This window comes from Pseudomonas sp. R1-7, from assembly GCF_051132105.1.
Taxonomy (GTDB): Bacteria; Pseudomonadota; Gammaproteobacteria; order Pseudomonadales; family Pseudomonadaceae; genus Aquipseudomonas.
In genome coordinates, this window is the sequence record NZ_CP071661.1 from 5465344 (window position 1) to 5523014 (window position 57671).

At 61.3% G+C, this 57671-nt stretch carries 46 protein-coding genes and 1 pseudogene (2 of these 47 only partly in view); 23 read left to right on the forward strand and 24 right to left on the reverse strand.

The window, feature by feature from the left end; genetic code table 11:
* Positions 1–490, reverse strand: partial view of a DUF2780 domain-containing protein gene (locus J3P79_RS24680; protein WP_434606343.1) — the 5' portion only. The gene continues 80 nt to the left of window position 1, outside the view; the window shows 490 of its 570 coding nt (coding positions 1–490); the start codon lies at positions 488–490; its stop codon lies beyond the left edge, outside the window.
* Between the two features lie 171 nt (positions 491–661).
* Between J3P79_RS24680 and J3P79_RS24685 the strand changes: the two genes are divergently transcribed.
* From J3P79_RS24685 to J3P79_RS24695, 3 genes are all read left to right on the forward strand, one after another.
* Positions 662–1240: a hypothetical protein gene (locus J3P79_RS24685; RefSeq protein WP_434606345.1), complete on the forward strand. Its 579-nt coding sequence runs from the start codon at positions 662–664 to the stop codon at positions 1238–1240.
* A gap of 118 nt (positions 1241–1358) precedes the next feature.
* Positions 1359–1724, forward strand: coding sequence for a hypothetical protein (locus J3P79_RS24690; RefSeq protein WP_434606347.1), 366 nt, complete (start codon positions 1359–1361; stop codon positions 1722–1724).
* A 160-nt stretch (positions 1725–1884) separates the two neighbouring features.
* Positions 1885–3060, forward strand: a complete 1176-nt coding sequence (locus J3P79_RS24695; RefSeq protein ID WP_434606349.1) for a delta-60 repeat domain-containing protein — start codon at positions 1885–1887, stop codon at positions 3058–3060.
* Positions 3061–3208: 148 nt separating this feature from the next.
* On the opposite strand, the gene fdhA is transcribed toward J3P79_RS24695, so the two are convergent.
* From fdhA to J3P79_RS24735, 8 genes are all read right to left on the reverse strand, one after another.
* Positions 3209–4408, reverse strand: coding sequence for a formaldehyde dehydrogenase, glutathione-independent (gene fdhA / locus J3P79_RS24700; RefSeq protein ID WP_039590652.1), 1200 nt, complete (start codon positions 4406–4408; stop codon positions 3209–3211).
* Between the two features lie 222 nt (positions 4409–4630).
* Complete coding sequence (purU, locus tag J3P79_RS24705) at positions 4631–5488, reverse strand: formyltetrahydrofolate deformylase (RefSeq protein ID WP_039590651.1); 858 nt, start codon at positions 5486–5488, stop codon at positions 4631–4633.
* A gap of 60 nt (positions 5489–5548) precedes the next feature.
* The gene (locus tag J3P79_RS24710) at positions 5549–6181 is read right to left on the reverse strand and encodes a sarcosine oxidase subunit gamma (RefSeq protein ID WP_434606352.1); all 633 of its coding nucleotides are present in this window, start codon (positions 6179–6181) and stop codon (positions 5549–5551) included.
* A 59-nt stretch (positions 6182–6240) separates the two neighbouring features.
* Positions 6241–9258, reverse strand: a complete 3018-nt coding sequence (locus J3P79_RS24715; RefSeq protein ID WP_434606355.1) for a sarcosine oxidase subunit alpha — start codon at positions 9256–9258, stop codon at positions 6241–6243.
* Positions 9255–9584: a sarcosine oxidase subunit delta gene (locus J3P79_RS24720; protein ID WP_030139292.1), complete on the reverse strand. Its 330-nt coding sequence runs from the start codon at positions 9582–9584 to the stop codon at positions 9255–9257. The genes J3P79_RS24715 and J3P79_RS24720 overlap by 4 nt, the downstream gene beginning before the upstream one ends.
* 14 nt (positions 9585–9598) lie before the next feature.
* Complete coding sequence (locus tag J3P79_RS24725; RefSeq protein WP_030139293.1) at positions 9599–10849, reverse strand: sarcosine oxidase subunit beta; 1251 nt, start codon at positions 10847–10849, stop codon at positions 9599–9601.
* A 22-nt stretch (positions 10850–10871) separates the two neighbouring features.
* The gene (glyA, locus tag J3P79_RS24730) at positions 10872–12125 is read right to left on the reverse strand and encodes a serine hydroxymethyltransferase (protein WP_030139294.1); all 1254 of its coding nucleotides are present in this window, start codon (positions 12123–12125) and stop codon (positions 10872–10874) included.
* A 308-nt stretch (positions 12126–12433) separates the two neighbouring features.
* On the reverse strand, positions 12434–13138 hold the full coding sequence (locus J3P79_RS24735; protein WP_434606358.1) for a TraX family protein: 705 nt from the start codon (positions 13136–13138) through the stop codon (positions 12434–12436).
* A gap of 194 nt (positions 13139–13332) precedes the next feature.
* Between J3P79_RS24735 and J3P79_RS24740 the strand changes: the two genes are divergently transcribed.
* The gene (locus tag J3P79_RS24740) at positions 13333–14373 is read left to right on the forward strand and encodes a low specificity L-threonine aldolase (RefSeq protein ID WP_434606361.1); all 1041 of its coding nucleotides are present in this window, start codon (positions 13333–13335) and stop codon (positions 14371–14373) included.
* A 741-nt stretch (positions 14374–15114) separates the two neighbouring features.
* Here J3P79_RS24740 and gbcB read toward each other — a convergent pair.
* Positions 15115–16215, reverse strand: coding sequence for a glycine-betaine demethylase subunit GbcB (gene gbcB, locus J3P79_RS24745; protein WP_434606363.1), 1101 nt, complete (start codon positions 16213–16215; stop codon positions 15115–15117).
* A 283-nt stretch (positions 16216–16498) separates the two neighbouring features.
* Between gbcB and gbcA the strand changes: the two genes are divergently transcribed.
* Positions 16499–17794: a glycine-betaine demethylase subunit GbcA gene (gene gbcA, locus J3P79_RS24750; RefSeq protein ID WP_434606366.1), complete on the forward strand. Its 1296-nt coding sequence runs from the start codon at positions 16499–16501 to the stop codon at positions 17792–17794.
* A gap of 119 nt (positions 17795–17913) precedes the next feature.
* Here the strand turns inward: gbcA and J3P79_RS24755 are convergent, their stop codons facing one another.
* From J3P79_RS24755 to J3P79_RS24795, 9 genes are all read right to left on the reverse strand, one after another.
* Positions 17914–19158 (reverse strand): metallophosphoesterase, encoded by a 1245-nt coding sequence (locus J3P79_RS24755; protein ID WP_434606369.1) that lies wholly within the window; start codon positions 19156–19158, stop codon positions 17914–17916.
* Positions 19159–19185: 27 nt separating this feature from the next.
* Positions 19186–21054: a hypothetical protein gene (locus tag J3P79_RS24760; protein ID WP_434606372.1), complete on the reverse strand. Its 1869-nt coding sequence runs from the start codon at positions 21052–21054 to the stop codon at positions 19186–19188.
* 151 nt (positions 21055–21205) lie between these two features.
* Positions 21206–24658, reverse strand: a complete 3453-nt coding sequence (locus tag J3P79_RS24765; protein WP_434606375.1) for a GMC oxidoreductase — start codon at positions 24656–24658, stop codon at positions 21206–21208.
* A 1128-nt stretch (positions 24659–25786) separates the two neighbouring features.
* The gene (locus J3P79_RS24770) at positions 25787–26557 is read right to left on the reverse strand and encodes an electron transfer flavoprotein subunit beta (RefSeq protein ID WP_434606377.1); all 771 of its coding nucleotides are present in this window, start codon (positions 26555–26557) and stop codon (positions 25787–25789) included.
* 15 nt (positions 26558–26572) lie between these two features.
* Positions 26573–27793: an electron transfer flavoprotein subunit alpha/FixB family protein gene (locus tag J3P79_RS24775; protein ID WP_434606380.1), complete on the reverse strand. Its 1221-nt coding sequence runs from the start codon at positions 27791–27793 to the stop codon at positions 26573–26575.
* Positions 27793–29757 carry a dimethylglycine demethylation protein DgcB gene (dgcB, locus tag J3P79_RS24780; protein ID WP_434606384.1) on the reverse strand — a complete coding sequence of 655 codons (1965 nt, stop codon included), beginning with the start codon at positions 29755–29757 and terminating at the stop codon, positions 27793–27795. The genes J3P79_RS24775 and dgcB overlap by 1 nt, the downstream gene beginning before the upstream one ends.
* A 163-nt stretch (positions 29758–29920) precedes the next feature.
* Positions 29921–31981 carry a dimethylglycine demethylation protein DgcA gene (gene dgcA, locus J3P79_RS24785; protein ID WP_045157161.1) on the reverse strand — a complete coding sequence of 687 codons (2061 nt, stop codon included), beginning with the start codon at positions 31979–31981 and terminating at the stop codon, positions 29921–29923.
* Between the two features lie 15 nt (positions 31982–31996).
* Entirely contained in the window at positions 31997–32527 is a 531-nt protein-coding gene (locus J3P79_RS24790) for a DUF5943 domain-containing protein (protein ID WP_030139308.1), read from the reverse strand.
* A 79-nt stretch (positions 32528–32606) separates the two neighbouring features.
* On the reverse strand, positions 32607–33584 hold the full coding sequence (locus J3P79_RS24795) for a dipeptidase (protein WP_434606389.1): 978 nt from the start codon (positions 33582–33584) through the stop codon (positions 32607–32609).
* A gap of 233 nt (positions 33585–33817) precedes the next feature.
* Between J3P79_RS24795 and J3P79_RS24800 the strand changes: the two genes are divergently transcribed.
* The 4 genes from J3P79_RS24800 (at position 33818) to J3P79_RS24815 (ending at position 35320) form a co-directional block, all read left to right on the forward strand.
* Positions 33818–34219 (forward strand): lysozyme inhibitor LprI family protein, encoded by a 402-nt coding sequence (locus J3P79_RS24800; RefSeq protein ID WP_434606392.1) that lies wholly within the window; start codon positions 33818–33820, stop codon positions 34217–34219.
* An 88-nt stretch (positions 34220–34307) separates the two neighbouring features.
* Positions 34308–34562, forward strand: coding sequence for a type II toxin-antitoxin system RelE family toxin (locus J3P79_RS24805; protein ID WP_030139305.1), 255 nt, complete (start codon positions 34308–34310; stop codon positions 34560–34562).
* Positions 34546–34869, forward strand: coding sequence for a helix-turn-helix domain-containing protein (locus J3P79_RS24810; protein ID WP_434606394.1), 324 nt, complete (start codon positions 34546–34548; stop codon positions 34867–34869). The genes J3P79_RS24805 and J3P79_RS24810 overlap by 17 nt, the downstream gene beginning before the upstream one ends.
* Positions 34870–34903: 34 nt before the next feature.
* Positions 34904–35320: a DUF3010 family protein gene (locus J3P79_RS24815; RefSeq protein WP_434606396.1), complete on the forward strand. Its 417-nt coding sequence runs from the start codon at positions 34904–34906 to the stop codon at positions 35318–35320.
* 183 nt (positions 35321–35503) lie between these two features.
* Here J3P79_RS24815 and J3P79_RS24820 read toward each other — a convergent pair.
* Together J3P79_RS24820 and J3P79_RS24825 are read right to left on the reverse strand one after the other, a co-directional pair.
* Positions 35504–36319: pseudogene (locus J3P79_RS24820) on the reverse strand (hypothetical protein).
* 53 nt (positions 36320–36372) lie between these two features.
* The gene (locus tag J3P79_RS24825) at positions 36373–37332 is read right to left on the reverse strand and encodes a GlxA family transcriptional regulator (RefSeq protein WP_434606398.1); all 960 of its coding nucleotides are present in this window, start codon (positions 37330–37332) and stop codon (positions 36373–36375) included.
* Between the two features lie 192 nt (positions 37333–37524).
* Between J3P79_RS24825 and J3P79_RS24830 the strand changes: the two genes are divergently transcribed.
* From J3P79_RS24830 to J3P79_RS24855, 6 genes are all read left to right on the forward strand, one after another.
* The gene (locus tag J3P79_RS24830) at positions 37525–38469 is read left to right on the forward strand and encodes a choline ABC transporter substrate-binding protein (protein WP_434606400.1); all 945 of its coding nucleotides are present in this window, start codon (positions 37525–37527) and stop codon (positions 38467–38469) included.
* A 227-nt stretch (positions 38470–38696) separates the two neighbouring features.
* A complete protein-coding gene (locus tag J3P79_RS24835) occupies positions 38697–39584 on the forward strand; it encodes a 3-keto-5-aminohexanoate cleavage protein (protein WP_045157164.1) in 888 nt (295 codons plus the stop codon).
* Between the two features lie 45 nt (positions 39585–39629).
* On the forward strand, positions 39630–40595 hold the full coding sequence (locus J3P79_RS24840) for an L-carnitine dehydrogenase (protein ID WP_434606402.1): 966 nt from the start codon (positions 39630–39632) through the stop codon (positions 40593–40595).
* Between the two features lie 175 nt (positions 40596–40770).
* Complete coding sequence (locus tag J3P79_RS24845; RefSeq protein WP_434606404.1) at positions 40771–41247, forward strand: thioesterase family protein; 477 nt, start codon at positions 40771–40773, stop codon at positions 41245–41247.
* 15 nt (positions 41248–41262) lie between these two features.
* Complete coding sequence (locus J3P79_RS24850) at positions 41263–42426, forward strand: gamma-butyrobetaine dioxygenase (RefSeq protein ID WP_434606406.1); 1164 nt, start codon at positions 41263–41265, stop codon at positions 42424–42426.
* 327 nt (positions 42427–42753) lie between these two features.
* The gene (locus J3P79_RS24855) at positions 42754–43017 is read left to right on the forward strand and encodes a hypothetical protein (RefSeq protein WP_434606408.1); all 264 of its coding nucleotides are present in this window, start codon (positions 42754–42756) and stop codon (positions 43015–43017) included.
* A gap of 94 nt (positions 43018–43111) precedes the next feature.
* Here the strand turns inward: J3P79_RS24855 and J3P79_RS24860 are convergent, their stop codons facing one another.
* Together J3P79_RS24860 and J3P79_RS24865 are read right to left on the reverse strand one after the other, a co-directional pair.
* Complete coding sequence (locus J3P79_RS24860; RefSeq protein ID WP_434606410.1) at positions 43112–44215, reverse strand: GlxA family transcriptional regulator; 1104 nt, start codon at positions 44213–44215, stop codon at positions 43112–43114.
* A gap of 441 nt (positions 44216–44656) precedes the next feature.
* Positions 44657–46033: an L-serine ammonia-lyase gene (locus J3P79_RS24865; protein WP_434606412.1), complete on the reverse strand. Its 1377-nt coding sequence runs from the start codon at positions 46031–46033 to the stop codon at positions 44657–44659.
* 432 nt (positions 46034–46465) lie between these two features.
* Between J3P79_RS24865 and J3P79_RS24870 the strand changes: the two genes are divergently transcribed.
* From J3P79_RS24870 to betA, 6 genes are all read left to right on the forward strand, one after another.
* Positions 46466–47413 (forward strand): choline ABC transporter substrate-binding protein, encoded by a 948-nt coding sequence (locus J3P79_RS24870; RefSeq protein WP_434606414.1) that lies wholly within the window; start codon positions 46466–46468, stop codon positions 47411–47413.
* A 66-nt stretch (positions 47414–47479) separates the two neighbouring features.
* Positions 47480–48325 (forward strand): choline ABC transporter permease subunit, encoded by an 846-nt coding sequence (gene choW, locus J3P79_RS24875; RefSeq protein WP_420764960.1) that lies wholly within the window; start codon positions 47480–47482, stop codon positions 48323–48325.
* Positions 48322–49500 (forward strand): choline ABC transporter ATP-binding protein, encoded by a 1179-nt coding sequence (choV, locus tag J3P79_RS24880; RefSeq protein WP_434606416.1) that lies wholly within the window; start codon positions 48322–48324, stop codon positions 49498–49500. The genes choW and choV overlap by 4 nt, the downstream gene beginning before the upstream one ends.
* 274 nt (positions 49501–49774) lie before the next feature.
* Positions 49775–50395 (forward strand): transcriptional regulator BetI, encoded by a 621-nt coding sequence (gene betI, locus J3P79_RS24885; RefSeq protein WP_039590600.1) that lies wholly within the window; start codon positions 49775–49777, stop codon positions 50393–50395.
* A gap of 79 nt (positions 50396–50474) precedes the next feature.
* Entirely contained in the window at positions 50475–51947 is a 1473-nt protein-coding gene (gene betB, locus J3P79_RS24890; protein ID WP_434606419.1) for a betaine-aldehyde dehydrogenase, read from the forward strand.
* Positions 51948–52166: 219 nt separating this feature from the next.
* On the forward strand, positions 52167–53870 hold the full coding sequence (gene betA / locus J3P79_RS24895; RefSeq protein ID WP_434606421.1) for a choline dehydrogenase: 1704 nt from the start codon (positions 52167–52169) through the stop codon (positions 53868–53870).
* Positions 53871–53984: 114 nt separating this feature from the next.
* On the opposite strand, the gene J3P79_RS24900 is transcribed toward betA, so the two are convergent.
* Complete coding sequence (locus tag J3P79_RS24900; protein ID WP_434604829.1) at positions 53985–54932, reverse strand: IS110 family transposase; 948 nt, start codon at positions 54930–54932, stop codon at positions 53985–53987.
* 346 nt (positions 54933–55278) lie between these two features.
* Between J3P79_RS24900 and J3P79_RS24905 the strand changes: the two genes are divergently transcribed.
* Positions 55279–56721: a TldD/PmbA family protein gene (locus tag J3P79_RS24905; RefSeq protein ID WP_434606422.1), complete on the forward strand. Its 1443-nt coding sequence runs from the start codon at positions 55279–55281 to the stop codon at positions 56719–56721.
* Positions 56721–57671, forward strand: partial view of a TldD/PmbA family protein gene (locus J3P79_RS24910; protein ID WP_434606425.1) — the 5' portion only. It continues 387 nt past the right edge of the window; the window shows 951 of its 1338 coding nt (coding positions 1–951); its start codon is at positions 56721–56723; the stop codon falls past the right edge of the window. Before J3P79_RS24905 ends, J3P79_RS24910 begins: the two co-directional genes overlap by 1 nt.

Consider the following 57671-nt stretch of genomic DNA (forward strand, 5'->3'; position numbering starts at 1 on the left):
GCAGGATAATCGGCGCGAATTGGCCAATCATGCCGCTGTCCATGCCCAGCGCGCTGAAGGCATTGTTCAGGTCGTTGGTGTCCTTGACGTTCCCCAGCAAGCCGTCGAGCAAGGCGTTGTTGCCCGACGCGTCGCCCAGCAAACCGCCCAACCCGTTGAGCCCGCCGATGGCGCTGTTGCCGGCGATCTGGTCCAGCCCCGGCACGCTTTTGCTCAGTTCGGAAAACTGCGGCTCGCTGAGCCGGTTCTTCGCCAACCCCAGCATCGCCCCTGCCCCACCAATGGCCTGTTCAGGGGTGATATCGAGCTCCGAGCCCAAGGAGTTAAGCAGCCCGGCAGCTTTTGGCGCAGCGGCCACGGCGCCCTCCTGCTGATCGCCCTGAATGGCCGACAGCACGTTCGCCGCGTCACCCAGGCTGAACTGCGCAAAGGCCGGGCTGGCTGCCACTGACAACAGGCATGACAGTGCAAAACCGCGTAGAACCTTCATCCCGACATTTCCTCTTGCCATGAAAAAGCCGCCCGGTGACTGGGCGGCGCAAAGTGCAGCGTTGGACTGGGAGGACGGGGGTTTGTTCAACGTAGCCGCGCGTGGCGTGGGACCCTGCCATTGCCGACACGGTTACCGTAAAGTGCCGAATCCCCTCAGCAGAGCATGTTCATGAACGTACAAATCAGTGGCGGCGCCCTCGCGGTTATCCTGACCGGCATGCTCATCGCCTTCGGCGTCACCGAATGCCAACGTGGCCCCATGAATCCTGAACTTGCCGACAATCTCAGCGAAGCGGAAAAAACCTGGCTGACGGTCGAGCATCGCATCAAGCGCTCAGATCCAGCCCTCACCGAAGTCATCCGCGAACAGCAATCCTTGACCGTGCTTTACCGTCCGGAAGCTGCCACGCAGGGATCGGAAACTTGGGTTGATCACATGTTGCGCGTGGTGGGCCATGGCCTGGCCGCTTTGAACGGCGCGCCCGGTGGCAAGGAATACATACAAGTCACCGTCAAAGCTCGAATAATTGCCGATGACGACGTTGAGCTGGTCTATGACATGCAGGGCTTCGATGCCATCAAGACGCAACAGGGCGGCTACGTGGACTTTGCCAGCACGCCACGCAGCATGACATTCAGCCGCGAGGCCTTGGCCCAGGCCCAGGATTATTGCCGAGACCCGAACGGCCATGGGTTTCATCCTGAACTCTGCGAACGGGTCATGACGGCAACAGCGTTTAGAAGATAGTCACTGCATTAACGAGCAAATTATTTCCAACGAGTCTGATCCACTGTCAATTCTGACAGTACCTAAAGCCGAGTCGATCCGTAACCATGAGGGCTCAACTAAACAAGGAGTACGGACAATGAATAAATATTTGTTGGCTCTCATGCTGCCCATTGTTGGAATAGCAGGCATCGTTCATGCAGCAAGCGCAGACACCTGCCCCCCCGTGGGAGCGATAAAGTCATCCCCTGCGCCTATAAACGCCCCGCCACCCAATAACGAAGGCTATAACTATACAGCCGATGGTCCAAACGACAGTAAGTGGACAGGACGCTACGTGCGCAACGATGAGGACATCCTGAATTACAACTTGAAATTAAAAACTCCCGCGCCAGGCACCGATAATGCCTGTTTGTATGAGGGAGACCCACAGAAAGACCAGTACGGCGATATCGAATACTCTCGACAGCTAACACTGTCAAAAACCAGTGCCGGCAATACATAGATTACCTTGCAAGCGAAGCAAAACGGGGCGATATCACTGGTGCCCTGTTTTTCACAGTAGCCGCGACGGATGCTTCCCCCAAGTACAGAACACCTACCAGAGCGACTCGCAACAACCAACTCAAGGCAACGGCTATTCATCCTAGACTAGGAATGTGAACATGGCTATCAACAGCACATCGACTCGGGCCGGCGAGCTTGATCCTGACTTCAATAATGGAGAATTTCTCTATCTTCCTGGAAGTTACACTTCGGATATAGCGATAGACCCGAAGACAAACAAAATCTACATCGCCGGAAGAGCGGGCGAGGGCCCGATCGAAAATCCCAGGAATTATATGATTCTAGCGCTTAACCCTGACGGAACACGTGACAAGGACTTTAATGGTGGCGCGCCCATCATCACGTCTTTTTTTTACGGATTCGGGAGCAGCGCAGAAAAAATCCTGATTTTGGATGATGGAAAAATTCTAGTACTGGGCACTGTAAGATCCAACAGGTCGGATGGCTTGTCCTTTGCGTTGGCTCGCTACCATCGAGACGGCACGCTTGATGATTCCTTTGGCAGCAACGGCCACGCCGTTCCCTCCCATGAGTTGGCTGATGAGAAATTTATGCTTGAGGGCGACGTTCCTTTCTCATTAGCCCTATGTGAGAGCCGCATCTACATCACAGGTCAAAGTGCCGGTGCAACAATGCTTATGGGCCTTGAAGAGAACGGCAGTATCGCCATGGATTTCGGCGACAACGGTGTCCGTATTATTAATTCCCGCAGCCTAGGATCTATGGTTATAGCGAATAACCGTATCTATCTAACCGGTGCTGTCTGGGCACGCCTACATCTTACCGGTGATTTGGACCTTGATTTCGGCACCGATGGTTTTGTCGATCCGGTACACACTGCGCCTCATGGAGTCCTTAGTGCCACTTACCTGCAAAACAATTCGAACATTTTGGGTGTCGGTTACGCTTCCTCTCGCAACGCGCTGCTGACCAGCATCGATAGGGATGGAGGCCGTAACGAAGATTTTAATGAGGGCGGTCCTGTGCTGGCCCCACCGGAACATAGCGCCTCGTCCTGGACGGATTGTGTGATTAAAAATTCTCGTATCATAACCGCTGGCGCGGCCAAGAACGGTCAGTTGCTGAGTATTGGTCGTTATTTGCAAGACGGGAAACCCGACACCGATTTTGGTGATAATGGCTGGAAAGATTTTACGTTACGGGGCAGCAAACCTGTTAACAGTAGACCTGCATTGGCGGTGCAACATAATAATGCCGTTCTAGTAACGAGTCGCTTCCTCTCCTCGCCATTTATTTTGCAATTAAGAGGCTAGGCGATTACGTTCAGATGAGCATTCCGGACTCGGAATAAATGCAAGAAATCAACATTCCTGCAGGCGGTAAAAGCCACCCCTCATATTGGCCAGCCACATCAGAAAAAAAGGCGACCGAAGTCGCCTTTAATTCGTCTTGCCTACAGCCTCACGCCGCACTAAACAACTTATGCGGATCGATCACAAACTTCTTCGGCACGCCCGCATCGAACTCGCCATAACCCTTCGGCGCGTCGTCCAGGCTGATGACCTGCACGCCAACGATCTCGGCAATGTTGATGCGGTCCCACATGATCGCCTGCATCAGTTGGCGGTTGTACTTCATCACCGGGGTCTGGCCGGTGTGGAAGCTGTGGGATTTGGCCCAGCCCAGGCCGAAGCGGATGCTCAGGCTGCCCATTTTGGCTGCGGCATCGACTGCGCCCGGGTCTTCGGTGACGTAGAGGCCGGGAATGCCGATCTTGCCGGCAACGCGGACTACGCCCATCAGCGAGTTGAGCACGGTGGCCGGGGCTTCGTGCTTGACACCATCATGGCCGTGGCCGCGGGCTTCGAAACCGACCGCGTCGACGGCGCAGTCGACTTCCGGCTCGCCCAGCAAGGCAGCGATCTGTTCGTGCAATGGTGTGTCCTGGGACAGGTCGGCAATTTCGAAACCCTGGGCCTTGGCGTGGGCCAGGCGAACCGGGTTGACGTCACCGATGATCACGACTGCCGCGCCCAGCAGGCGAGCGGAAGCAGCGGCGGCCAGGCCAACCGGGCCGGCACCGGCGATGTAGACAGTGCTGCCAGGACCCACGCCAGCAGTGACGGCGCCATGGTAGCCGGTGGGCAGGATGTCGGACAGACAGGTCAGGTCACGGATTTTCTCCATGGCCTTGTCGCGGTCCGGCAGTTTCAGCAGGTTGAAATCGGCGTACGGCACCAGCACGTATTCGGCCTGGCCGCCGGTCCAGTCGCCCATGTCCACGTAACCGTAGGCTCCGCCGGCACGGGCCGGGTTGACGGTCAGGCAGACGCCGGTGTGCATTTCCTTGCAGGAACGGCAGCGTCCGCAAGCCACGTTGAACGGCACCGACACCAGGTCGCCGATCTTCAGGTTCTCGACATCGCTGCCTTTCTCGATCACTTCACCGGTGATTTCGTGACCCAGGACCAGGCCGGTCTGGGCGGTGGTGCGGCCGCGCACCATGTGTTGGTCGGAGCCGCAGATGTTGGTGGAGACCACGCGCAGGATAACGCCGTGTTCGATCTTCCTGCCGCGCGGGTCCTGCATTTTGGGATAGTCGATTTTCTGTACTTCGACCTTGCCGTTGCCGAGATACACGACACCACGATTACCGGACATGCTTTCACCTCGCTGTTGTTTTTATGAAACTGCGCCGCCCAGGCAGGCAGCGCGTTGATTGCTCGGGTTAGTGCTTGTGTCTTTGTTTCTTTGTTGTCTTCAAGGGCCTCTTCGTCGGAACGCCGCCCGGAGCAAGCTCGCTCCCACAGTGGATCGTCGGTGTGTTCAAGATCTGCAGACCAACACAGATTCTGTGGGAGCGAGCTTGCTCGCAATGTAGGTCTAAAGAACGACAGTACGATTGGCGTTCAAGAACACCCTTCGCTCGATGTGATACCCCACCGCCCGGGCCAAGGTCAGCCCTTCGATATCCCGGCCCTTGGCAATCAGGTCTTCGGGATAGTGGCTGTGGTCCACCACCTCCACGCCCTGGGCGATGATCGGCCCTTCGTCCAAATCGTTGTTGATGTAATGCGCCGTGGCGCCCACCAGTTTCACGCCTTTGTTGTAGGCCTGATGATAGGGCTTGGCGCCCTTGAAACCCGGCAGCAGCGAGTGATGGATATTGATCGCCTTGCCATCGAGCTTGCGGCACAGCTCCGGCGACAGCACTTGCATGTAGCGCGCAAGGATCACCAGCTCGGCGCCGGTGTCTTCGATCACCTGCCATACCTGCCGCTCCTGGGCCGGTTTGTCGTTCGGGTCCAGGGGGAAATGGTAGTACGGAATCTGGTGCCAGTCGGCCAGCGGCTTGAGGTCAGGGTGGTTCGAGACCACGGCCACCACGTCCATGGACAGCTGGCCGATGCGCTGGCGATAAAGCAGGTCGTTGAGGCAGTGGTCGGCCTTGGAGACCATGATCACTACTTTGGGCCGATAGTTAGGCGGGGTCAGTTCGAAGACCATGCCGAAAGCTTGCGCCCGCTCGGCCAGGCCGGCGCGGAAGTTCTGCTCGTCAAAACCGTCGGGCTGGCGAAACTCCACGCGAATGAAGAAACGCGCCGAGAGCCGGTCGTCGAACGAATGGTGCTCGGTGACGTAGCAACCCTGCTCGAACAGAAAGCGGGTCACCGCGTCCACCGTGCCGAGCACACTGGGGCAGTCGGCAGTCAGGATCCATGTGTCTGGGGCGCGGCTCATTGCGGTGACTCCTGTTCGAATTTAACGAAACGACACAAAAGCCGTGGTCGGCTTTAGTCCTTACGCCTGCACGCTCAACCCATACTCCGCCGACGCATCCTGCAGCCACATCCACCAGTAATCGGAGAAGCTGCGGCGGATCACCAGTTCCCAGGTGTCTTCAGCTGTATGGCGGATCACCAGTTGCGACTTGGCGAACACCGTGCCCACGGCCTTGCCCACCGGGAAGTTGCTTGGATGGACATCGTAGCTGGTGGATTTCATCAGCACGTCGCGCACGTTCGGGCCGGACAGTTCGAGGATCTGCTGGCCGCCGCTGACGTTGACGATCTGGATGTGCAGGTCGCCCAGGGCTTCACGCAGCTTCTGCTCGGCGGCGAACTCTTCGCCGGTGGGGACTACCAACAGCCATTCGTCCGGGCCGAGCCATTGCAGGCTGGTTTCGCCCTTGATGACAACGGTCAGGGCACCTGGCAATTCCAGGCCCAGGGCCTTGTGCACACCGGCGGCGAACGCCGGGTCGTGGCCGTCGCCACGAAGGGTCAGGTGGCCCAGGAGTTTTTTCTCGCGCACGGTCACGCCGGCGTTCTTGCGACCCTTGCCCACCCTGCTTGCGAGGTCGGCATGATGCAGCGACGACTCGGCCTTGGCCCCGGTGGTTGGGCGTTGTTGGTACACGTTGACTGCGGTCATATGGAGCACCCGTTCCGTAGATTGAGCGTTCCCACGCTCTGCGTGGGAACGATCAGGTATCAAATATTCTGCCGATCGCCTTTCGGATCGAAGAACACCGAAGAAACAATCTCTGCCTCGATCACGCTGCCGTCGGCCAATGGCGCGAACACACGCTCGCCGAGGCGCTTGAGGCCGCCCTTGACCACGCCCATCGCAAACGAATAGCCCAGGGAGTTATGCGCATAGCTGGAGGTGACGTGGCCGACCATCGACATCGGGATCGCCTGCTTCGGGTTGAACACCAGTTGCGCGCCTTCCGGCAGCCAGACATTCGGGTCGATCGGCTTGAGGCCCACCAGTTGCTTGCGGTCTTCACGCACGCAATCTTCGCGATTCATCCCGCGCCAGCCGATCCACGAGAACGGCTTGGTCCGGCCGACGCACCAACCCATGTTCAAGTCGTCCGGGGTCATCGAGCCGTCGGTGTCCTGGCCGACGATGATGAAGCCCTTCTCGGCCCGCAATACGTGCATGGTCTCGGTGCCGTACGGGGTCAGGTTGTACTTCTTGCCGGCCTCGACGATCTGCTCGAGCACGCCCATGGCGTAGTCGGCCTGCACGTTGATTTCGTACGACAGCTCACCGGTGAACGAGATCCGGAACACCCGGGCCGGCACGCCGCCCACCAGGCCTTCCTTCCAGGTCATGAACGGGAACGCGTCCTTGTCCAGATCGATGTCGGTGACGTCGCCCAGCAGCTTGCGACTGTTGGGGCCAGACAGGGTCATGGTCGCCCAGTGGTCGGTGACCGAGGTGAAGTACACCTTCAGGTCCGGCCATTCGGTCTGGTGATAGATCTCCAGCCATTGCAGTACGCGAGCCGCGCCGCCGGTGGTGGTGGTCATCAGGAAGTGGTTGTCCGCCAGACAGGCTGTCACGCCGTCGTCGAAGACCATGCCATCTTCCTTGCACATCAGGCCGTAGCGGGCCTTGCCCACGTCCAGCTTGGTCCAGGCATTGGTGTAGACGCGGTTGAGGAATTCACGGGCATCCGGGCCCTGGATGTCGATCTTGCCCAGGGTGGAAGCATCCAGCAGGCCGACGCTGTCACGCACCGCCTGGCATTCGCGCTTGACCGCGGCATGCAGGTCTTCCCCGTTCTTCGGGAAGTACCATGGGCGCTTCCATTGGCCGACGTCTTCGAACTCGGCACCGTTCTTCACATGCCAGGCATGCAGCGCGGTGAAACGCACCGGCTCGAAGATGTGCCCACAGTGCCGACCCGCCACCGCGCCGAAAGTCACCGGCGTGTAGTTCGGACGGAACATGGTGGTGCCCATCTGCGGGATGCTCACGTTCAGCGAGCGGGCCGCGATGGCCAGGCCGTTGACGTTGCCCAGCTTGCCCTGGTCGGTGCCGAAGCCCAGTGCGGTGTAGCGCTTGACGTGCTCCACCGACTCGAAGCCTTCGCGGGTGGCAAGCTCGATGGCGGCGGCAGTGACGTCGTTCTGCAGGTCGACGAATTGCTTCGGCGCCCGTGCGGTGGCTTTTTCGTGAGGCACCTGAAACAGCGCCAGGGTTGGTTCCTCGTGACGGCTCAGGGCTTTGGGCAACACGCCCTCGACGACCTTGAAGCCGGCTTCGCAGGCCGCGCGCACGCCGCCTTCAAAGCCGTCGGCCAAGCTATCGCCGAGGCTGTAGACGCCGTTGACGCCACCGACACAGACGCGTTTTTGCGGGGCTTCGCCCGGTACGAAACCGAGGATGTCTTCACGCCAGATCGGCTTGCCACCCAAGTGCGAAGCCAGGTGGACCACCGGGCTGTAGCCGCCGGAGCTGGCCACCAGGTCGCAGTCCAGCCATTCGCCGGGGCTGGTGACTTTGTGGGCGCGAACATCGATCGCGGCAACCCGTGCCCCGGTCACGCGCTTGCTGCCACGGGCCTCGATCACGGCGCTGCCGGTGAGGATGCGGATGCCCTTGGCGCGGGCTTCTTCCACCAGTGCACCCCGGGGATTGCTGCGCGCATCGGCCACGGCGACCACTTGCAGGCCGGCGTCGAACCAGTCCAGGGCCACGCGATAGGCGTGGTCGTTGTTGGTGCTCAGGACCAGCTTCTTGCCCGGTGCCACGCCGTAGCGACGCACGTAGGTGGATACCGCACCGGCCAGCATGTTGCCCGGTACGTCGTTGTTGCCGTAGACCAGCGGACGCTCGCAGGCGCCGGTCGCCAGGACCACGCGCTTGGCGCGGACGCGGTTGATGCGCTGGCGAACCTGGCCGATCGGTGCCCGGTCGCCGAGGTGATCGGTGAGGCGCTCATGGATGGTCAGGAAGTTATGGTCGTGGTAACCGTTCACCGTGGCGCGAGGCAGCAACACCACTTCGGGCATCGAGCGCAGTTCGGCGATTGCCGCAGCGACCCATTCGGTCGCCGGCTTGCCGTCCAGGCTTTCGCGGGAGTCGAGCAGGCTGCCGCCGAACTCTTCCTGCTCATCGGCCAGGATCACTCGGGCACCGCTGCGGCCAGCAGCCAACGCAGCAGCCAGGCCGGACGGGCCAGCGCCAACGATCAGCACGTCGCAGTGACGGTTCATGTAGTCGTAGGTGTCCGGATCGTTCTCGGTCGGCGAGCGACCCAGGCCTGCGGCCTTGCGGATGTACTTCTCGTAGGTCATCCAGAACGATTGCGGGTACATGAAGGTTTTGTAGTAGAAGCCCGGCGGCATCAGCTTGCCGCCGACCTTGCCGAGAATCCCCATCATGTCGTTGTTCACGTTCGGCCAGCCGTTGGTGCTGGTGGCGACCAGGCCCTGGTACAGCGCCTGTTGCGTGGCGCGCACGTTCGGGATTTGCGTGGCTTCGGTGGCACCGATCTGCAGCACCGCGTTCGGTTCCTCGGCGCCAGCGGCGAAGATGCCGCGCGGACGCGAATACTTGAAGCTGCGGCCGATGATGTCGACCCCGTTGGCCAACAGCGCGGCGGCCAGGGAATCGCCTTCGAAGCCTTTGTAGGTCTGGCCGTTGAAGGTGAATGTCAGCACTTTGTTGCGGTCGATCCGTCCGCCGTTGGACAGGCGATTGATCTGGCTCATACCTTCTCTCCCAGAGCCTGCGCGGCCGCTTTCGGACTGTCAGCCTTGTCGGTGAACTGCGGCTTTTCGCCGATCTTGTAGGTTTCGAGAATCTCGTAGGTCACGGTGTCACGGGTCGCGTTGAAATACTGGCGGCAACCGGCGACGTGGTCCCACAGCTCATGGTGCAACCCACGTGGGTTGTCACGGAAGAACATGTAGTCGCCCCACTGCTCGTCGGTGCAGGCGTTCGGATCCAGCGGACGCGGGATGTGCGCCTGGCCGGATGCATGGAATTCCTCTTCGGAGCGCAGTTCGCCGCAGTGAGGACAGAAGATATGCAACATGGGGATTTCTCCTGTTAGTGGGCAACCGCAGCAGCGCCGTGTTCATCGATCAACGCACCGTTGTGGAAACGGTCGATGGAGAAAGGTGCGGCCAATGGGTGCATTTCACCCTTGGCCAGGCTCGCGGCAAACACATTGCCCGAGCCAGGTGTCGCCTTGAAGCCGCCGGTGCCCCAACCGCAGTTGAAGAACATGTTCGGCACCGGGGTCTTGGAGATGATCGGGCAGGCGTCCGGCGTGGTGTCGACGATGCCGCCCCACTGGCGGTTCATGCGTACGCGGGACAACACCGGGAACATCTCGACGATGGCCTGGATAGTGTGCTCGATCACCGGGTACGAACCCCGCTGGCCGTAGCCGTTGTAGCCGTCGATACCGGCGCCGATCACCAGGTCGCCCTTGTCGGACTGGCTGATGTAGCCGTGCACGGCGTTGGACATGATCACGCTGTCGATAATCGGCTTGATCGGCTCGGATACCAACGCTTGCAACGGATGGGACTCGACCGGCAGGCGGAAGCCCGCAAGCTTGGCCATGTGCCCGGAGTTACCGGCGGTGACCACGCCGACGCGCTTGGCGCCGATGAAGCCCTTGTTGGTTTCGACGCCGATGCACACACCGTTTTCCTTGCGGAAGCCGATCACTTCGGTCTGCTGGATCAGGTCCACGCCCAAGGCGTCCGCCGCCCGGGCAAAGCCCCAGGCCACGGCATCGTGACGGGCCACGCCGCCGCGACGCTGGACGGTGGCGCCCATCACCGGGTAGCGGGTGTTTTTCGAGCAATCCAGGTACGGAATCTCGTCGGCCACTTGCTTGGCGTTGAGCAACTCGCCGTCCACGCCGTTGAGGCGGTTGGCGCTGACACGGCGCTCGGAATCACGGATGTCCTGCAGGGTATGGCACAGGTTGTAGACGCCGCGCTGGGAGAACATCACGTTGTAGTTCAGGTCCTGGGACAGGCCCTCCCAGAGTTTCATCGCGTGTTCGTACAGGTGGGCCGATTCGTCCCACAGGTAGTTGGAACGCACGATGGTGGTGTTGCGCGCGGTGTTACCGCCGCCCAACCAGCCTTTCTCGACCACGGCCACGTTGGTGATGCCGTGTTCCTTGGCCAGGTAGTAGGCGGTCGCCAGGCCATGCCCGCCACCGCCGACGATGACCACGTCGTAGACCTTTTTCGGGGTCGGCGTGCGCCACATCCGCTGCCAGTTTTCATGATGGCTGAGTGAGTGTTTGAAGAGGCCGAAGCCCGAATAGCGTTGCATAGTCATTTACTCCAAAACCGACTCAGCGATAAACCGGGAAGTCCGCGCACAGGGCCGCCACCTGCTGCGCGACATTGGCCTCGACATCGGCATCGCCGAGGTTGTCGAGAATGTCGCAGATCCAGCCGGCCAGCGTGACGCACTGGGTCACCTTGAAACCACGCGTGGTCACCGCCGGGGTGCCAATGCGCAAGCCCGAGGTCACGAACGGCGATTGCGGGTCGTTCGGTACGGCGTTCTTGTTGACGGTGATGTGGGCGCGGCCCAAGGCAGCATCGGCATCCTTGCCGGTCAGGCCCTGGCGAATCAGGCTGACCAGGAACAGGTGGTTGTCGGTGCCACCGGACACTACATCGTAGCCACGCTTGATGAACACGCCAGCCATGGCCTGGGCGTTATCGATCACTTGCTGCTGGTAAGCCTTGAAGCCAGGTTCCGCCGCTTCCTTGAAGCACACCGCTTTGCCTGCGATCACGTGCATCAGCGGGCCGCCCTGGGCGCCGGGGAATACCGCGGCGTTGAGCTTCTTTTCGATTTCTTCGTTGGCCTTGGCCAGGATCAGGCCGCCACGTGGACCGCGCAGGGTCTTGTGAGTGGTAGTGGTCACCACATCGGCGTACGGCAGCGGGTTCGGGTACAGGCCGGCGGCGACCAGGCCGGCGACGTGGGCCATGTCGACAAACAGCAGCGCACCGACCTTGTCGGCGATCTGGCGGAAGCGTGGGAAATCCAGGGTCTTGGAGTAGGCGGAGAAACCGGCGACGATCATCTTCGGCTTGCACTCGACTGCCAGGCGCTCGACTTCGTCGTAGTCGATCAAGCCGGTGGTGGTGTCGATGCCGTATTGCACCGCGTTGTAGAGCTTGCCCGAGGACGACACTTTGGCACCGTGGGTCAGGTGACCGCCGTGGGCCAGGCTCATGCCCAGGATAGTGTCGCCGGCTTGCAGCAAGGCCAGGTAGACGGCGCTGTTGGCCGACGAACCGGAGTGCGGCTGGACGTTGGCGTAGTCAGCGCCGAACAGTTGCTTGGCGCGCTCGATGGCCAGGGCTTCGACCTTGTCGACGTGCTCGCAACCGCCGTAGTAGCGCTTGCCCGGATAGCCCTCGGCGTACTTGTTGGTCAAGCCGCTGCCCTGGGCCTGCATCACACGCTTGCTGGTGTAGTTCTCCGACGCGATCAGTTCGATGTGATCTTCCTGGCGTTGCTCCTCGGCATTCATCGCCGCCAGCAGTGCATCATCGTAGCCTTGGATTTGGTCTTGCTTGCTGAACATCGCGTCTCTCCCAGCGGCGGCGGTGCGCCTTTCGTCTCGGTGAGGCACGGACCGTTTCGGTCGTGCCCTTTGGATGCGATGGTATGGCCGGCGCAGGCAGGTCAAATGCCTATGGACGCCACGCAAAGGTGCGTTTACGACATGGGATCGAATGGAATCGGACACCGGCACTGTGGCGAGGGAGCTTGCTCCCGCTGGAGGGCGAAGCCCTCCCAAAAAGGCCCATGCAGATCTACCTGATAAACCCAGGTGTTTGGTCTTGGGGCTACTTCGTAGCCCAGCGGGAGCAAGCTCCCTCGCCACAAGGGCTATGCGGCAATCTGGCGAACCGCGAGCAACAGCAGGAAGTGCGCGGGATACAGCGCGTAGGCCCAGCGCCGCATTGGCGGTGGATGAACACGACGGGCGTGTCGCAAAAGCGTCAACCCAAGCCATGGCGCGACCAGGCAAGCCACCAGCCCCCACATGGCTATCGAGTCCCCCAGCCATGCCGCCCCATACAAGACCCGCCATTGATTGGCCGCCACGCAGGCCAATCCCGGCAGCAACGCGAAATACCAGGGCCGGCGAAACACCAGCAACATCGCCACCGGCAGCAGCACGCCGTAGAACCCGAACATCAGCCGCGACGAAAACAGCGCTGCCAGCAGCAACGCCGTTGCGGCCAGGCATCGCGCCTCCAGCGTGGGTGTCTGCCAACAGCGCGCCACCAACAACCCAAGCATCAACGTTGGCATGACATTCAAGGTGGCGGGGGCGGGAATGAACAAGCGATAGGGAATTTCACTGATGGCACCGAACAGCAATAGCCAGCCCAGGTAGCGCCACGGGCTGCTGCTGGCATCGTTGCGCGCCAGGTTCGCCGCGATCGCCAGGCAGAACCACGGAAACGCCAACCGTCCCGGCACATACAACCAATCGGCGGAAAAACCGACATATCGCAGATGATCAAGGACCATCGACAACAGTGCCAGCCACTTGAGCAGATCCAGCGCACCATCACGTCGCCCCATGTTTATATCGACTCAATGACAAGGTCTTTTCCTGACAGAAACATCCCTTATGTTCCCCCATCAATCTTGGGTAAAGTGCGCACCAGAATCGATCACGGCGTTGTGGACCCAAGCACGCCGAACCATGAAACCCCCCACCCGGGAATTCCGCCAGGGATCTCTTACCCAGGACTCTCTATTCAAGGAGCAAGGCCATGACCGACAAGAGTCAACAATTCGCCAGCGACAACTATTCCGGCATTTGCCCCGAAGCCTGGGCGGCCATGGAAGAAGCCAACCAGGGCCATCAGCGCGCCTATGGCGACGATGAATGGACCCACCGCGCTGCGGATGATTTCCGTACCTTGTTCGAAACCGACTGCGAAGTGTTCTTTGCGTTCAATGGCACGGCGGCCAACTCCCTGGCCCTGTCGTCGCTGTGCCAGAGTTACCACAGCGTGATCTGCTCGGAAACCGCCCACGTCGAAACCGACGAATGCGGCGCGCCGGAATTTTTCTCCAACGGCTCCAAACTGCTGGTGGCTCGCACTGAAAACGGCAAGCTGACCCCCGAGTCGATCCGCGAGGTTGCCCTCAAGCGCCAGGACATCCACTACCCCAAGCCCCGCGTCGTGACACTGACCCAGGCCACGGAAGTCGGCAGTGTCTATACGCCGGAAGAAATCCGCGCCATCAGCGTTACCTGCAAGGAGCTGGGGCTGAACCTGCACATGGACGGCGCACGTTTTTCCAACGCCTGTGCCTTCCTCGGCTGCACCCCGGCCGACCTGACCTGGAAAGCCGGCGTGGACGTGTTGTGCTTCGGCGGCACGAAAAACGGCATGGCGGTGGGTGAAGCGATCCTGTTCTTCAACCACGACCTGGCCGAAGACTTCGACTACCGCTGCAAACAGGCCGGGCAACTGGCGTCGAAAATGCGTTTCCTGTCGGCGCCTTGGGTCGGCCTGTTGCAGAACGACGCCTGGCTCAAGCACGCCCGCCACGCCAACCGCTGCGCGCAATTGCTGGCCGAGCTGGTCAGCGACATACCCGGCGTGGAACTGATGTTCCCGGTGCAGGCCAACGGCGTGTTCCTGCAACTCTCGGAACCGGCCATCGCCGCACTGACCGCCAAGGGCTGGCGCTTCTACACCTTCATCGGCAAGGGCGGCGCACGCTTCATGTGCTCGTGGGATACCGAAGAAGCGCGAGTGCGGGAATTGGCGGCGGATATTCGAGAAGTGATGGTTGCCTGAGTAGAGAACTTTTAATCGCGCTTGCTCTTAAACAGGCAAGCACGATCGCTTAGCTATATTAATCGCGCCTGATTTGACCCTGACTTTAATACAGCTCCTTAAAACAAAAAAGATTAATAATATTGTATTAAAACCTCCAACATCGGAACGAAGCTTCAACCATAAAATCTCAACGACGTCTACTGTCAGCAATGACAGTAGACGTCACTCTGCGGTTCAGAACAATATCGGCACCACCACCTTAAGCGATGGGTGGGCAGCATACTCTCAGGAGTATCAATTGAGGCATAAAAATAACGTCGCATAAACGATTGAGGTTATCCATATGCTGCTATCCGATCTCATAGTTTTTTTTGAAGAATTCAACTCGCAGTATCATGTTCCCTTCGACGAACCACACAGAGAGTATCTTATCGGCGCTAATGCCGGCGACTACATTTCTATGTTTTATGAGGACACTCTTCATAACGGACGTATCGACTATAAGCTTTTCCTCTCACCACCGCTAAGTACTGGAAGGGATACATGGGAGCTTTATATACACGTAGGACGCCTATCAACGGCGGATCTTAAAAAGCTTGGAAAACGTCCGGCCTGAATACCATCGCTCTGCGCACGACCTGGCGGGCTCATAATGGACGTTCCCACGCTCCGCGTGGGAAGCCTATGCAGATGCTCCGCGCTCGGCCTTTGGAGGGACGCATAGCATCCTCGGACTGACTCCCACGCAGCCACCCTATGTCAAAACTCGATCCGCACATCCCCCTTCGGCACGCTGCAGCACGACAGGATATATCCCTCGGCCTCGTCGTCCTCGGTGATGCCGCCGTTGTGCTCCATCTCCACTTCCCCGCCCAGCTTCAGTACTTTGCAGGTACCGCAGATGCCCATGCCGCAGGCCTTGGGGATCATCATGCCGAGCTTGGCGGCGGCGGCGTGTACGGTTTCTCCCGGCCCTACGCGAATGCTCTTGCCTGATGAGGTGAATTCCACCGTGTGCAGGTCCGCCGCGTCGATTTCAGGGGCGTCGGCTGCTTGTTCGGCCTGTTCCACGGCGTCGGCACGGGCTTCCGGTGGCGTGGCGCCAAAGGATTCTTCGTGATAACGCTTCATGTCGTAGCCGGCCGCTTCCAGCAGGCGCTTGACCGCGGTCATGTAAGGGGTCGGGCCGCAGCAGAACACTTCGCGCTCGAGGAAGTCGGGCACCATCAGTTCCAGCATCTTGTGATTCAGGTAGCCGCGATACCCGGCCCACGGCTCGCCCAGGCCATGCTTTTCGCAGATCAGGTGCAAGCTGAAGTTGTCGATCCGCGACGCCATGTGCTCCAGCTCGCGGTGGTAGATGATGTCCTTGGGCGAGCGGGCGCTGTGGATGAAAGTCATGTCGACATTGGCGTTGGTGTCGTAGAACCAGCGCGCCATGGACATGCACGGCGTAATACCCACGCCGCCACTGAGGTAAAGCACTTTCGGGCTTGGGAAATCGATAGCGTTGAACAGCCCCACCGGCCCATGCACCGCCAGTTCCTGGCCTTCGTGCAGGGTGTCGTGCAGCCAGTTGGAGACCTTGCCCCCGGGCACGCGCTTGATCGTTACGGAGAAGCTGTAGGGCACGGACGGCGAGCTGGAAATGGTGTAGGAACGCATGATCGGCTGGCCTTCGATTTCCAGCTCAAGGGTGACAAACTGCCCAGGCTTGAAAAAGAACATGATCGGCTGGTCGGCCATGAAGCAAAAGGTGCGCACATCCCAGGTTTCCTGGATGACTTTGACGCAACGCACGATATGTCGGCCATTGGCCCAGGTCTGGGTCGTGACCGGGTTCAGGAAACTATTGGACATGCTGATCTCCACGGCCGACTGCCGGCCTTCATGAGGGCGATTGTGCGCAGGCGCCTGCGCCGCCATTTACCTATCTGCGACATTCACATACTTATCGCGACCAGCCCCCAACTACCGGGGCTTGCGCGTCGGGAACAGATTGGGCCATGTCGCCCATGGATAAGGTTGCGCCCCTGCGCGGCCCCACACTCGCCCCCACAGACAAACAGATTTTTTGCCTTGCGTAGCACAACCGATCAGCCACTTTTTTGATGGTCACGTAGAGGACCATGAGGACAAAACGATGGACGTCACCACTACCCTGAGCCTGGGCGATCCGCTGGAACCCGCACGCAAGGCCACCGCGCAGATGCTGCAAGAGCGCGAACGCACCTTTTCGCTGCCGCAACCGTTCTACAGTGATGAGCGCCTGTTTGATATCGACATGCAGGAAATCTTCCAGAAGGAATGGTTGATCGCCGGCATGACCTGCGAAATCCCGGCCAAGGGCAACTACCTGACGCTGCAGGTCGGCAAGAACCCGATCATCGTGATCCGCGGTGCCGAAGGCGTGGTGCACGCATTCCATAACGTCTGCCGTCATCGCGGTTCGCGGCTGTGCACCAGCGACAAGGGCAAGGTCGCCAAGCTGGTCTGCCACTACCACCAGTGGACCTATGAACTGGACGGTCGCCTGCTGTTCGCCGGCACTGAGATGGGCGCCGACTTCGACATGAAGCAGTACGGCCTCAAGCCGGTGAACGTGAAGACTGCCGGCGGCTACATCTTCATCAGCCTGGCCGAGAACCCGCCGGCCATCGATGATTTCCTGTCGACCCTGAACCACTACATGGAGCCCTACGACATGGAAAACACCAAGGTGGCGGTGCAAACCACCTTGATGGAAAAAGCCAACTGGAAACTGGTACTGGAAAACAACCGCGAGTGCTACCACTGCAACGCCTCGCACCCTGAGTTGCTCAAGACCCTGCTGGAATGGGACGACGTCACCGACCCGCGCGCCGACCAGGCGTTCAAGGACCACGTGGCCGCCTCCGCCGCCGCCTGGGAAGCCGAGAAGATCCCTTACGCCCACGCCAGCTTCGGCCTGCGCAACCGTATCGTGCGCATGCCGCTGCTCAAGGGCACCGTGTCGATGACCATGGACGGCAAGCAGGGCTGCGCCAAGCTGATGGGCCGCATCAAGAACCCGGACCTGGGCTCGATGCGCATCCTGCACCTGCCGCACTCGTGGAACCACTGCATGGGTGACCACATCATCGTCTTCACCGTGTGGCCGATCAGCGCCCAGGAAACCATGGTCACCACCAAGTGGCTGGTACACAAGGACGCGGTCGAAGGCGTCGACTACGACGTGGAGCGCATGCGCCAGGTCTGGGACGCCACCAACGACCAGGACCGTCGCCTGGCCGAGGAAAATCAGCGCGGCATCAACTCCACCGCCTACCAGCCGGGCCCGTACTCCAAGACCTATGAGTTCGGCGTGGTGAACTTCGTGGATTGGTACAGCGAGCGCATGCTCAATAACCTGGGGGCCGAGCCGGCGCCGTACCTCAAGGGCGTGCCGGTCCAGGGCTAAGTCAGAAGCATCGTCGGATCGCCGCCCGGAGCAGGCTCGCTCCCACAGAGGATCTTCAGCGCACCGAAGACCCCATGTGGGAGCGAGCTTGCTCGCGATAGCGGCCTGACATTCACCGACTACCGGGAAGACCACCGCACACTGCCATCCTCCCCATAAAACGTCTCGACAATTTCCTCCCCCCTCAACTGCACCTTCACATACCCATTCAACACCCGCTCCGGATACGCCTCGTCGCCCGCCAACCGGGTTTCCGACCACAGCACCCGGGCATGTCCGTTCAACTCGCTGGTGGTGCCATAGGGAATCGCCCCATGCCCGGCGCAGCGCGCGTGCAAACCGCCTTGCGGCGCATAGCAGATGCCATTGTGCAAATGTCCCCAATACCAATAATCAGGCTCACGCCCCAGGGCATCGCACACCGGTTGATAAAGCGCTGTCTTGTGATGCCCGGATATGTCGAAGCCCTGATGATGGCTGAGGACCATGAGTTTCTTGCGCTTGGGCAGGGTTTTCATCCATTCGATCTGTTGGGTGTTGAGGGTGCCGTCCATGTACAGGTTCATCGCGTCCGAGGCGTACGCGCTGTCGAGGCCGACCACCAACCAGTCATCGTTGTACAAGGCGAAATAGCTGGTGCCCTGTTGCACCGGAAAACGCGCCGCCAGCTCCTTGAAGTAGCCATGGGCGCCGCTGTACATCTCATGGTTGGAATTGAGGGTAAACGAGCCGTGCTTGCCCTGCGGCCAGCCGGCCATGTCGACGTCCTCCTGGGAATGCGTGCCGGCGTAGTAGACATCGCCCAGGTGGATGGTGAAATCGGCCTGGGCCAGTTGCATCTGGTTGGCGACGGCCACAGCGGGCGCATGGCTATCGAACGGCCCGGTGCCCCAGTCGCCGGCGATGGCCAGCACCACGTCGTTGTCCATTTTCACCAGCGCCGGGTTCGTGGCGAACGGCGCATGGTGGCGCAGGTTTTCGATCCACTTGAGCAGCGCCTCGCTCCACAGCAGGTCCAGCAATTCCCATTTGCGGCAGCCCAGTAACGTGCCGTCCTTGAGCACGCGGGTCGGCAATTCCTCTTCTTTTTGCGGCAGAGGCGTGGCGTTGCCGATCTTCAGGATCGACAGCCCGTGGGCCAGTTCCCAGGGCACCGCCGGTTCGTCGTCCGGCAGATCACCGTGATCGATCACATGACGGGCCTGGTCGTGGCCTCGTTGCAGCAGCTTGGCGATGGCCTGGAACTCCTCGGGCTCCAGGTCGTTGACGAGTTTTTTCCAGGACATTTCCAGCCGCGTCACCAACCCATGCAGGCGGACCTTGACCTTGTCGAACTCATGTTCCCAATGGTGCAGTAATGACATGTTGACGCTCCTTCGCTAAGCCCCGGGCTACAGGGTCTTCATGAATTCGATCAGGGCGCGCTTGTCGACGTCCGACAGTTGCGTGCCATACAGGTGACCGCCGTTGTGATTGCCTTCCAGGCGGGTGTCGTATTTGAAATCCGCCGACGCCTTCATCTGCGCGCCGCTGGTGACGAAGCCAACCTTCTGCGGGTCGTAGATGTCGGAGCCGGTGTAGAACACCTGCGGACGTTGTTCCGGCGGTTGCAGCAGATCCCACAGGGTCGGCACCGAGCCGTTGTGCAGGTACGGCGCGCGCAACCAGATGCCGTCGGTGGGCGTGTTGCTGTAGCTCTGGGTCTTGCGGTAGGCGCCAAAGTCGAACGGCGGTTTCTTGAAGCCGTGGAACGCCGTCACCAAGCCAGTAGTAAAGGAGTTCAGGCGATGGGGATCGGTGCCCAACTGGTCAATGTTGGTGGTGACCTGCCCGGTGTCGCTGCGGCCGAAGTCGTGGCAGCCGGCGCAGTTTTTTTCCCAGATCGGTTTGCCCTGGGCCACTTTCCCCTGGTCCAGGGCGAACGGCCAGGCCGGCGCCTTGTGCCCCAGCAGCCAGTTGGTCACCCGGTTGAAACTCGGTGGCAGCACCGATTCCGGCGTCGCGCCTACGGCCATGGCCGCCGCGTAGTTGCGTTCGTGGATCTTGTTGTTATTGCCATCCCAATGCAGGTACATGGACTCGCGAGGTTTCTGGTTCCACACCTGCGGCAGGTCCACGGTGCCGATGGTGGAATCATCCGGGAAGCCGAACACCACCATCTTGGTCGGGTTGAAAGTGTCGGTCCGTCCTGGCCCTTGGGCCGGACGCAGCTTCTGCCAGGCGTAGGCCTGCTTCTGCTTGAGCAATGCGCTCTTGGCCATCGGGATGATCAGGTAGCGGTTGTAGAGCTTTTCGAAAAAGCCGAGCTGGAACTTGCCGTTGATCGCAGCCATGACCGCGTCGGGAGTGAATTTCGGATCGCTGGCGCATTCGTACGCGAACCACTGGAAGGCTTGCAGTTGCAGGGTATTGGCCGGCGCGGCGGCGACGGGCACCGCGACGTCAGAGGCATTGGCCCGGTAGGAGCCGGTGTGGCACAGGGCGCAGTTCGGCTCCACGGTCGGGTAGCCGAGCTGCCGCTTGGCCATGCCGATGGGCAAGTCGTTGCCGTTCTCATAGAGAAAACCGAACACCTCGTAGCCCCCCGGCCTGGGCAGTTTTTCCGGACACATCTGCGGCAGCACGGCGAACAGGTAATACGGAATTCGCGCCTCGATGCCCAGGCCGATGGCGGCGTATTTGTAATGGTCTTCGTCAGAAGCGAAGTCCGCTTGCGGCACTTCCCGGATCATCTGGTACCAGGTCTGGTAGCCGATGAAACCCAACAGCAAGACCACCACCAACGTGCCGACCTTGAACCCGTGGCTCTGCCAGCGCAGCGCCCAGCCGGCGCGCCATTCCCGCCAGCCGGCGCAGAGCAAGGCCAGCGGACGATTGGCCACCGGGCTGCCGAGGTACAGCAGCCCGCCCAGGACCAGGAACATGGTCAGGTCGCCCATCAACATCGGCACGAACAGCGAACCCTGGTTGTTGGTGTTGATCAGGTAGATCCAGAACACCACCGCCACCAGCCGCGACAGCACGCACAACCACGAATGCACCACGAAACGCGGCGCGTTGAAGCCCGAGGGCATATAGAACAGGCTGATCCCCACCAGCAACATGCCGGCGTTCTCCAGCCAGGGATCGGACAGCACGGGCGGCAGGCCGAGCATGGACGTCAGCAACGCCGGCGCAAGCAGCGCCGGGATCGCGAAGACCATGTTCATGACGATACCGATCCAGATGACGCGTTGGAACCAGCGGATGTAAGTGTTCATGGCATCCTTTTCCTTATTCCTGACTCACCACAACCCATGTGGCGAGGGAGCTTGCTCCCGCTGGGCCGCGTAGCGGCCCCCAAGACTTCAAAAGCGACGACTGCTTCGCAGCCGAGCGGGAGCAAGCTCCCTCGCCACGGAGGGCAGTCAGCTAGCCCAACGCCGTCTTCTCCAGGTGCTCAAGAATGATCGGATACACATCCACCACCGCATCCTTGCCGAACATGCAGTCGATGTGGCCGTACCCCGGTATTTCATGACGGCTGAACAGTTGCGGGCCATGCATGTCGCACAGCCGCTCGTAGGTCTTGAGGGTGCTTTGCGGCAGGTAGCACTGGTTGTCGGCGCCGCTGATGAAGCAGATCGGCAACTTCAACCGATCGAAATGCGGCATGTAGACGTCGTTGCCCTTGAAGTCGACCAAGTGTCCCTTGCGCACGATCAGCGCCAGGTGCTCGAAGGTCTGGATGTTCGACTCGCCGAACAATTCATGCAGGTTGTCGTGCAGGGTTTCGTTGAGGGTGTCGTGGCGGTACAGCGACGCATACATGAACGTGATGCGATGGCAGACCGGGTTGGTGCAATAACCTTGGGCCTCGATCCGGGCATAGCCGTTGAGGGCCTTGTCGTAGAGCTTGTTGAACCAGCTTTCCTTGGTGTCGGCGTAGGCGGTCATGGATTTGATGCCGATGGCATCGAGCATCCCCGGCAGGTGCAAACCGGCCTTAAGTCCCGTGGCGGTGGCGACCACCGTGTCGGCGGCGATCTGCGAGCAGACCACCGAGCGCACGCCCTGCAATCCCGCAAGCATCGACATGAAGAAGGTCGTCGCACCGTAGCAATGCACCACGCATTGCACGTCACGGGCCAGCGTTGCCTGCTGGATCTGCTCGATGGCGGCCTTGAAATCGTACTGGGCCACCTGGTCGCCGTTCCATTCATGCTTGCTGGCCGGCAACAGGATGCTGACGCGCAGGTCCAGCAGCCAGACGTCGTATTCGTGCTTGCACAAATACTCCAGCAGGTTGGTGTGGATGGTGTCGGTGGAAAAGATATTCGAACCCACGCCCAGGCCATGGACCAGCATCACCGGACCTTTGCTGCCGGCCTGGTAGCGGGTCAGGCGCAACTCGACGTTGTCCTCGGTCTGGAAGAAATGCACCACCGGGGCCGGTGCGTCCAGTGGCCGCTTCAAGCGGGGCGGCGCGTCCGGGTTGAAGTAGACGTCGCCGGCGAAGACACCGCCGTAGCTCTCCCACAGGATCCCGGCGAAGAACTTGCCGAACCGTGCCAGCGCCTCCACCCGCTCGCGCTCATTCCGGGCGTTGAGCACCTTCATCGTGGTCATCTGCTTGGCAAAATCGGCCGGCAAGATATGCATCACCCCGGAGCCGATCACTGTGCCGGTCTTATCCGGCCCGCGATAGAGCGTGACGTAGAGCGTGCTGGTGTCGTGCCAGATGTTCAGCACGCCGTTGTCCTCGGGCACGGTCTTGAAGGCGCTGAAGAAATAGTCGCTGCCGTCTTCGGCGGTCAGCTTCATGTCGTAGTTCATATGGCGCACGCCGACCTGTTCCTGATACTGCTCGAACAGATTGAACACCCCATTGCTGGCAACCAGCGGCTTGGGCGACAGCAGCGGCGCATCGAGGGTGCCCACCAGCGTCGCGGCATGCGCCGGTTCCTTGATCAGGCGATCGAGGTCGGCGGCGGTGATGGTCAGGGTGAATTCGATCGGCGAGTTGTCGGCCTCGCCGCGCTTGGCCGCCGCTTCGTAAAGGTTGAGGTCGGTGCCTTGGGGCTCGGTGAACGCCGTGGAGAAATAACCCTTCATGGTTTCGGTGAACTGCACGCCGAGGGTCGGCGTCGCCACCGGTTTGCGCGGAGCCGACGGCAGCGTGTAATCGATCAGCCAGCCGCGATCAGCCGCCAGCAACCCCATGTTGCGTTCACTCACCGCCGAAATGGTCAGCAACGGGTTGACAGCCAGGGACGTCGGGATCACCGAGCCGTCCGTCACATACAGCCCCGGGTAGACGTCGGTGCCACTGGCGCCGCTGAACACTTGGCCCTTGTGGTTGACCACGCCCTGGACCGCGTCCTCGCCCATCACGCAACCGCCCAGCGGATGGACCGAGACGATGCTGTGCTTGAGCAGCTTGGTCCAGATCGGGTTCTCCACCCAGATCCCGCCCAGGGCCTTGGTGCTCAGGTGCAGCCGTTCGTTGCCGAGGGTGACGTTCTCCTGTTCGCCGACACCGGGCCAGTCGATGCGTAGCTGATCCTTGTTGTCGAGGACCATGCGGCCCTTGCCGTTGTCATGGCTCATGATCAGGTAGGTCTGCATGTTGTGCAGCGCGCCGTAATACGGGCCGCGCAGGAAACTCTCGGCCTCGCGGCCCTTGTACCTGAGACTGGCACCGAAACCGGTGTCGGTGGGCACGCCGATCATCTCGGCGAACGCCGCCATGCTCGGCACCATAGCCCGGCCAAGGGCACCGGGGATCGAGCCTTCCTCGATCACCATCCGGCTGCGCCAGTCGCCCTCGGTGCGCATGTCGATCACCGACGTGATGCACGGCCCCACCGGCTCGAGTTCCTTGGCCGAATGGGCGCCAAAGCCGATGCCGTTGATGACCTGGTCGCAATTGTGGCCGAAGCCGAGGATGTCACCGTTGCCGCTCATGTTTTCGCCCAACTGGGCGGACATCGACAAGCCCTTGTCCCGCGAGCGCAGCATGATTTCGGTGGAACCCAAGGTGCCGGCGGACACCACCACGATGTCGGCGCGGACAAAAAGCGTCGGCGCCGAAAACATCTCGCGGCCGCTGTCCAGGTATTGAAAATGCACAATCCAGCCGTCGCCCTCGCGCTCCAGGTGCCGCACTTCGGCCTGGCAGAAAATCTCGGCGCCGTGGTTCCAGGCATCCGGCAAGTAGTTCATCAGCGTGGTGTTCTTGGCCTTGTTGTTACAGCCCGAAACGCAATCACCACAGCCATTGCATGGCAGTTGTTCGACGCCGACGTGGTTGAGGTTGTTGGGCAACTTGTCGAAGGTCACGTTGATCGGCGGCTTGTAGAAATGCGCACCCTGCTTGAGGTAATCCGCTGATTTCTTGTGAGCGTCGAGCTTGGGCAGGTTCGGTGAGGATGCCGGATAGGGATTGGGCTTGAGCATCTCCCGGGCCCGCGCATAGCCGTCCTTGAGCAGCGTGTCGCTGTGCTCGCGCATCGCCAGCGGCCAACGCGGGTCCTCGAAGACCCCGGGTTCGGCTTCCAACGCGACGTTGGCATTGATCAGCGATGTGCCGCCCAGGCCACACCCGACCACCACGTTCTGCTGGGCGTTGACGTGCAGGTCGAACAACCCGGTGCGCGAACCGATGTGGCCCTCCGGGTCATGCACCTGCAGTTCCTCGGTGGCGGCGAGCAACGTGTTGGGATACTCGCCAGGCTGGATCTCCCGGCCCCGCTCCAGCAGGCAAACCTTGCGCCCGGCCCGGGACAAGCGTGACGCGGCAATGCCGCCGCCGTAGCCGGAACCGATGACAACAACGTCGTAGTGCTCTTTGATTTCACTGATGGGGGTCGAGATCCGTGTCATGTTCAAGTCCTCTCAGGCAGAAGGGGCAACTCTGCGGTTGCTTGTAAATTCACAGGCGCACGAACGCCTGGCCACTATCCCGTACGGGTTGAAGCGGCAGTCAACGGTGACTGGGGAAACACTCAGGCGTTATAGGCGTGCACGCTGATTGGCCGAGCGACGATGGATACGTCGAGGCAGCGCGGTGGACCGCGTCGGGTTACACGTCGGGGCTGAATGGGATATTGGAATGGGGGCCTTGCTATCCATCGTGCGTTCTCCCTGAACCAGATATGGATAAAGTCGCGCTGTCCTTGTGCCCTGAGTGAAGACAGGCGACACCTGTCCGTCAAGGCGGTTCCTTAGAACTGTATGAAATTTGATCTATCGCGTTTGGCGCTAAGCCCGCCGTGGCTTACAGAGTTCCGCGAACAAGTTATCCACATGGACACCCACAGCAAATGGGGACAACCAGGCTCGCGTCAGAAATTTTTTGCGCGTCGATGTGAATAAAATCCGTGGCTTACCCGTCGACAACGGTTTCCTGACGGATTGACTGTTTTTTGATCAGAGCGCGGAGAAGCCTGAATATAAAGGGCTACAGAGCAGAGCGAACACCTTATCCACAGAAGCGCCAACAGTGTTTGGGGGTAAATTTGACGGTTCTGTGGAAAACCTATCGAACGCCTTCCAAATCGGTGTTTTCCGGACGTTTTCAAGTTGGCAGGGCGAATTTGGCTATTATTTAACCAATACCTTGCAGGCACCGTAGCGCTTGGCTTGCAGCGGAGAGCGAACATCTTATCCACAGAAGCGCCAACAGAGATTGGGGGCAAGTTTTCCTCGCACCGGGGGTTTATTCACAGAGAAAAGGCAATAAAAACCGATGGTTAGACTGGCTGTTTTTTAATCGAAGGGCTGGAGGGCCCGATTGGCATGGGGCGTAGCGAGGGGCGAACAGGTTATCCACAGAGGCGCGCACAGGGATTGTGAGTAACGCTCAATGGGTTAGCACAACATACAGGCGCACCGCCAATCCCTGTGGGAACGAGCTTGCTCGCGATTGCATTCTGCCAGCCATATCAACTCCACTGACCCACCGCTATCGCGAGCAAGCTCGCTCCCACAGGATTCAAGGTGAGTCCGGGTTCAGCGAACCACCCCTTCCTCTACTAGCAATTTCAGTATCGCCTCGGCCCCCGCCTCCGGGCTCAAGCCCTTGAGCACTTGCCCGCCTCCGCCGCTGGCCTTGGCCGTGGCGGCTTTCATGCGGTCGGCGCCGCTCTTGGCCTTGATCACTTTCAAGCGCTTGGGCCGTGGCTTGGCCGGTTGCAGAGTCGCCAGCGCCAGCAAGGCATCGTCGATGATCTCGACTTCTTCAGCGTGCAACGCCCCACGCCGCGCCGGGCCGTAGGCGCTTTGCCGAGGCTTGGGCGCAGCGTTATCCACAGTGGCGAGAAACGGCAGGCGCACCTTGAGCCGTCGCCGCTGGCCGCGAGGTAAGGCTTGCAGCACCAGGGCCGCGCCGTTTTCGATGGATTCGACCTGGGCCAACCCCACCACCAACGGCCACCCCAGGTTCTCGGCCAACAGGAACGGCAACATGCCCGAGCCCTCGCCGGTTTCCGCCTGGCTGCCGGTGAGCACCACTTGGGCGCCGGCATCCCGCAGATAGTCAGTCAGCGCCGGCAGCGCGTCGGCCCCGTTCGGGTTCTCCAACACATGCAGCTCATCGAGCCCCATGCCCAGGTAGGCGCGCAGGGCCGGTTCGGCCACGTCACCGGCGTGCAGCACTTGCAGGTCATTGCCGGCCAGCTGCAGGCCCAGCTCCACGGCGCGAGCGTCTTGCTCGGCACGCCGTGGCCGGCCGGAGGTCGGGTGGGCGCCGATGGAGACGAGGCTGATCACTTGGGTACTCATGAACGTTTCCTTAGCTTAAGCCGCATCGCGCCTGGCTTCGTTGCGGTAAGCCTCTACCGCCGCGATCAAGGCCTGGAGAATCGCCGCGCTGTCACCGATCACCGACAGGTCCGCACGCTTGATCATGTCGCAGCCTGGATCGAGGTTGATCGCCACCACCTTGTCGCAGGCGCCGATGCCTTGCAGGTGCTGGATCGCCCCGGAAATGCCCACGGCCACATAGACCCGCGCCGTGACCCAGGTGCCGGATGCACCGACCTGGCGATCGCGGGCCATGAAGCCATCGTCCACCGCCACCCGCGAAGCGCCTTCGGTGGCGCCCAGGGCTGCGGCCGTCTGATGGAACAGCGCCCAGTCCTTGACCCCATTGCCGCCGGAGAAAATGAATTCGGCCTCGGCCATCGGTATCGCGCCTGGGTCCACCGCCACCGCGCCGAGGTCTTCGATGCGCGACAAGCTGCGGGCCACACTTGTGGATAACTCCACAGGCAGGGCTTCGTGACGGGTTTCGCTGACCGGCTCGGCGCATTCGGCCGCGGCCAGGATCAACCGCGCCAATGGTCGAGCCAAGTCTTGCAGCCCCGCACCGGCGCGGCCTATACACTCCTCGCCCTTGACCTGCCAGACTCGCGTGGCCGGGCGTTCGCCCAGGGCTGCGGCCAAACGCCGGCCCAATTCACCACCGCCGCTGCGACTGTCAGGCAGCAGCCAATGGCGTGGGTTGAACTGGTTATCCACAGCCCGCAGGCCTTGCACCCGTTGCTCCGGTGCATAACCGCTGAATTCCTCGCCATCGAGTACCAGCAAGCGGTCGACGCCCGCCGTGGCGAAGGTGCTCTCCTTATGCTCGCCAAATACCACCGCCAGCACCGCGCCGTCGCTGCCGGCCAGCTGATGGGCCAAGCCCAGCAGATCGCGGTCGTGGCTGCTGAGGCGGCCACCGACCATGTCCGGAACGACGCAAATGTGGAACGCCGGCAGCGGCACTTGATGCAGCGGCAGTTGCACTTCAACGGCCGCGGTGCGTTTGCTCGCCCCACCTTGCTGGGCACCGCTGCGATCAATCCGTTTGATCCCATTGGGACCGATGAAACCGACGCCATGGACGTTCTTGCGGATGACGCCGTTGGGCCCCATCCAGCTGTGCTGTACCGGTTGCATGGCCGCGTGCAGCGGGTGCAGGCGGTTGCGGGCGATCCACTCGGCACGAGGGTCGCGGCGGATGATGTCGCTCATTAATGCACCTCCGCAGGTTCACGTTTGGCTGGGGCCACGGGCTTGCTCGGCGCCGCGTCTTCCAGCAGGGCGTCGGCGACCAGCTCGGCAATGTCCTTGATCATCGGCCGTGGTTCGACCACGCCTTCGAGCATCGCCGTGCACTGTGGACAACCCACGGCCACCAGCTCGGCACCGGTTTCGCGAATGTCTTCCATGCGCATGTCGGGGATGCGCTGCTTGCCCGGGATGTCAGTGATCGGCGCGCCGCCACCACCGCCGCAGCAACGCGAACGGAAACCGGAACGCTGCATTTCCTTGACCTCGATGCCCAGCGCACGCAGCACTTGGCGCGGCGCCTCGTATTCGCCGTTGTAGCGGCCCAGGTAGCACGGGTCGTGGTAGGTCACGCTGTCGCCCTTGTGCTGGCCGAGGTTCAGCGCGCCCGCGTCGATGATTTCCGCCAGGTAGGTGCTGTGGTGCTGCACCAGGTAGTTGCCGTCGAAGGCGCCGTATTCATTCTTCAGTACGTGGAAACTGTGGGGGTCGCAGGTGACGATGCGGTTGAAGCTGTATTTGGCCAGGGTCTGGATGTTGCGTTTGGCCAACAGCTGGAACGTCGCTTCGTCACCCAGGCGCCGGGCCACGTCGCCACTGTCGCGTTCTTCGAGGCCGAGCACGGCGAAGTCGATCTTCGCTGCCTTGAGCACTTTGACGAAGGCGCGCAGGGTGCGCTGGTTGCGCATGTCGAAGGCACCGTCGCCGACCCAGAACAGTACGTCGGTGGATTTCTTCTCGCTGAGCAGATTGAGGTTCAGGTCCGCCGCCCAGTTCATCCGCCCGCCCGGGGCGAAGCCGCCAGGGTTGTCGGTGGCGATGAGGTTTTCCAGCACCTCGGCGCCCTTGTTCGGCGTCGCGCCTTTTTCCAGCGTCAGGTGGCGGCGCATGTCGACGATGGCGTCGACGTGCTCGATCATCATCGGACACTCCTCGACGCAGGCCCGGCAGGTGGTGCAGGACCACAAGGTCTCGGCGTCCACCAGGCCGTTGACGATCGGCTGGTGTGGATTGCCGCCGTGCTCACCTACAGGTTTGCCTGGATACGGACTGCCGGCAAATTTCGTATCGGTGCCGCCGGCCAGGCCGACGACCATGTCCTGGATGAGTTTTTTCGGGTTCAGCGGCTGGCCGGCGGCGAACGCCGGGCAGGCCGCTTCGCACTTGCCGCACTGCACGCAGGCGTCGAAACCGAGCAGTTGGTTCCAGGTGAAGTCCTTGGGTTTTTCCACGCCCAGCGGTGCGGCGGGGTCGGTCAGGTCCAGCGGCTTCAAGCCCGTGGAGCGGCCGCCGCGCCCATCTTTTCTAGAGAACCGCTCGGGGCGGCGGTGCCAGGCCAGGTGCAGGGCACCGGCGAAGGCGTGTTTCATCGGCCCGCCCCAGGTCATGCCGAAAAACAATTCCGACACACCCCACAACACGCCGACACCCAGGATCGCCGCCACCAGCCAACCACCGAAGTTTTCCGGAAGGATGCCCGCCACCGGCAAGGTCACCAGGAAAAACGACGCCGAGAAGGCCAGCAGGCTTTTCGGCAAGCGCATCCACGGGCCTTTCGACAAACGCGCTGGCGGGTTGCGCCGCCGCAGGTACATGAAGATCGCGCCCACGAACATCACCGCCGACATCAGCAGCAGGGCATAGCCGAGGATGCGGTTGTGCAGGCCAAAACCGTGCACCAGGATCGCCAACACAATCGACGCCACCGCACCACCCGCCGTGGCGACGTGGGTGTTGGCAATGTATTTGTCCCGCGCCACCACGTGGTGCAAATCCACCATGTAGCGCTTGGGCATGGCAAAGAGGCCACCGATCAGGTCGACCTTGGCCGGTCGTCCCCGGCGCCACATGTTCACCCGCCGCAGGGCGCCAAGGACCGCGAGGCCCAGGGCTGCAAACAGCAGGATTGGAAGAAGGGTGTTCAACATAGGTGTTGCTCCCAAAGACCTCAGGGTCTTGCAGGTCGAGATGCCTTACTCGGTGCCTGTGGGAGCGAGCTTGCTCGCGATTGCATTTTGTCAGTCCCATTTGAATTGACTGACCCACCGCTATCGCGAGCAAGCTCGCTCCCACAGGATCATGTGCAAGCCGTTAGAAATCCTTGCACAACCGCAGGGCGTCGTAGATGGCCGCGTGGGTATTACGCTGGGCCACGCAGTCGCCGATGCGGAACAGCAGGTAGCCATCGCCGCTCTGTTCCAGGCACGGCTGGGGCTTGATCGCGAACAGGGCTTCGACGTCGATCTGGCCCTTGTTGCGCGAACCCTCCTTGAGCGCGTAGTAGATTTCTTCGTCTGGCCGCACGCCGTTCTCCACCACCACCTGATCGACTACGCGTTCTTCCTTGGCGCCGGTGTACTCGTTCTCCAGCACCGCCACCAGCTTGTCGCCTTCGCGGTAGACCTTCTCCAGCATCATGTCCCCGGTCATGATCACTTCCTTGGGGTACATGCTGCGGTAGTAGGTGGGGAACGACGTCCCGCCAATGGCCACGCCCGGCTTGATGTCGTCGGTGACAATCTCGACCTGGCTACCCTTATCGGCGAGGAAGTCGGCCACCGACATGCCGGTGAACTCGCAAATGGTGTCGTAGACCAACACGTTCTTGCCTGGCGCGACCTTGCCGTCGAGCACGTCCCAACTGCTGACCACCAACCCTTCGGCGGCGCCCCAGTGTTCGTTCTGCTCCAGGTTCGGATGTCCGCCGACGGCCAGCACCACGACGTCCGGACGCAGGTCCATGATGGTCGCCGCGTCAGCCGCCACACCCAGGCGCAGGTCGACTTTCAATCGCGCAAGTTCCAGCTGGAACCAACGGGTGATACCGGCGATCTGGTCCCGTTGCGGGGCTTTAGAGGCAGTGGTGATCTGCCCGCCAATGAATTCCTTCTTCTCGAACAGGGTCACGTCGTGGCCACGTTCGGCGGCAACGCGTGCTGCTTCCATCCCGGCCGGGCCGGCACCAACGACGACTACCTTGCGCTTGGGCCCGGTGGACTTCTCGATGATGTGCGGCACGCCCATGTATTCACGGGATGTCGCGGCGTTCTGGATGCACAGCACGTCCAGGCCTTGGTACTGGCGGTCGATGCAGTAGTTGGCGCCGACGCACTGCTTGATCTGGTCGATCTGGCCCATCTTGATCTTGGCGATCAGGTGCGGGTCGGCGATGTGGGCACGGGTCATGCCGACCATGTCGACGTAGCCGCCCTCCAGGATCCGCGTGGCCTGGTTCGGGTCCTTGATGTTCTGCGCGTGCAACACCGGGACCTTGACCACTTCCTTGATACCGGCCGCCAGGTGCAGGAACGGCTCCGGTGGATAACTCATGTTCGGGATGACGTTGGCCAGGGTGTTGTGGGTGTCGCAACCCGAACCCACGACGCCGATGAAATCGAGCATGCCGGTGTCGTCGTAGTACTTGGCGATCTGCTTCATGTCCTCGTGGGACAAGCCGTCCGGGTGGAACTCGTCGCCGCACAGGCGCATGCCCACGCAGAAATCATCGCCCACTTCGGCGCGCACGGCCTTCAACACTTCCAGGCCGAACTTCATGCGGCCCTCAAAGCTGCCACCCCATTCGTCGGTCCGCTTGTTGACCCGCGGGCTCCAGAACTGGTCGATCATGTGCTGGTGCACGGCGGACAGCTCGACGCCGTCCAGGCCGCCAGCCTTGGCACGCCGCGCCGCCTGGGCATAGTTGCCGATCACCCGCCAGATCTCTTCCGGCTCGATGGTCTTGCAGGTGGCACGGTGCACCGGCTCACGCACGCCGGACGGAGACATCAGGGTCGGCCAGTTGAAGCCGTCCCAGCGCGAGCGACGGCCCATGTGGGTAATCTGGATCATGATCTTGGCGCCATGCTTGTGCATGGCGTCGGCCAGGTTCTGGAAATGCGGGATGATGCGGTCGGTGGACAGGTTCACCGAGCTCCACCATTCCTGCGGGCTGTCGATGGCGACCACCGATGAACCGCCGCAGATGGCCAGGCCGATGCCGCCCTTGGCCTTCTCTTCGTAATACTTCACGTACCGGTCGGTGGTCATGCCGCCGTCGGTGGCGTAGACCTCGGCGTGCGCGGTGCTGAGCACGCGGTTGCGGATGGTCAGCTTGCCGATCTGGATCGGCTGGAACATTGCTTCAAAAGCCATGGCGCGATCCTCGACTTACAACGGCTTGACGATGAACAGGCCGTCGTCGTGGCCTTCTTCGGAACCGCCGTAGACCTGCTCGGCCACGGTGCGGATCGAACTGCCGCGCGCGGCGAGGATCTGGTCCATGGCGCCGGCGAACCAGCCGGTGAACATGTAGTCGACCTTGCGCCCGACCTTGCCGTACACATAGACGAACGCCGAATGCTCGAGCTTGACGCTGGCGGTGCCTTTGTCCAGGTCGATGTCCTGGATCTTGAACAGGCCCCAGCCGCGTTGCGACAGGCGCTTCATGTAGTGCTCGAACACCGCGACGCCTTCCAGGCCGTGGCACTCGGCTTCTTTTTCACACCAGTGCCAGGCGGATTTGTAGCCGGCCTTGTAGAGAATCTCGGCGTAGGCGTCGGCACCCAGTACTTCTTCGATGCCCATGTGGTTGTTGACGAAGAAGTGACGCGGCACGTACAGCATCGGCAGGGCGTCGGACGTCCAGACACCGGTTTCGCTGTCGACTTCGATAGGCAGTTGCGGGGCGATCTTGGCCATGAAAACTTGACTCCGGAAATTCGTGATGTGCCTGCGGCGCGAGTGGCCGCAGGTAAAGGATTCAGTGACGCGACGGCGTTTATTCGCCCCAGACATCTTTGAGAATGTTCACCCAGTTCTCGCCCATGATCTTGCGCACCACCCGCTCCGGGTGACCGCGCTTGAGCAGCGTCTCGGTGAGGTTCGGGAACTCGCCCACGGTGCGGATGCCCAGGGGGTTGATGATCTTGCCGAAGCTGGTCAGACGACGGGCGTAGCCCTTGTCGTGGGTCAGCATTTCGAAGAAATCCTGGCCGTGGCCCTGGGTGAAGTCGGTGCCGATGCCGATGGCGTCTTCGCCGACGATGTTCATGGTGTATTCGATGGCTTCGGCGTAGTCATCGATGGTCGAATCGATGCCCTTGGCCAGGAACGGAGCGAACATGGTCACGCCGACGAAACCGCCGTGGTCGGCAATGAACTTCAGTTCTTCATCGGATTTGTTGCGTGGGTGTTCTTTCAGGCCGGACGGCAGGCAGTGGGAGTAGCAGACCGGTTTTTTCGATTCGAGGATGACTTCTTCGGAGGTCTTGGAACCGACGTGGGACAGGTCGCACATGATGCCGACGCGGTTCATCTCGGCGACGATTTCACGACCGAAGCCCGACAGGCCGCCGTCGCGCTCATAGCAACCTGTGCCGACCAGGTTCTGGGTGTTGTAGCACATCTGCACCACACCCACGCCGAGCTGCTTGAAGATCTCGACGTAGCCGAGCTGGTCTTCGAAGGCATGGGCGTTCTGGAAGCCGAAGATGATGCCGGTCTTGCCCTGCTCCTTGGCGCGACGGATGTCGGCGGTGGTTTTCACCGGGATCACCAGGTCGCTGTTCTCGCGGATCAGTGTCTGGCTGGCAACGATGTTGTTGATGGTGGCCTGGAAACCTTCCCACACCGACACGGTGCAGTTGGCTGCGGTCAGGCCGCCCTTGCGCATGTCTTCGAACAGGTCGCGGTTCCACTTGGCAATGATCAGCCCGTCGATAACGATGCTGTCGGCGTGCAATTCGGCTGGGCTCATCAGGCAGTCCCCTTGTTGGCGATTCATGCGCCGAATCGTGTGCCGGCGCTTTGGGGCCAGCATATGCCGGAGGGCCGTGGCGACCGGGTGCAAAAACGACAGGGGAATTGCCGAAAGCGTCAATCCACGACAATGGGCTACGACGCGCGTCCTCCGACCATCTGTTATTTACCCGGCGCTTGCGCCAGAATCCCCGGCACCCCTGGCTTTCACTGGATTTGAGCGACAACCCGATGAAATCGATTTTCCTCGCCCTGGCATTGATCAGCACCGTCGCCCACGCGACCGAAGACACCGAGCCCAACCCCTGCGACGAAGTTGAAAACGACGTCCAGACCCTCGCCTGTTCCGCCTACGGCAAAGCCGCTGCCGAACAACTACTCAGCGAAAACCTGCAAAGCCTCAATGAGCGCCTGCAAACCCGCTACGCCAGCGACAAGGCCCAGCTCAACGACATCACCGCCAAGATCAAGGCCGCCCAGCAACTCTGGCAAAAACAGCGCGAAGCCGATTGCGCCATCGCCGCCTTCCCGGCCAAACCCGGCAGCGAAGCCTACAAGATCGCCGAAAACGACTGCATGGCCCAGGTGAGCGATGATCGGTCGGAGTTTCTGGAGTCGATTGGGCAGGAGTGAGGGCAATATTCAGACATCTTTCACGCGTTGGCTCTGGACGGGATATAAGTCAGGATTCGCAAATCTTATAAAAGACTTATATCCTTCCATGAACACTATTCACTGGACCAGAAAAGCCGTTAAGCAGCTTTTGAAATTGCACTCCGTCCATCAGGTTCAGGTTCGGGACGCCGTTACCACGCTCGCCCAGATGCCTGACGTGGTGAACGTCAAAGCACTTGTTGGCCATGGCTATGCGTACCGCCTGCGGGTAGGTAGCTATCGAGTCATGTTCGATTGGGACGGGGCGATCAAGGTCGTCAGCATTCAAGAGGTCAAGAAACGCGATGAACGAACCTACTGATATTCAGATCATCAACGACGCAGACGGAAATCCGGCATTCGTGGTCATTCCGTATGCGCAGTACGTTGCGCAAAAGCTGGAGCCCGATCTAATCCCGCATGAGGTCGTCAGCCGTATCGTCGACGGTGCTACGCCAATACGCGCCTGGCGCGAGCATTTGAACCTGACTCAGGATGACGTCGCCAGGCGCCTGGGGATTTCTCAGCCGGCGTTTGCCCAGCAAGAATCCGTCTCCAAGCCTCGCCGAACCACCCGCGAAAAAATCGCTGCGGCCTTTGGCATCCATGCTGAACAGTTGGAGCTATAAGAGCTGCGCGCCTCCATCCAGCAAAGGAATTCACATGAAAACGTGCGGCATCGAAATCAAAGGCAGCGAAGCGATCATCGCCGTTGCCTCGCTGGACCAGCAAACGTTGAGCCACGTTGCACTGAACACCAAGAAAATCGCCCTGGACGATGACGACGAAGCCGCCAACGTCAAAGCCTTCGCCGCCCAGGTGCGGACGTTCGTGACGGAAAACGGCATCGAACGCATCGCCATCAAGAAACGCAGCAAGAAAGGCGAGTTCGCCGGCGGCCCGACCACATTCAAGATCGAAGGGGTTTTCCAGTTGCTGGAAGGTTGCGAGGTGACGCTGCTGTCGCCGCAGACCATCAACGCACAGAGTAAAAAACATGACTTCGCCCTGCCGGCGACGCTGAATAAATATCAGCATGAGGCCTATAAAGCAGCCTGCTCGGCGCTGATGAAGAGATAAACCTATACCAGCCGAACACCGTACCTGTGGCGAGGGGATTTATCCCCGTTGGGCTGCGCAGCAGCCCCTATAGCAGCTATTAAATTTATCTGACACACCGAGTCGCCAGGTTTCGGGGCCGCTTCGCGACCCAACGGGGATAAATCCCCTCGCCACAGGTTCTTTGCTCGACGGCTCGTCCGGTTAGTATCCGTTCTGTTGCTGGCGATACCCCTTCAACCACTCCGCAAACGCCTTGTCCTCGAGCGCATAACCACCGCGATTGGATTTCCACACCAATTCTTTTTCACGCAACGCATCGATACACGATTGGATGGTCTGGGTACCGGGCACGACTTCGCTTCCCATGCTCTTCAGTGCCTTGCTCACCGCCTCCAATGTTGAATCGGTGAAGGGCGCGAAGGGCTCGTTGTTCTGCGAGCGCTCGGCCATGACCTGCAACACGGCGCGCTGCGGCACCGTCAGGGCGTCCCAGGCGCTCTCGAATTCGGTCCAGACGCCGGCGCGCAGCATTTCGGCGCTGTTGCGCAGCAACTCCCCCAAATGGCTCGCCTCACCCAGTTCCAGGGCGATTTCGCCGATGACGCTGCGCAACATCTCGGGACGGCGCCCCACCAGCTCAAAAGCCTGGTCGAGATCATCGGCATTGAACTGGTTGGTCTGGGCCAGGTGTCCGTTCAAATGAGCGGTATAGGCTTGGGTGAAGGCCCTTTTCATAAGGCACCAGTGCCCCGGCGATGGCCGAGGCGATCAGGTCGGCAGGGTCCCCTTATTGGCCCAAAGGTCGACGTAGACCGCGAGCCAACCTCGCGTCTCGCATTCGGTAATCAAGTCTTCGCGCAGGAATGTACTTTTTCCGGTACGCCTTGGCGCGGCCAGGAACAGGCCTGAGGTGTAATCCTGGATCCCGGCGCCGGCCAGCCCATCGACAATATTGCGGGCCAGATCGGGGCGCCGGAAGACAAAACCGGGGTGCTTGGACCTGGTTTTATACTCAATTATGGCGGCAGGTATAATTTATAGTCGCGAGCATAATTGAGTATAAAAGCCTGTCAAACCAGCTCCCGCCCATCCCCCTGCCGTCGCCGATCCTCCCGCGGGCAGCGCTCGAACCGTGCCCGATAGCTGCGGGTGAAGTACGACGGTGACTCAAAGCCGCAGGCAATGCTCACTTCCAGCACGCTCATGTCGGTCTGGCGCAGCAACTGCCGGGCCTTTTCCAGGCGCAGGCGCAGGTAGAAGTTGCTGGGTGTGTCGTTCAGGTGCAGGCGGAACAGCCTTTCGAGCTGGCGACGGGTGACGCTGATCGATTCGGCCAGGGCCAAGGTGCTCAGGGGCGGTTCGCTGTGGGCTTCCATCTCGCCGATGACGTGCGCCAGCTTCTTGTTGCGAATGCCGTAGCGGTTGGCGATTTCCATGCGCTGGTGGTCTTTGCGGGGGCGGATGCGACCCAGCACGAATTGTTCGCTGACCTGGATCGCCAGTTCCGAACCGTGGGCCTGGCCGATCAGGTCCAGCATCAGATCAATGGACGCGGTGCCGCCCGCACAGGTGATGCGTCGGCGGTCGATTTCGAAGAGTTCTTGGGTCACGCTGAGCTGCGGATAGGATTCCTTGAACGCCTCGATCGCTTCCCAGTGCAGCGTGACGCGATGCCCTTCCAACAATCCCGCCTCTGCGAGTACCACGCTGCCGGTATCGATGCCACCGAGGATGACACCATCGTTGTCCAGCCGGTGTAGCCAGCGCTCCAACACCGGGCTGACGAACTTCAACGGCTCGAAGCCCGCCACGATCCAGAGCGTCGCGCCTTTTTTCAGGGGTTCCAGCGCGGCGTCGGCGTTGACCGACATGCCATTGCTCGCCAGCACCGCCCCGCCATCGGCGCTCAACACATGCCAGCGGTACAGCTCGCCGCGAAAGCGATTGGCGACCCGCAGCGGCTCGATGGCCGAGATGAAACCGATGGCCGAGAAACCCGGCAGCAACAAGAAGTAGAAATCCTGGGACATGGAGCGCACTCGGTTGGCGGGTGGCGTGCGGACCTTGATACGCCAGTTGCAAGCGGCGTTCAAGTCAGTAGGTCGCTGCAGTGCAAGAGCACGTCGCCGCTGTGCGTTTTGGGCAAGCCCCGGCTGCGTACTTTGGCATCACCGGCGCGCAGACGCCGGAACCCATAACAACAAGCTGCCGAGGAACCCGACATGAAAAGACTGATCAGCTCCTGCGTTCTTGCACTCAGCGGTACCGCTTTCCTCAGTTCGGCCACTCTGGCAGCCGAGCCCGCCGCATGCCAGAACGTGCGCCTGGGCGTGGTCAACTGGACGGACGTCATCGCCACCAGCGCCCTGACCCAAGTGATGCTTGATGGCCTCGGCTACAAGACCAAGCAGACCAGCGCCTCCCAGCAAATCATCTTCGCCGGCATCCGCGACCAGCGCCTGGACATGTTCCTGGGCTACTGGAACCCGCTGATGACCCAGACCATCACGCCGTTCGTCGAGGCCAAGCAGGTCAAGGTGCTGGAGCAGCCCAGCCTCAAGGATGCCCGCGCCACCCTGGCCGTGCCGACTTACCTGGCCGACAAGGGCCTGAAGACCTTCGCCGACATCGCCAAATTCGAAAAAGAACTGGGCGGCAAGATCTACGGCATCGAACCCGGCTCCGGCGCCAACACCCAGATCAAGGCAATGATCGCCAAGAACCAGTTCGGCCTGGGCAAATTTCAGCTGGTGGAGTCCAGCGAGGCCGGCATGCTCGCCGCCGTGGACCGTGCCGTACGGCGCAAGGAAGCCGTGGTGTTCTTCGGCTGGGCGCCGCATCCGATGAACGTCAACGTACAGATGACCTACCTCACCGGCAGCCAAGACGCCCTAGGCCCGGATGAAGGCATGGCCACCGTGTGGACCGTCACCGCGCCGAACTACGCCGAGCAGTGCCCGAACGTCAGCCGCCTGCTGAGCAACCTGACCTTCAGCGCCGAAGACGAGAGCCGGATGATGCAGCCGTTGCTCGATCACAAGGATCCGCTCGAATCGGCGCGGCAGTGGCTCAAGGACCATCCGCAGGACAAGCAGCGCTGGCTCGAAGGCGTGACCACCTTCGACGGCAAGCCCGCCGCCGACAACCTGAAGCTCACCAGTAACTGACTGAACGTTATCCCTCTGCGCAGGGCTTGTGGCCTGTACGGTTAATTCGAGCACTCAAATTCGAGTGTCAGGACTTGCCAGGCAAGGCGCCATGACGAGTCGTAGCCCGCTACGGCGAGGAATGGCAACGCAGTCTGGCAAGTTCTGGCGCCGAAGTTGAGTGCTCGAATTAGCCACACAGGCCACTAACTGCGCGGTGACTCACCACGCCTGAAGGAATCCGCACCATGAACCACGACGTCATCATCACCTGCGCACTCACCGGTGCTGGCGACACGACCGCCAAGAGCCCCCACGTGCCGGTCACCCCGAAACAGATCGCCGCCGCTGCCGTCGAGGCGGCGAAAGCCGGGGCCACGGTGGTCCATTGCCACGTGCGCGATCCGCAAACAGGCAAGTTCAGCCGCGACGTGGCGCTGTACCGCGAAGTGATGGAGCGCATCCGTGAGGCGGACGTCGACATCATCGTCAACCTCACCGCCGGCATGGGCGGCGACCTGGAGATCGGTGCAGGCGAACGGCCGATGGAGTTCGGTCCCAACACCGACCTGGTGGGCCCATTGACCCGCCTGGCCCACGTCGAAGAGCTGCTGCCGGAAATCTGCACCCTGGATTGCGGCACCCTGAACTTCGGCGACGGCGACACCATTTACGTCTCCACCCCTGCCCAGCTGCGGGCCGGCGCCAAGCGCATCACCGAGCTCGGTGTGAAGGCCGAGCTGGAGATCTTCGACACCGGCCACCTGTGGTTCGCCAAACAACTGATCAAGGAAGGCCTGCTGGACAACCCCCTGTTCCAACTCTGCCTCGGCATTCCATGGGGCGCCCCGGCCGACACCACCACCATGAAAGCCATGGTCGACAACCTGCCGGCAGACGCGGTGTGGGCCGGCTTCGGCATCGGTCGCATGCAAATGCCGATGGCGGCCCAGGCGGTGCTGCTGGGGGGCAATGTGCGGGTCGGGCTGGAAGACAACCTCTGGCTGGACAAAGGCGTACTCGCCACCAACGGCCAACTGGTGGAGCGCGCGGGCGAGATCCTCAGCCGCCTTGGGGCCCGGGTGCTTACGCCGGCGGAAGGTCGCAAGAAAATGGGCCTGGTCCAGCGCGGCTAGGCAGGACCAGGCCTTTCATTTACCAAATCTGTTCAGGAAATCACCATGCGCTTCATCACTGACATCAAGACATTCGCCGCCCTGGGCAGCGGCGTGATTGGCAGCGGCTGGGTCAGCCGCGCCCTGGCCCATGGCCTGGACGTGGTCGCCTGGGACCCGGCGCCCGGTGCCGAGGCAGCCTTGCGCAAACGCGTCGCCAACGCCTGGGGCGCCCTTGAAAAACAAGGCCTGGCCCCTGGCGCTTCGCAGGATCGGCTGCGCTTTGTCGCCACCATCGGAGAATGCGTGCGCGACGCCGACTTCATCCAGGAAAGCGCCCCCGAGCGCCTGGAACTCAAGCTCCAGCTGCACAGCCAGATCAGCGCCGCCGCCAAGCCGAACGCGTTGATCGGCTCGAGCACCTCGGGGCTGCTGCCGAGCGAATTCTATGAAAGCTCGACCCATCCGGAGCGCTGCGTGGTCGGGCACCCGTTCAACCCGGTCTACCTGTTGCCGCTGGTGGAGGTGGTCGGCGGCAAGAACACCGCACCCGAAGCCGTTCAAGCAGCGATGCAGGTCTACGAATCCCTCGGCATGCGACCGCTGCACGTGCGCAAGGAAGTGCCTGGTTTCATTGCGGACCGGCTCCTCGAAGCGCTCTGGCGCGAGGCGCTGCACCTGGTCAACGACGGTGTCGCCACCACCGGGGAAATCGACGATGCCATCCGTTTTGGCGCCGGTTTGCGCTGGTCGTTCATGGGCACGTTCCTGACCTACACCCTGGCCGGCGGCGATGCCGGGATGCGGCACTTCATGGCTCAGTTCGGCCCGGCGCTGCAACTGCCCTGGACCTACCTGCCGGCACCGGATCTGACCGAAAAACTGATCGACGACGTGGTGGACGGGACGAGCGAGCAATTGGGGCAGCACAGCATTTCGGCGTTGGAACGCTATCGTGATGATTGCCTGATGGCGGTGCTGGAGGCGGTGAAGACGACCAAGGCCAGGCACGGAATGTCTTTTAGCGAATAACACCATTCCTGTGGCGAGGGAGCTTGCTCCCGCTCGGCCGCGCAGCGGTCGCAAACCGGCGAATGTCATCTGACTGATTCACCGCATTCGCCGGTTTGGGACTGCTTCGCAGTCCAGCGGGAGCAAGCTCCCTCGCCACAATTGTGTACATCAGCGACGATCCGTGGAGTCCAACATGCCCACCCTCACCACCTACCAAACCCGAATACTCCCCGAATGGGTCGACTACAACGGCCACCTGCGCGATGCCTTCTATCTGCTGATCTTCAGCTACGCCACCGACGCGCTGATGGACCGCCTCGGCCTCGACAGCCAGAGCCGCGAAGCCAGCGGCCACTCGTTGTTCACCCTCGAACTGCACCTCAATTACTTGCATGAAGTGAAGCTCGGCGCCGAGGTCGAGGTGCATACGCACATCATCGGCCACGACGCCAAGCGCCTGCATCTCTATCACAGCCTGCACCTGGCGGGCGGCGACAAAGAGCTGGCCGGCAACGAACAGATGCTGCTGCACGTCGATCTGGCGGGACCACGTTCTGCACCGTTCACCGAACAGACCCTGGGCCAGCTCAAAGCCCTGCTCGACAGCCAGTCCGATCTGGCGACCCCGGCCTACATCGGCCGTGTCATCGCCCTGCCCCCCGCCCGCTAAGCCAAGGAGATCGCCATGCACATCGCCGCCGCAATTGCCGACTTCCGCAGCTATCCCCTGGTCCACGCGTTGACCGCCGTGGCACTGCTGGCCGACCGGGTTCATGTCACGTGGGCCGATGGCAGGATCAGTCCCTTTCATCACCAGTGGCTGCGTGACAATTGCCCATGCCCCCAGTGCGTCTATCGAGTTACCCGCGAGCAAGTCCTGGAAATCGTCGATGTGCCCGAAAATCTGGCCCCCGGTGAAGTCTGCGTCGACGATGAAGGTCGCCTGTGCGTGGCCTGGCAGGACGGCCACCAAAGCCAATTCGACCCGGGCTGGCTGCGCGCCCACGCCTATGATGAACAATCCAGGGCCGAGCGCCTGGCGAGCAAGCCGCAACGACGACTCTGGCAGCGCGACCTGCACCTGCCCGTGTTCGAATATCAGGCGCTGATGGAAGACGCCGACGCGCTGCTCCAGTGGTTGCTGGCGGTACGCGACATTGGCCTGACCCAAATCCGGGGCGTGCCCACCGAAGCCGGTGCGCTGAAACAGATCGCCCAGCGGATTTCCTTCATACGCGAGAGCAACTTCGGCGTGCTCTTCAATGTGCAATCCAAGGCCGATGCCGACAGCAACGCCTATACCGCTTTCAACCTGCCGCTGCACAGCGATTTGCCGACGCGGGAGTTACAGCCGGGGTTGCAGTTCCTGCATTGCCTGGTAAACGACGCCGAGGGTGGGGAAAGTATTTTCGTCGACGGCTTCGCCATTGCCCACGCCCTGCGCCAGGAAGACCCCGAGGCCTTCAACACGCTGTGCCAGATCCCGGTGGAGTTTCGCAACAAGGACCGCCACAGCGACTACCGGTGCCTGGCGCCGATCATTGCGTTGGACGCCCTTGGGCAAGTCTCTGAAATCCGCATGGCGAACTTCCTGCGCGGCCCCTTCGACACCTCGGTCGAGCAAATGCCCAGGCTCTACCGCGCCTACCGCCGCTTCATCGCGCTGACCCGAGATCCACGCTTTCGCCTGATACAGCGCCTCGAACCCGGCCAGCTCTGGTGCTTCGACAACCGCCGCACCCTCCACGCCCGCAATGCATTCGACCCGGCCACCGGGGCGCGGCATTTCCAGGGATGCTATGTGGATCGGGATGAATTGCTGTCGCGGATCCTGGTGTTGCAGCGCTAGACCGCGTCATCGTTCTTCGCGAGCCTGCTCGGCGAAGGCGACATGCCAGGCAACCGACTATTTTCGGATTCACACAGACAAAAAAATCCCCGATCAAGCCGTGACAGGATCGGGGCAGGAGCGTTACTGGAGGAGCTGTGGCGCGAGGGTGACCAAACCATCGTGATCCAGCTTGGGGCCAGTGTGCCCAGTCCAGGACCCGGCGAGTTAGCCGAAAACGACGCGTTCATAGTCATTCGTGACAGATCGACGATTCGCCCTTGCCGCCGCTTCGGGGGGCTACCAGAATCCAGGCACGACCCCAATCCCTGAACAAGGAAAAGCGTCATGATGTACGCCGATTTGATCGACCAGGAAGACCTGCTGGGCCATCTCAAGGCCCTGGGGTTGCAGATACCCAGCGGCGCGACGGCCGAGCAGGCCTGTGAGTGTGCGGTGCGTGGCTTGGACAGGGCTCGCGCCAATGACCTGCGGCGGATGGTCAAGGAAATGTATACCAGCAGCGCAACCATCCTCCCGGCCGTGCGCCAGGCGATCGACAAGCAACTGCTGCCAGCGCTGACGCAGTACCAGCAGAACCATAGCGCCTGAGAAAACCAATCGCGAGCAAGCTCGCTCCCACAGGATTCGTGAACGACACAAAACCTGTGGGAGCGAGCTTGCTCGCGATGAAGATGCTGAGGTCTTACAGCCTCACACTGGCAAACGTCGATTCATTGCGCGCCTGGCTCAACGCCGACAGCGGCCCGGACAATGGCGACAGCACCAGTGCCTGCGGCAGCGGCATCATCGCCACCTGTTGCGTGGTGTTGGAACCGACGCGTTCGTCGCGCGGTGGAATGCCGAAATACTCGCGGTAGCACTTGGAGAAGTGCGGCGTGGAGACGAAGCCGCACACCGAGGCCACCTCGATGATCGACATCGGCGTCTGCTTGAGCAGTTGCCGCGCACGAATCAGTCGCAGCTTGAGGTAATAGCGCGACGGCGAGCAATGCAGGTATTTCTGGAACAGGCGCTCCAACTGACGTCGGGACACGGCGACGTACACCGCCAGCTCGTCCAGGTCGATCGGCTCTTCGAGGTTGGCTTCCATCAGCGCGACGATTTCCTGCAGCTTCGGCTGGTTGGTGCCGAGCATGTGCTTGAGCGGCACGCGCTGGTGATCCTGCTCGTTACGGATACGCTCGTAGACGAACATCTCGGAGATCGCCGCCGACAGCTCGCGACCGTGGTCACGGCTGATCAGGTGCAGCATCATGTCCAGCGGCGCGGTGCCGCCGGAGCTGGTGAAGCGGTTACGGTCGAGGGTGAACAGGCGCGTGCTCATCGACACCCGCGGAAAGGCCTCCTGCATCGCCGCCAGGCATTCCCAATGCACGCTGCAATCGAAACCGTCGAGCAGGCCCGCGCACGCCAGGGCCCAGCTGCCGGTGCAGACCGCGCCAAGGCGACGGGACTGACGGGCCTGGCTTTGCAGCCATGAGACATGTTCGCGAGTCACGGTGCGCTGGATGGCGACGCCGCCACAGACAATGACGGTGTCGAGGGCCGGTGCCTTGTGCATGGAGGCGTCGGGAGTGATCTGCAAACCGTCGCTGGCCCAGACCTGGCCGCCATCGACGGTCAGGGTTGTCCAGCGATACAACTCGCGACCGGACAGCTGGTTGGCCATGCGCAGCGGTTCCACCGCGGACGCCAGGGAAATCAGCGTGAAATTGTCCAGCAGCAAAAAGCCGATGGATTGAGGCGCACGGTTCTGGGGTTGGGCCCCGGAGTTGGACGACGTCATCGCGGTATCTCCTCACACAAAGCGGGTGATGGCCTCAGGCGGAGGCTCTTGTTATTGCCCACTGTTCTCTTGCGTGAGACGGGGCTTTATTGGGGTAGAGCAAATGCCATGCCTAAATTTGAATGCGCGTTCAATAACTCCTGAAAACGACATGCCGGCCTGTCTATATGAGGGGCCTGTCGAGGCTGGGTTCTAATTGCCATCAAGGGCGGCAGGCGCCCGCCAGGGCGGGCTGTGAGCAGATCGGTAGCACTTGTGGTAACTGGGCTGCGCCGTTTGCGCGACGGTTGTCACCGCAAGCGCGGGGACGGACGGTAAGGCCGCGTACAAAGAGGTGACCGACAAGTCAGGTCTTATCTGTTTGCGACGCGCCAAAACGTGGCGCGTTTTTACAGCGGTGTGCATTTTACGAGCGGTTTTTGATCACCTGTGACAAGGGAATCAGCACTCCACCGCACTGACCGCCAAGCCGCCCCGCGATGTCTCTTTATATTTGTCGTGCATGTCGGCGCCGGTATCGCGCATGGTGCGGATCACACGGTCCAGGGAGATGAAATGCTGGCCGTCACCGCGCAAGGCCATCTGCGCGGCATTGATGGCTTTCACCGCGGCGATTGCGTTGCGCTCGATGCACGGTACCTGGACCAGGCCGCCCACCGGGTCGCAGGTCAGCCCGAGGTTGTGCTCCAGGCCGATTTCCGCTGCGTTGCACAGTTGCTCCGGCGTGGCACCGAGGATCTCCGCCAGGCCCGCCGCCGCCATCGCGCAGGCCGAGCCGACTTCGCCCTGGCAGCCCACTTCGGCACCGGAGATCGAAGCGTTCTTCTTGCACAGGATCCCCACCGCCGCGGCGCCGAGGAAATAATCCACGACGTTGGCGTCGGTCACCGCTTCGCTGAACTTCATGAAGTAGTGCAACACCGCCGGGATGATCCCCGCCGCACCGTTGGTCGGCGCCGTGACCATGCGCCCACCTGCGGCGTTCTCCTCGTTGACGGCCAGGGCAAACAGGTTGACCCACTCCATCGCGCTCAGGGTCGAGCCGATCACGTTCGGTTTGTTCAGTTCCTGCAGGCTGCGATGCAACTTCGCCGCACGCCGACGCACGTTCAGGCCGCCAGGCAGGATGCCTTCGTGCTTGAGGCCCTGTTCGACGCAGTCCTGCATCGCTCGCCAGAGTTTCATCAGGCCGCTGCGAATCTCTTCTTCCGAACGCCAGACCTTCTCGTTGGCCATCATCAATTCAGCCACCCGCAGGTTGTGCGTGCGACACAGCGTGAGCAGTTCTTCGGCGCTGGAAAAGTCATAAGGCAATTCGGTGGCGTCCAGATCCACAACGCCACTGGAGGCTTGGGCCTGGTCGACGACAAAACCACCACCGACGGAATAGTAGGTATCCCGATGCAATTCGCCGCTTTCACCTTCGGCCACCAGCGTCATCGCGTTGGGGTGGAACGGCAGGTTTTCGTCAATCAGGCGCATGTCGCGGTCCCAGACGAAAGGCACCGGCAGGCGGCCGTCGAGCAAGAGGGTCTGGGTTTCGCGCAGCAACTGGATGCGTGTACCGATCTGCGACGGGTCGATCGCGTCGGGCCACTCGCTCATCAAACCCATGATCACGGCGTTGTCGCTGCCGTGACCGATGCCAGTGGCCGACAACGAACCGAACAGTTGCACCTCGACCCGACGCACATCGTGCAGCAACGCCTTGGCCCTAAGCGCTTCGACAAACAGTGCCGCGGCACGCATGGGGCCCACGGTGTGGGAACTGGACGGGCCGATACCAATCTTGAACAAGTCGAATACGCTGATGGCCATTGCCTTGAATCTCCAGAACGGTCACTTCCGGGCGCAGGAGCGCCCGGTGGCGCAGCTGCTACGCTCAACGCCGGGATGGCCGCATCATCGGGCTTTTGCCTTCGGTTTCGACGTCTGACACCGACGCAATCATGCCCACCAACGCCGCGTCCTTGTCGCCCAGCTTTTGCGACGTTTTTTGCGTCTCAGAAGCCAATCGAGGGCCGAAAAAATCTGTAAACGACGTCACCGACACTGGATGCGACCCTCCCTGTACTGGATACGACGCACCCTGTAGGCGTCAGATTTGCACTGGTACATGATCGGTTACGGCTCGTTTGCAAGGCCGCGTGCCACGAAGAGTGACACGCGCCACCAACCGCAACTCAAGAAAAGCAAAAAAGCGCGGTTGTCCCGACCGGACACTGCCGATAAAACACCAGGAGTCCATCTATGAAAGGTTCCACGCCGTTGTTGTTGGCCGCCATGCTGAGTCTTCCCATGCTGGCCAACGCTGCAGAGCCCGAACAGTGCAGCACCGTCAACTTCTCCGATGTCGGCTGGACCGACATCACCGTGACCACCGCCACCACCAGCGTCGTACTCGACGCCCTCGGCTACAAGACCAAGACCACGATGATTTCCGTGCCGGTGACCTACAAGTCCCTGGCTGATGGCAAGAACATGGACGTGTTCCTCGGCAACTGGATGCCGACCATGGAAAACGACATCAAGGCCTATCGCGAAGCCGGCACCGTGGAAACCGTGCGCGCCAACCTCGAAAACGCCAAGTACACCCTGGCGGTTCCCGAAGAGCTCTACAACAAAGGCCTCAAGGATTTCGCCGACATCGCCAAGTTCAAGAAGGAACTGGACGGCAAGATCTACGGCATCGAGCCGGGCAACGACGGCAACCGCTTGATCCAGAGCATGATCGACAAAAATGCCTTCGGCCTGAAGGACGCTGGCTTCAAGGTCGTCGAGTCGAGCGAAGCCGGCATGCTTTCACAAGTCGATCGCGCCCAGCGTCGCAATACCGCCGTGGTGTTCCTGGGCTGGGAACCGCATCCGATGAACACCCGCTTCAAGATGAAATACCTCACCGGTGGCGATGAGTTCTTCGGCCCGAACTTCGGCCAGGCGACCATATACACCAACACCCGCAAGGGCTACGCCCAGGAATGCAGCAACGTCGGCCAACTGTTGAAAAACCTGGTCTTCACCCTGGACATGGAAAGCACGCTGATGGGCAACGTGCTGGACGACAAGATGAAACCTGACGCCGCCGCCAAGGCCTGGCTGAAGAAGAACCCACAGGTGCTCGATACCTGGCTGGCCGGCGTCACCACCATTGACGGTAAACCTGGCCTGGAGGCCGTGAAAGCCAAGCTCGCGCAGTAAAAAGCTTATGCCGGGCGGGTTCGCTCGCCCGGGCTGTTTATTCCTTGCATGCGGACGTTCACTACCATGCTTATTGATCAGAAAATACCCTTGGGCCAGTACATCGCGGGCTTTGTCGAATGGTTGACGCAAAACGGCGCCGACACCTTCGACGCAATCGCGATGTTCCTGGAAACGATGATTCACGGCGTGACGTTTGCGCTGACCTGGTTCAATCCACTGGTGCTTATCGGCCTCATCGCGCTACTGGCGCATTTCATCCAGCGCAAATGGGGCCTGACCGTTTTCGTCATCGCGTCCTTCTTGTTGATCCTCAACCTGGGTTACTGGCAAGAGACCATGGAAACCCTCGCCCAGGTGCTGTTCGCGACCCTGGTCTGTGTATTGATCGGCGTGCCGCTGGGCATTGTTGCCGCGCACAAGCCGATGTTCTACACCATGATGCGTCCGGTACTCGATCTGATGCAGACCGTACCGACCTTCGTCTACCTCATTCCTACCCTGACCCTTTTCGGTCTGGGTGTGGTCCCAGGCCTGATTTCCACGGTGGTGTTCGCGATCGCCGCGCCCATCCGCCTGACCTACCTGGGCATCCGCGACGTTCCGGACGAACTGATGGACGCCGGCAAAGCCTTCGGCTGTTCCCGTCGCCAGCTCCTGTCGCGCATCGAATTGCCCCACGCCATGCCAAGCATCGCCGCAGGAATCACCCAATGCATCATGCTGTCGCTGTCGATGGTGGTGATCGCGGCACTGGTCGGTGCCGACGGCCTGGGCAAACCCGTGGTCAACGCACTGAACACCGCTGATATCGCCCTGGGCTTCGAAGCCGGCCTGGCGATCGTATTGCTGGCGATCATGCTCGACCGAATCTGCAAGCAACCCGACGCCAAAGTAGGGGGTGACGCATGAGCATAATCCGCTTCGAAGAGGTCGACGTGATCTTTGCCAAGGATCCACGCGAAGCCCTCAAGCTGCTCGACAAGGGCATGACCCGCAACGAAATCCTGAAGAAGACCGGGCAAATCGTCGGCGTGGAAAAGGCCAGCCTCGACATCGAAAAAGGCGAGATCTGTGTGCTGATGGGCCTGTCCGGCTCCGGCAAATCCAGCCTGCTGCGCTGCATCAACGGCTTGAACACGGTGAGTCGCGGCAAATTGTTCGTCGAGCACGAAGGCCGGCAGATCGACATCGCCTCCTGCAGCCCTGCCGAACTGAAGATGATGCGCACCAAGCGCATCGCCATGGTGTTCCAGAAATTCGCCCTGATGCCTTGGCTGACGGTGCGCGAGAACATCAGCTTCGGCCTGGAAATGCAGGGCCGACCGGAGAAGGAACGCAAGAAGCTGGTGGACGAAAAACTCGAGCTGGTGGGCCTGACCCAGTGGCGCAACAAGAAACCCGACGAGCTGTCCGGCGGTATGCAACAACGCGTCGGCCTGGCCCGCGCCCTGGCGATGGACGCCGACATCCTGCTGATGGACGAACCGTTCTCGGCCCTCGACCCGCTGATCCGTCAAGGTCTGCAGGACGAGCTGCTGGAGCTGCAGCGCAAGCTGAGCAAGACCATCGTGTTCGTCAGCCACGACCTGGACGAGGCCCTGAAACTGGGCAGCCGCATCGCCATCATGAAAGACGGCCGGATCATCCAGTACAGCAAGCCGGAACAAATCGTGTTGAACCCGGCGGACGACTATGTGCGTACATTCGTCGCCCATACCAACCCGCTCAACGTGCTCTGCGGTCGGAGCCTGATGCGCACCCTGGACAACTGCAAGCGCATCAACGGTTCGGTGTGCCTGGACCCGGGCGGTGACTCCTGGCTCGACCTGGCCGAAGGCAACACCATCAAGGGCGCCCGGCAGAACGGCGCTGCGCTGGACCTGCAGAACTGGGCGCCAGGGCAATCCGTCGAAGGCCTGGGCCGTTTCCCGACTTTGGTCGACTCCAGCATCGGCATGCGCGACGCCTTGCAGATCCGCTACCAGACCGGCAACAAACTGGTGCTTCACGATAACCAGAAAGTCGTCGGGATCCTGGGTGACAGCGAGCTGTATCACGCGCTGCTCGGCAAGAACCTGGGCTGAGCCCTCGCAAACAAAAACGCCGCGAGATGATCGCGGCGTTTTTTTTGGCGGTTGTGAACTGCTGACCGGCATTCCCGCTATCAAGCGCATTTGGCCTGCATGCCAACCGACGAGTGTTATAAAGACATCCCCAAAGGTCCTCGCCCCGGCAACAGCGACGACTTGTCATAGAACTTGTTTTTTGTTGATTGAACGTTCAATCAAAACAAAATAGACTGGCTTTCGTTCCGGCAGACGACATTCGTGCGCCGGATGGCCTAAGGAGATGTGCTAGATGCCCAAGGTCGGTATGCAACCCATCCGCCGCCAGCAATTGATCGAAGCCACTTTGCAGGCCGTCGATCAGGTCGGAATGGGGGACGCCAGCATTGCGCTGATCGCCCGTTTGGCCGGTGTTTCGAACGGCATCATCAGTCACTACTTTCAGGACAAGAATGGCCTGATCGCGGCTACGGCCCAGTACCTGATGACTGTCCTGAGCGAGAACGTCACCGCGCGTCGTCAGGCGCTGACGGACTCAAGCCCGCGAGCTCACCTGAAGGTGATCATCGAAGGCAACTTCGACGCCAGCCAGGTCAACGGCCCGGCAATGAAAACCTGGCTGGCCTTCTGGGCCACCAGCATGCACCACCCGTCTTTGCACAGGTTGCAGCGGATCAACGATCACCGTCTGTATTCCAACCTGTGTTGCCAGTTCCGCCGCGTGTTGCCTGTCGACCAGGCGCGCAGTGCGGCTCGAGGCCTGGCCGCCCTGATTGACGGGTTGTGGCTGCGCGGCGCGCTGTCGGGAGACGCGTTCGATACCGCCCAGGCACACCAGATCGCTTACGAATACATGGATTTCCAACTGGCCAAGGCCGGGGCGCCAGAGCACACAGAACCGCTCGACGCCTGAACCGCCACCGCGGCGCGTAGTCAGCTATAAACGACACGCTCGGTGGTCAGCCAACCACTTATGCACTTGCGAGGACTTTATGGCCCGTTTCGAACTGCAAAAACTCTACATCGATGGCGCGTACAGCGATGCCAGCGGCGACGCCACTTTCGAAGCCATCAACCCGGCCAACGGTGAAGTGCTCGCCCTGGTGCAACGCGCGACGAAAGAAGACGTCGAACGCGCCGTGGTCAGCGCCGAAAAAGGCCAGAAAGTCTGGGCCGCCATGACCGCCATGCAGCGCTCGCGCATCCTGCGCCGTGCCGTGGACATCCTGCGCGAGCGCAACGATGAGCTGGCCGCCCTGGAAACCCTGGACACCGGCAAGGCCTACTCCGAAACCCGCTACGTCGACATCGTCACCGGTGCCGACGTGCTGGAATACTACGCAGGTCTGGTGCCCGCCATCGAAGGGGAGCAGGTTCCGCTGCGCAACACTTCATTCGTCTACACCCGCCGCGAGCCCCTGGGCGTGGTCGCCGGTATTGGCGCCTGGAACTACCCGATCCAGATCGCCCTGTGGAAGTCCGCCCCGGCCCTGGCTGCGGGTAACGCGATGATCTTCAAGCCCAGCGAAGTGACCTCGCTGACCACCCTGAAACTGGCCGAGATCTACACCGAAGCCGGCGTTCCAGCGGGCGTGTTCAACGTGTTGACCGGCAGCGGCCGTGAAGTCGGCACCTGGCTGACAGAACACCCGCGCATCGAGAAAATCTCTTTCACCGGCGGCACCGACACCGGCAAGAAAGTCATGGCCAGCGCCTCGAGCTCTTCGCTCAAGGACGTGACCATGGAACTGGGCGGCAAGTCGCCGCTGATCATCTTCGACGACGCCGACCTGGATCGCGCCGCCGACACCGCGATGATGGCCAACTTCTACAGCTCCGGCCAGGTCTGTACCAACGGCACCCGCGTGTTCGTGCCGAGCCACCTCAAGGCGGCATTCGAAGCCAAGATCGCCGAGCGCGTGGCGCGCATCCGCATCGGTAATCCAGAAGACGAAAATACCAACTTCGGCCCGCTGGTGAGCTTCGCCCACATGGAAAGCGTGCTGGGCTATATCGAGAAAGGCAAAGCCGAAGGCGCGCGCCTGCTGTGCGGCGGTGGTCGCCTGACCGAAGGCGAATTCGCCAAGGGCGCGTTCGTCGCCCCGACCGTGTTCACCGATTGCACCGATGACATGACCATCGTGCGTGAAGAGATTTTCGGCCCGGTGATGAGCATCCTCAGCTATGAAACCGAAGAAGAAGTGATCCGCCGCGCCAACGACACCGACTTCGGCCTGGCCGCCGGCGTCGTGACCCGCGACCTCAACCGCGCCCACCGCGTGATCCACCAGCTCGAAGCCGGCATCTGCTGGATCAACGCCTGGGGTGAATCGGCGGCTGAGATGCCGGTCGGTGGCTACAAGCAATCGGGTGTGGGCCGGGAGAACGGCATCAGCTCGCTGAACAACTTCACACGCATCAAATCGGTACAGGTCGAGTTGGGCGATTACACGTCGGTGTTCTGATCTGACACCGAACCTGAGGCTGGGGCTTTTGTGGCGAGGGAGCTTGCTCCCGCTGGGCTGCGAAGCGGCCCCAACTTCAAGTCCCAGACCATTCAGACAGAACACGGTCGCTCCGTTTGCGACTGCTGCGCAGCCGAGCGGGAGCAAGCTCCCTCGCCACAGAGCATGTGGCACTCGATGACCGCGACCTGAACCCAATTCCAGAAGAGGGTGCATTTCATGTCCCAAGAATTCGATTACATCATCATCGGTGCCGGCTCGGCCGGTAACACCCTGGCCACCCGCCTGACCGAAGACGAAGGCGTCACCGTCCTGCTGCTCGAAGCCGGTGGCCCGGATTATCGCCTGGACTTCCGCACCCAGATGCCCGCTGCCCTGGCATTCCCTCTCCAAGGACGCCGCTACAACTGGGCCTACGAGACCGACCCCGAGCCGCACATGAACGGTCGCCGCATGGAATGCGGTCGCGGCAAGGGCCTGGGCGGTTCTTCGCTGATCAACGGCATGTGCTACATCCGCGGCAACGCCCTGGACTATGACAACTGGGCCAAGCTGCCGGGCCTGGAAGACTGGACGTACCTCGATTGCTTGCCGTATTTCCGCAAGGCCGAAACCCGCGACATCGGCCCGAACGACTACCACGGCGGCGACGGCCCGGTCAGCGTGACCACGCCCAAGGCCGGCAACAACCCGCTGTTCCACGCCATGGTCGAAGCCGGCGTGCAGGCCGGTTACCCGCGCACCGAGGACCTCAACGGCTACCAGCAGGAGGGTTTCGGCCCGATGGACCGTACCGTCACGCCCAACGGCCGTCGCGCCAGCACCGCACGCGGTTACCTGGACGTCGCCAAGAAGCGTTCGACCCTGACCATCGTCACTCACGCCCTGACCGACAAGATCCTGTTCGAAGGCAAGCGCGCCGTCGGCGTACGCTATCTGGTGGGCGCCGCTGAAGAGCGCGTCGAGGCCCGGGCGCGCAAGGAAGTGCTGCTGTGCTCCGGCGCCATCGCTTCGCCGCAGATCCTGCAACGCTCCGGCGTCGGCCCGGCCAAGCTGCTGGAAGGCCTCGACATCCCAGTCGTCCACGACCTGCCGGGCGTCGGTGAAAACCTCCAGGATCACCTTGAGTTGTACCTGCAATACGCCTGCACCCAGCCGGTCTCGCTGTACCCGTCGCTGCTCTGGTACAACCAGCCGGCCATCGGTGCCGAGTGGCTGTTCAACGGTACCGGCATCGGCGCCAGCAACCAGTTCGAGGCCGGTGGTTTCATTCGTACTCGACCGGATTTCGAATGGCCGAACATCCAGTATCACTTCCTGCCGGTGGCGATTAACTACAACGGCAGCAACGGTGTGAAGGAACACGGTTTCCAGGCGCACATGGGCTCCATGCGCTCGCCGAGCCGTGGTCGGATCCAGGCCAGGTCCAAGGACCCGCGCCAGCACCCGAGCATCCTGTTCAACTACATGGCCACCGAGCAGGACTGGCAGGAATTTCGCGACGGCATCCGCCTGACCCGCGAGATCATGCAGCAGCCGGCGCTCGATCCGTTCCGCGGCAGGGAAATCAGCCCGGGGATCGAGGTGCAGACGGACGAGCAACTGGACCGATTCATCCGCGAGCACGCCGAAACCGCGTTCCACCCGTCCTGCTCGTGCAAGATGGGCACCGACGACATGGCCGTGGTGGATGGCGAAGGCCGCGTGCATGGCATGGAAGGCTTGCGCGTGGTCGACGCCTCGATCATGCCGATCATCACCACCGGCAACCTCAACGCGCCGACGATCATGATGGCCGAGAAAATCGCCGACAGGATCCGTGGTCGCAAGCCATTGCCGCGCAGCACCGCGCCTTACTACGTGGCCGGGGATGCGCCGGTGCGTGGCAAGCCGGTGCGTGAAGTGGGGCCTAGCGCCCAGTAAGGCGCTGCAACGCAATCGCGAGCAAGCTCGCTCCCACAGGGGATTGGTGGTGGACGCAGATTTTGTGCCCACCAAAGTTCCACTGTGGGAGATTCTATGGTTGAGGGGAAGCCCTCAAGCCGCTTTTGGTTGGTATTCGCTTTGCCCTTTCAGCAGAGCGAATACGATCCGAGCAAGCTTGCGTGCCAGTATCACTAACGCCTGGGTGGTAGCGAAGCCTCGAGCTCTTAGTCTTTCATAAAAGCCTTTCCAGGCAGGCGTACGGCTGGCCGACATGGCTGCGTTGTGCAAAAGCCGACGAACTTCCGGATCGCCTCGTTTGCTCAAGCTTCGGCGGTCGTCTTTTTGTCCTGATTGGGACACTCGCAAATCCATCCCCAAGAAGGCAATAAAGGCGTCTGCATTTTTGAAGTCGCCCCGCTGAAACGCCGTAAGCAAGCGGGCTCCGGTCAGAAACCCGATGCCCTCGACCTTCAGGCAACGGTTCAGTTGCCCTAGCAAACCAGCATTTTTCAGATGATCCTTGATCGTCTTCTCGATCAATGCCTCAAGCCTTTGCATAGCTGCGATTTGCTCGGCGAAAGCGGTCTTGAGCAGCGGCTCATTGGCCCAGCTTTGTACCAGGGCGACTCGAGCCTGAACCAAGGCAGCGCGACGGCGGAAAAGGCTTAGAAGCTGGCGATACAACGGAGATGGCGGCGCCCATGGATGAAGCTCGTGCCCTTCGTTCTTCAGGTAACGAGCCAACAGCTTGGCGTCCAACGCATCGGTTTTGGCGCGGATTTTTACGCCTTTGCGGTAATGATGAAGTTCATAACCGCCCATCATGTAGATTGTGCAACCGGCCTCATAGGCCAAATCAGCAAAGTCCAAGTGATAAGTATTGGTCGACTCAATGGCCACATCGACGGGGCCCGGCAGTACTTTCAACCACCGTTTGATGGCCGCCTTGTCGTTGGGAATCGCTTCCAACACATCAAGCTCTGCGTGATAGATCACCAGCTCGTTCTTGGCGACATCCACGCCCACGATCGGCTTTGTGACAGAAACCGGCATTGCCATTGAAAATCCTCCGGGCTAAGGTTTGAACACTTGAAGGGGTCACCCAGAGGCGCAGGCTTGTCTCTATCGTCGATCCAGGCCGAAGCATTCTTTATCGGCGCTTGGGTGAAAGGAGGAGGGGCGAAATCTCCCACGGTCTGTACTGCGCGAACAGTCAGAATCGAGCCTTGTCCCTCCTCCTCCCTTCAAGTCCTACCATACAAGCGAGCTTGCTCGCGATGGCGGCCAACCTGACACCCCAGATTTCCATCTGCCTTGATCCCTCCCCCACCGCAGGCCTACTCTAGAGCCGCCCGCGTCAACGCGCCGCACCTCGCTGCACCGCCACTCCAGACAAGGAGGTTCCATGTTCGACTTCCAACCCCAGCTCAAGCAACGTTTCGCTGCCTTGCGCACGGGTGCTGAATTCTTTTCCCTGCGTTACGTGCGCGAGTCCGGCCAGCACCTGTCGGTGCGCAAGAACGTCGCCGAACCACCGAGCCTGAGCCATGACGAAGGCGCGATGCTGACCGTGCGGGTCAACGGCGTCGAAGCCTATGCCGCCACCAACGATTTGTCCCAGTCAGGCCTGCAATCGGCACTGGAGCGCGCCGAGCAATACGCTCGCCAGCTCAAGCCCTATGCCCTGCTCGACCTGCGCGAGCAGACGGTGTCCAGCGACCGCGCCGATTACTTTTCGCCGCACTTCGACCAGGCGTTCCCTGCACTGAGCGATTGCTACCAACTGCTCGGCGACGAGTCGGCCGCGGTACCCGTCGACGAACGCCTGGTGAACTGGCAGGCCAGCATCGGCCTGACCCAGGTCGAGCAGATCTACCTCAATAGCGCCGGCGCTGAACTGCGCCAGGCCCAACGTTTCATCTATCCGGCCCTGGACGTCACCGCCTTCGACGGCCAGGACAGCCAGACCCGCACCCTGGGCCGGGAAAACTTCGGCCAGCAAGGAGGCTTCGACGTGATCAGCCGTTGCGGCCTGATCGGCGCCGGCCCAAAAATCGCTGACCAGGCCCTGCAGCTGCTGATGGCGCCAAACACCCCGGCAGGCCCACGCGACCTTCTGCTGATGCCCGACCAGATGATGCTGCAGATCCACGAGTCCATCGGCCATCCGCTGGAGCTGGACCGCATCCTCGGTGATGAGCGCAATTACGCCGGCACCAGCTTCGTCAAGACCAGCGATTTCGGACACCTGCAATACGGTTCCAGCCTGTTGAACGTGACCTTCGACCCGGATATTCCCGAGGAACTGGCGAGCTACAGTCATGACGACGACGGCAGCGCCGCCAGCAAGCAGTTCCTCATCCGCGAAGGCCTGCTGCTGCGCCCACTGGGCGGGGCACTGTCACAGTTCCGCGCAGGCCTCGACGGTGTCGCCAACAGCCGCGCCTGCGGCTGGAATCGAGCGCCCATCGACCGCATGGCCAACCTGAACATCGAGCCCGGCGACCAATCCCTGGAGCAACTGATCCAGGGCATCGAGCACGGCGTGCTGATGCGCACCAACCGCTCCTGGTCCATCGACGACGCCCGCAACAAATTCCAGTTCGGCTGCGAATGGGGTCAGTTGATCGAGAACGGCGAGCTCAAGGGCGTGGTGAAGAACCCCAACTACCGGGGCATTTCCGCGCAGTTCTGGAAAAGCCTGCGCGCTGTGGGCGACGCCAGCACCTCCCAGGTCCTCGGCACACCGAATTGCGGCAAGGGCGAACCGAACCAGGTCATCCGCGTCGGCCATGCGTCGCCGGCCTGCGTATTCAGCAACGTGGATGTGTTTGGGGGAGATGCCTGATGAGCACCGTCAATAATCAAGCTGGGGCGTTCAAGGCACTGGTCGATTGGTTGCGCGACGCGCTGCGCGAGCCTGAGCAATTCACCCTGGGCTACGCTGCCGAAACTTCGGCCTTCGTGCGCTTCAACCACGGCAAGGTCCGGCAGGCCGGCCAGGTGCAACAGGCCAATGTCAGTTTCAAGTTGATCGATGGCGGCCGTCACGCCGACTTGCAGATCACTTTGTCCGGGGACACCGAGACCGACCTGCAACGTCTGGCCGCAGGGCTGCAACAGTTGCGCGAGACGTTGCCGCTGCTGCCAGCCGATCCCTACCTGCTGCTCAACCACAACCATTGGCAGAGCAACAACGTGCAAGACCATCCGCTGCCGGACACCGAACAGGCCGTCGATGAGATCGTCCGCGCCGCCGAAGGCCTGGACTTGGTCGGTTTTTACGCTGCAGGTCCCATCAGCCGTGGCTTCGCCAGCTCCTCGGGTGCGTTCGGCTGGCATCAGGCCAATAGTTTCAACTTCGATTTCAGCCTGTTCCATGAAAATGGCCAGGCGGTGAAAGCCAGCTACGCCGGGCACGAGTGGAGCAGCGACGGATTCGCCCAACGCTTCGAGCAGGCCCGCGAACAACTGGAATTCCTCGGTCGCCCGCTGCGCACCCTGCCACCCGGCGAATACCGCGCCTACCTGGCGCCGGCCGCGCTGGAAGAGATCATGGGCATGCTCAGTTGGGGCGGGTTCTCGGCCCGGGCGATTGCCAGCAAGCAAAGCCCGCTGCAGAAGTTCTACGCCGGCGAAGCCCACTTCAGCCCCAACGTGTGGTTGACCGAGCAAGTCAGCGGCTCGTTGAGCCCGGCGTTCTCCGACGAAGGTTATCCCCGCGATGACTTGGGGCTGATCGCCAAGGGCATGGCCAATGCGCAGTTGATCAACTCCCGCAGCGCCGCCGAATACGGC

Excerpts from the sequence above, each read along its gene's own strand:
- J3P79_RS24710 (WP_434606352.1), bottom strand. The coding sequence starts at position 6,181 with ATGACCGCAGTCAACGTGTACCAACAACGCCCAACCACCGGGGCCAAG.
- J3P79_RS24765 (WP_434606375.1), bottom strand. The coding sequence starts at position 24,658 with ATGACACGGATCTCGACCCCCATCAGTGAAATCAAAGAGCACTACGAC.
- choV (WP_434606416.1), top strand. The coding sequence starts at position 48,322 with ATGAGCATAATCCGCTTCGAAGAGGTCGACGTGATCTTTGCCAAGGAT.
- J3P79_RS24685 (WP_434606345.1), top strand. The coding sequence starts at position 662 with ATGAACGTACAAATCAGTGGCGGCGCCCTCGCGGTTATCCTGACCGGC.
- J3P79_RS24805 (WP_030139305.1), top strand. The coding sequence starts at position 34,308 with ATGAACACTATTCACTGGACCAGAAAAGCCGTTAAGCAGCTTTTGAAA.
- J3P79_RS24815 (WP_434606396.1), top strand. The coding sequence starts at position 34,904 with ATGAAAACGTGCGGCATCGAAATCAAAGGCAGCGAAGCGATCATCGCC.
- J3P79_RS24720 (WP_030139292.1), bottom strand. The coding sequence starts at position 9,584 with ATGTTGCATATCTTCTGTCCTCACTGCGGCGAACTGCGCTCCGAAGAG.
- J3P79_RS24770 (WP_434606377.1), bottom strand. The coding sequence starts at position 26,557 with ATGAGTACCCAAGTGATCAGCCTCGTCTCCATCGGCGCCCACCCGACC.
- J3P79_RS24845 (WP_434606404.1), top strand. The coding sequence starts at position 40,771 with ATGCCCACCCTCACCACCTACCAAACCCGAATACTCCCCGAATGGGTC.
- J3P79_RS24690 (WP_434606347.1), top strand. The coding sequence starts at position 1,359 with ATGAATAAATATTTGTTGGCTCTCATGCTGCCCATTGTTGGAATAGCA.
- purU (WP_039590651.1), bottom strand. The coding sequence starts at position 5,488 with ATGAGCCGCGCCCCAGACACATGGATCCTGACTGCCGACTGCCCCAGT.
- J3P79_RS24795 (WP_434606389.1), bottom strand. The coding sequence starts at position 33,584 with ATGAGCCCAGCCGAATTGCACGCCGACAGCATCGTTATCGACGGGCTG.
- dgcB (WP_434606384.1), bottom strand. The coding sequence starts at position 29,757 with ATGTTGAACACCCTTCTTCCAATCCTGCTGTTTGCAGCCCTGGGCCTC.
- betB (WP_434606419.1), top strand. The coding sequence starts at position 50,475 with ATGGCCCGTTTCGAACTGCAAAAACTCTACATCGATGGCGCGTACAGC.
- glyA (WP_030139294.1), bottom strand. The coding sequence starts at position 12,125 with ATGTTCAGCAAGCAAGACCAAATCCAAGGCTACGATGATGCACTGCTG.
- J3P79_RS24695 (WP_434606349.1), top strand. The coding sequence starts at position 1,885 with ATGGCTATCAACAGCACATCGACTCGGGCCGGCGAGCTTGATCCTGAC.
- J3P79_RS24865 (WP_434606412.1), bottom strand. The coding sequence starts at position 46,033 with ATGGCCATCAGCGTATTCGACTTGTTCAAGATTGGTATCGGCCCGTCC.
- J3P79_RS24715 (WP_434606355.1), bottom strand. The coding sequence starts at position 9,258 with ATGAGCCAGATCAATCGCCTGTCCAACGGCGGACGGATCGACCGCAAC.
- fdhA (WP_039590652.1), bottom strand. The coding sequence starts at position 4,408 with ATGTCCGGTAATCGTGGTGTCGTGTATCTCGGCAACGGCAAGGTCGAA.
- J3P79_RS24725 (WP_030139293.1), bottom strand. The coding sequence starts at position 10,849 with ATGCAACGCTATTCGGGCTTCGGCCTCTTCAAACACTCACTCAGCCAT.
- J3P79_RS24760 (WP_434606372.1), bottom strand. The coding sequence starts at position 21,054 with ATGAACACTTACATCCGCTGGTTCCAACGCGTCATCTGGATCGGTATC.
- gbcB (WP_434606363.1), bottom strand. The coding sequence starts at position 16,215 with ATGTCCAATAGTTTCCTGAACCCGGTCACGACCCAGACCTGGGCCAAT.
- J3P79_RS24830 (WP_434606400.1), top strand. The coding sequence starts at position 37,525 with ATGAAAAGACTGATCAGCTCCTGCGTTCTTGCACTCAGCGGTACCGCT.
- J3P79_RS24775 (WP_434606380.1), bottom strand. The coding sequence starts at position 27,793 with ATGAGCGACATCATCCGCCGCGACCCTCGTGCCGAGTGGATCGCCCGC.
- J3P79_RS24900 (WP_434604829.1), bottom strand. The coding sequence starts at position 54,932 with ATGGCAATGCCGGTTTCTGTCACAAAGCCGATCGTGGGCGTGGATGTC.
- J3P79_RS24825 (WP_434606398.1), bottom strand. The coding sequence starts at position 37,332 with ATGTCCCAGGATTTCTACTTCTTGTTGCTGCCGGGTTTCTCGGCCATC.
- J3P79_RS24855 (WP_434606408.1), top strand. The coding sequence starts at position 42,754 with ATGATGTACGCCGATTTGATCGACCAGGAAGACCTGCTGGGCCATCTC.
- betI (WP_039590600.1), top strand. The coding sequence starts at position 49,775 with ATGCCCAAGGTCGGTATGCAACCCATCCGCCGCCAGCAATTGATCGAA.
- J3P79_RS24835 (WP_045157164.1), top strand. The coding sequence starts at position 38,697 with ATGAACCACGACGTCATCATCACCTGCGCACTCACCGGTGCTGGCGAC.
- J3P79_RS24870 (WP_434606414.1), top strand. The coding sequence starts at position 46,466 with ATGAAAGGTTCCACGCCGTTGTTGTTGGCCGCCATGCTGAGTCTTCCC.
- gbcA (WP_434606366.1), top strand. The coding sequence starts at position 16,499 with ATGGACGTCACCACTACCCTGAGCCTGGGCGATCCGCTGGAACCCGCA.
- J3P79_RS24840 (WP_434606402.1), top strand. The coding sequence starts at position 39,630 with ATGCGCTTCATCACTGACATCAAGACATTCGCCGCCCTGGGCAGCGGC.
- J3P79_RS24790 (WP_030139308.1), bottom strand. The coding sequence starts at position 32,527 with ATGGCCAAGATCGCCCCGCAACTGCCTATCGAAGTCGACAGCGAAACC.
- J3P79_RS24800 (WP_434606392.1), top strand. The coding sequence starts at position 33,818 with ATGAAATCGATTTTCCTCGCCCTGGCATTGATCAGCACCGTCGCCCAC.
- dgcA (WP_045157161.1), bottom strand. The coding sequence starts at position 31,981 with ATGGCTTTTGAAGCAATGTTCCAGCCGATCCAGATCGGCAAGCTGACC.
- choW (WP_420764960.1), top strand. The coding sequence starts at position 47,480 with ATGCTTATTGATCAGAAAATACCCTTGGGCCAGTACATCGCGGGCTTT.
- J3P79_RS24850 (WP_434606406.1), top strand. The coding sequence starts at position 41,263 with ATGCACATCGCCGCCGCAATTGCCGACTTCCGCAGCTATCCCCTGGTC.
- betA (WP_434606421.1), top strand. The coding sequence starts at position 52,167 with ATGTCCCAAGAATTCGATTACATCATCATCGGTGCCGGCTCGGCCGGT.
- J3P79_RS24755 (WP_434606369.1), bottom strand. The coding sequence starts at position 19,158 with ATGTCATTACTGCACCATTGGGAACATGAGTTCGACAAGGTCAAGGTC.
- J3P79_RS24740 (WP_434606361.1), top strand. The coding sequence starts at position 13,333 with ATGACCGACAAGAGTCAACAATTCGCCAGCGACAACTATTCCGGCATT.
- J3P79_RS24735 (WP_434606358.1), bottom strand. The coding sequence starts at position 13,138 with ATGGGGCGACGTGATGGTGCGCTGGATCTGCTCAAGTGGCTGGCACTG.
- J3P79_RS24860 (WP_434606410.1), bottom strand. The coding sequence starts at position 44,215 with ATGACGTCGTCCAACTCCGGGGCCCAACCCCAGAACCGTGCGCCTCAA.
- J3P79_RS24810 (WP_434606394.1), top strand. The coding sequence starts at position 34,546 with ATGAACGAACCTACTGATATTCAGATCATCAACGACGCAGACGGAAAT.
- J3P79_RS24905 (WP_434606422.1), top strand. The coding sequence starts at position 55,279 with ATGTTCGACTTCCAACCCCAGCTCAAGCAACGTTTCGCTGCCTTGCGC.